This window comes from Tepidimonas thermarum (genome assembly GCF_007556705.1).
Lineage (GTDB): Bacteria > Pseudomonadota > Gammaproteobacteria > Burkholderiales > Burkholderiaceae_C > Tepidimonas > Tepidimonas thermarum.
The window spans coordinates 1-55,745 of sequence record NZ_VJOL01000007.1; the positions used below are offsets into that span (position 1 = coordinate 1).

Annotated in this window: 53 protein-coding genes and 1 pseudogene (1 of these 54 running past the window's edge); 31 read left to right on the forward strand and 23 right to left on the reverse strand. The window is 68.4% G+C overall.

All coding sequences use genetic code 11. From position 1 onward, the window contains the following. Nucleotides 1-216: 216 nt before the first annotated feature. The 5 genes from Tther_RS03135 to Tther_RS03150 all read left to right on the forward strand — a co-directional run bounded on the left by Tther_RS03135 (nt 217) and on the right by Tther_RS03150 (nt 4,187). On the forward strand, nt 217-771 hold the full coding sequence (locus tag Tther_RS03135; protein WP_143900798.1) for a hypothetical protein: 555 nt from the start codon (nt 217-219) through the stop codon (nt 769-771). After that, nucleotides 755-1,786 carry a TOTE conflict system archaeo-eukaryotic primase domain-containing protein gene (locus tag Tther_RS13680; RefSeq protein ID WP_342781751.1) on the forward strand — a complete coding sequence of 344 codons (1,032 nt, stop codon included), beginning with the start codon at nt 755-757 and terminating at the stop codon, nt 1,784-1,786. The genes Tther_RS03135 and Tther_RS13680 overlap by 17 nt, the downstream gene beginning before the upstream one ends. A 266-nt stretch (nt 1,787-2,052) precedes the next feature. Next, nucleotides 2,053-3,105, forward strand: coding sequence for a DEAD/DEAH box helicase (locus Tther_RS13685; RefSeq protein WP_342781754.1), 1,053 nt, complete (start codon nt 2,053-2,055; stop codon nt 3,103-3,105). A 424-nt stretch (nt 3,106-3,529) separates the two neighbouring features. Next, a complete protein-coding gene (locus tag Tther_RS03145) occupies nt 3,530-3,838 on the forward strand; it encodes a type II toxin-antitoxin system TacA family antitoxin (protein ID WP_143900800.1) in 309 nt (102 codons plus the stop codon). Next, nucleotides 3,804-4,187 (forward strand): GNAT family N-acetyltransferase, encoded by a 384-nt coding sequence (locus Tther_RS03150; RefSeq protein ID WP_246098886.1) that lies wholly within the window; start codon nt 3,804-3,806, stop codon nt 4,185-4,187. Before Tther_RS03145 ends, Tther_RS03150 begins: the two co-directional genes overlap by 35 nt. 72 nt (nt 4,188-4,259) lie before the next feature. Here Tther_RS03150 and Tther_RS03155 read toward each other — a convergent pair whose 3' ends face one another. The 3 genes from Tther_RS03155 to merR form a co-directional block, all read right to left on the reverse strand. Beyond that, nucleotides 4,260-5,384, reverse strand: a complete 1,125-nt coding sequence (locus Tther_RS03155) for a Fic family protein (protein WP_143900802.1) — start codon at nt 5,382-5,384, stop codon at nt 4,260-4,262. A 242-nt stretch (nt 5,385-5,626) separates the two neighbouring features. Beyond that, nucleotides 5,627-5,962 (reverse strand): YnfA family protein, encoded by a 336-nt coding sequence (locus Tther_RS03160; RefSeq protein WP_143900935.1) that lies wholly within the window; start codon nt 5,960-5,962, stop codon nt 5,627-5,629. A 2-nt stretch (nt 5,963-5,964) separates the two neighbouring features. Then, nucleotides 5,965-6,372: a mercury resistance transcriptional regulator MerR gene (merR, locus tag Tther_RS03165; RefSeq protein WP_143900804.1), complete on the reverse strand. Its 408-nt coding sequence runs from the start codon at nt 6,370-6,372 to the stop codon at nt 5,965-5,967. A gap of 42 nt (nt 6,373-6,414) precedes the next feature. Between merR and Tther_RS13240 the strand changes: the two genes are divergently transcribed. Both Tther_RS13240 and Tther_RS03170 read left to right on the forward strand, forming a co-directional pair. Next, nucleotides 6,415-6,573, forward strand: a complete 159-nt coding sequence (locus tag Tther_RS13240; RefSeq protein WP_185974990.1) for a hypothetical protein — start codon at nt 6,415-6,417, stop codon at nt 6,571-6,573. Continuing rightward, complete coding sequence (locus Tther_RS03170; RefSeq protein ID WP_143900806.1) at nt 6,570-6,815, forward strand: GDCCVxC domain-containing (seleno)protein; 246 nt, start codon at nt 6,570-6,572, stop codon at nt 6,813-6,815. The genes Tther_RS13240 and Tther_RS03170 overlap by 4 nt, the downstream gene beginning before the upstream one ends. Before the next feature lie 45 nt (nt 6,816-6,860). Here Tther_RS03170 and gabT read toward each other — a convergent pair whose 3' ends face one another. After that, a complete protein-coding gene (gene gabT, locus Tther_RS03175; RefSeq protein WP_143900808.1) occupies nt 6,861-8,177 on the reverse strand; it encodes a 4-aminobutyrate--2-oxoglutarate transaminase in 1,317 nt (438 codons plus the stop codon). A 157-nt stretch (nt 8,178-8,334) separates the two neighbouring features. Between gabT and Tther_RS03180 the strand changes: the two genes are divergently transcribed. Next, the gene (locus Tther_RS03180) at nt 8,335-9,738 is read left to right on the forward strand and encodes an aminotransferase-like domain-containing protein (RefSeq protein ID WP_143900810.1); all 1,404 of its coding nucleotides are present in this window, start codon (nt 8,335-8,337) and stop codon (nt 9,736-9,738) included. A 46-nt stretch (nt 9,739-9,784) separates the two neighbouring features. Here Tther_RS03180 and Tther_RS03185 read toward each other — a convergent pair whose 3' ends face one another. From Tther_RS03185 to grpE, 4 genes are all read right to left on the reverse strand, one after another. Further along, nucleotides 9,785-11,149 (reverse strand): MBL fold metallo-hydrolase, encoded by a 1,365-nt coding sequence (locus Tther_RS03185; RefSeq protein WP_143900812.1) that lies wholly within the window; start codon nt 11,147-11,149, stop codon nt 9,785-9,787. A gap of 134 nt (nt 11,150-11,283) precedes the next feature. Beyond that, nucleotides 11,284-12,411, reverse strand: coding sequence for a molecular chaperone DnaJ (dnaJ, locus tag Tther_RS03190; protein ID WP_143900813.1), 1,128 nt, complete (start codon nt 12,409-12,411; stop codon nt 11,284-11,286). 87 nt (nt 12,412-12,498) lie between these two features. Further along, entirely contained in the window at nt 12,499-14,430 is a 1,932-nt protein-coding gene (dnaK, locus tag Tther_RS03195) for a molecular chaperone DnaK (protein ID WP_143900815.1), read from the reverse strand. A gap of 93 nt (nt 14,431-14,523) precedes the next feature. After that, nucleotides 14,524-15,075 (reverse strand): nucleotide exchange factor GrpE, encoded by a 552-nt coding sequence (gene grpE, locus Tther_RS03200; protein ID WP_143900817.1) that lies wholly within the window; start codon nt 15,073-15,075, stop codon nt 14,524-14,526. 167 nt (nt 15,076-15,242) lie between these two features. On the opposite strand from grpE, the gene Tther_RS03205 reads away from it, so the two are divergent. Then, nucleotides 15,243-16,115 carry a fumarylacetoacetate hydrolase family protein gene (locus Tther_RS03205; RefSeq protein WP_143900818.1) on the forward strand — a complete coding sequence of 291 codons (873 nt, stop codon included), beginning with the start codon at nt 15,243-15,245 and terminating at the stop codon, nt 16,113-16,115. Here Tther_RS03205 and Tther_RS03210 read toward each other — a convergent pair. Next, a complete protein-coding gene (locus tag Tther_RS03210) occupies nt 16,094-16,510 on the reverse strand; it encodes a MarR family winged helix-turn-helix transcriptional regulator (protein WP_342781753.1) in 417 nt (138 codons plus the stop codon). The genes Tther_RS03205 and Tther_RS03210 overlap by 22 nt on opposite strands. 198 nt (nt 16,511-16,708) lie before the next feature. Between Tther_RS03210 and Tther_RS03215 the strand changes: the two genes are divergently transcribed. After that, on the forward strand, nt 16,709-17,473 hold the full coding sequence (locus Tther_RS03215) for a type 1 glutamine amidotransferase (protein ID WP_143900820.1): 765 nt from the start codon (nt 16,709-16,711) through the stop codon (nt 17,471-17,473). A 37-nt stretch (nt 17,474-17,510) separates the two neighbouring features. Here the strand turns inward: Tther_RS03215 and Tther_RS03220 are convergent, their stop codons facing one another. The 6 genes and pseudogenes from Tther_RS03220 to Tther_RS03245 all read right to left on the reverse strand — a co-directional run bounded on the left by Tther_RS03220 (nt 17,511) and on the right by Tther_RS03245 (nt 24,521). After that, nucleotides 17,511-19,205: an acyl-CoA dehydrogenase family protein gene (locus tag Tther_RS03220; protein ID WP_143900822.1), complete on the reverse strand. Its 1,695-nt coding sequence runs from the start codon at nt 19,203-19,205 to the stop codon at nt 17,511-17,513. 3 nt (nt 19,206-19,208) lie between these two features. Further along, entirely contained in the window at nt 19,209-19,631 is a 423-nt protein-coding gene (locus Tther_RS03225; protein ID WP_143900824.1) for an acyl-CoA thioesterase, read from the reverse strand. A gap of 15 nt (nt 19,632-19,646) precedes the next feature. Then, on the reverse strand, nt 19,647-20,432 hold the full coding sequence (locus tag Tther_RS03230; RefSeq protein WP_143900826.1) for an SDR family NAD(P)-dependent oxidoreductase: 786 nt from the start codon (nt 20,430-20,432) through the stop codon (nt 19,647-19,649). A 44-nt stretch (nt 20,433-20,476) separates the two neighbouring features. Continuing rightward, nucleotides 20,477-21,752, reverse strand: a pseudogene (locus tag Tther_RS03235) (thiolase family protein). A 36-nt stretch (nt 21,753-21,788) separates the two neighbouring features. After that, complete coding sequence (locus Tther_RS03240; RefSeq protein WP_246098887.1) at nt 21,789-23,684, reverse strand: feruloyl-CoA synthase; 1,896 nt, start codon at nt 23,682-23,684, stop codon at nt 21,789-21,791. Nucleotides 23,685-23,732: 48 nt separating this feature from the next. After that, nucleotides 23,733-24,521: a crotonase/enoyl-CoA hydratase family protein gene (locus tag Tther_RS03245; RefSeq protein WP_143900853.1), complete on the reverse strand. Its 789-nt coding sequence runs from the start codon at nt 24,519-24,521 to the stop codon at nt 23,733-23,735. A 100-nt stretch (nt 24,522-24,621) separates the two neighbouring features. Between Tther_RS03245 and Tther_RS03250 the strand changes: the two genes are divergently transcribed. Further along, a complete protein-coding gene (locus tag Tther_RS03250) occupies nt 24,622-25,389 on the forward strand; it encodes an enoyl-CoA hydratase/isomerase family protein (protein WP_185974991.1) in 768 nt (255 codons plus the stop codon). 76 nt (nt 25,390-25,465) lie between these two features. Here the strand turns inward: Tther_RS03250 and Tther_RS03255 are convergent, their stop codons facing one another. Next, on the reverse strand, nt 25,466-26,302 hold the full coding sequence (locus tag Tther_RS03255; protein WP_425472798.1) for an IclR family transcriptional regulator: 837 nt from the start codon (nt 26,300-26,302) through the stop codon (nt 25,466-25,468). A 171-nt stretch (nt 26,303-26,473) separates the two neighbouring features. Here Tther_RS03255 and Tther_RS03260 point away from each other — a divergent pair, with 171 nt between their 5' ends. The 10 genes from Tther_RS03260 (at nt 26,474) to Tther_RS03300 (ending at nt 35,770) form a co-directional block, all read left to right on the forward strand. Then, the gene (locus Tther_RS03260; protein ID WP_143900858.1) at nt 26,474-27,430 is read left to right on the forward strand and encodes an MBL fold metallo-hydrolase; all 957 of its coding nucleotides are present in this window, start codon (nt 26,474-26,476) and stop codon (nt 27,428-27,430) included. 32 nt (nt 27,431-27,462) lie between these two features. Further along, the gene (locus Tther_RS03265; RefSeq protein WP_143900860.1) at nt 27,463-28,005 is read left to right on the forward strand and encodes a VOC family protein; all 543 of its coding nucleotides are present in this window, start codon (nt 27,463-27,465) and stop codon (nt 28,003-28,005) included. 98 nt (nt 28,006-28,103) lie between these two features. Further along, nucleotides 28,104-29,717, forward strand: a complete 1,614-nt coding sequence (locus tag Tther_RS03270; RefSeq protein ID WP_143900862.1) for an FAD-dependent oxidoreductase — start codon at nt 28,104-28,106, stop codon at nt 29,715-29,717. Between the two features lie 32 nt (nt 29,718-29,749). Further along, the gene (locus tag Tther_RS03275) at nt 29,750-29,956 is read left to right on the forward strand and encodes a DUF2783 domain-containing protein (RefSeq protein ID WP_143900864.1); all 207 of its coding nucleotides are present in this window, start codon (nt 29,750-29,752) and stop codon (nt 29,954-29,956) included. A gap of 47 nt (nt 29,957-30,003) precedes the next feature. Further along, the gene (gene fahA, locus Tther_RS03280; protein ID WP_143900867.1) at nt 30,004-31,320 is read left to right on the forward strand and encodes a fumarylacetoacetase; all 1,317 of its coding nucleotides are present in this window, start codon (nt 30,004-30,006) and stop codon (nt 31,318-31,320) included. A gap of 242 nt (nt 31,321-31,562) precedes the next feature. Further along, the gene (locus tag Tther_RS03285; RefSeq protein ID WP_143900869.1) at nt 31,563-32,711 is read left to right on the forward strand and encodes a TRAP transporter substrate-binding protein; all 1,149 of its coding nucleotides are present in this window, start codon (nt 31,563-31,565) and stop codon (nt 32,709-32,711) included. Nucleotides 32,712-32,760: 49 nt separating this feature from the next. Then, nucleotides 32,761-32,898, forward strand: a complete 138-nt coding sequence (locus Tther_RS13245) for a hypothetical protein (protein WP_185974992.1) — start codon at nt 32,761-32,763, stop codon at nt 32,896-32,898. Nucleotides 32,899-32,983: 85 nt separating this feature from the next. Further along, nucleotides 32,984-33,505, forward strand: coding sequence for a TRAP transporter small permease (locus Tther_RS03290; protein WP_143900871.1), 522 nt, complete (start codon nt 32,984-32,986; stop codon nt 33,503-33,505). A 1-nt stretch (nt 33,506) separates the two neighbouring features. After that, complete coding sequence (locus Tther_RS03295) at nt 33,507-34,829, forward strand: TRAP transporter large permease (protein ID WP_143900873.1); 1,323 nt, start codon at nt 33,507-33,509, stop codon at nt 34,827-34,829. Then, nucleotides 34,826-35,770 (forward strand): NAD(P)-dependent oxidoreductase, encoded by a 945-nt coding sequence (locus Tther_RS03300; RefSeq protein ID WP_143900875.1) that lies wholly within the window; start codon nt 34,826-34,828, stop codon nt 35,768-35,770. The genes Tther_RS03295 and Tther_RS03300 overlap by 4 nt, the downstream gene beginning before the upstream one ends. 9 nt (nt 35,771-35,779) lie before the next feature. Here the strand turns inward: Tther_RS03300 and Tther_RS03305 are convergent, their stop codons facing one another. Beyond that, nucleotides 35,780-36,700 carry a LysR substrate-binding domain-containing protein gene (locus Tther_RS03305; RefSeq protein WP_143900877.1) on the reverse strand — a complete coding sequence of 307 codons (921 nt, stop codon included), beginning with the start codon at nt 36,698-36,700 and terminating at the stop codon, nt 35,780-35,782. A gap of 128 nt (nt 36,701-36,828) precedes the next feature. On the opposite strand from Tther_RS03305, the gene Tther_RS03310 reads away from it, so the two are divergent. From Tther_RS03310 to Tther_RS03355, 10 genes are all read left to right on the forward strand, one after another. Beyond that, nucleotides 36,829-37,545, forward strand: a complete 717-nt coding sequence (locus Tther_RS03310; RefSeq protein ID WP_246098888.1) for a substrate-binding domain-containing protein — start codon at nt 36,829-36,831, stop codon at nt 37,543-37,545. 55 nt (nt 37,546-37,600) lie between these two features. Continuing rightward, nucleotides 37,601-38,629: an amidohydrolase family protein gene (locus tag Tther_RS03315; RefSeq protein ID WP_143900945.1), complete on the forward strand. Its 1,029-nt coding sequence runs from the start codon at nt 37,601-37,603 to the stop codon at nt 38,627-38,629. Nucleotides 38,630-38,660: 31 nt separating this feature from the next. Next, nucleotides 38,661-39,347, forward strand: a complete 687-nt coding sequence (gene ligK, locus Tther_RS03320) for a 4-carboxy-4-hydroxy-2-oxoadipate aldolase/oxaloacetate decarboxylase (protein WP_143900879.1) — start codon at nt 38,661-38,663, stop codon at nt 39,345-39,347. Nucleotides 39,348-39,364: 17 nt separating this feature from the next. Continuing rightward, nucleotides 39,365-40,318 carry an amidohydrolase family protein gene (locus Tther_RS03325; RefSeq protein ID WP_143900881.1) on the forward strand — a complete coding sequence of 318 codons (954 nt, stop codon included), beginning with the start codon at nt 39,365-39,367 and terminating at the stop codon, nt 40,316-40,318. A gap of 1 nt (nt 40,319) precedes the next feature. Further along, on the forward strand, nt 40,320-40,760 hold the full coding sequence (ligA, locus tag Tther_RS03330; protein ID WP_143900883.1) for a protocatechuate 4,5-dioxygenase subunit alpha: 441 nt from the start codon (nt 40,320-40,322) through the stop codon (nt 40,758-40,760). Between the two features lie 10 nt (nt 40,761-40,770). Continuing rightward, nucleotides 40,771-41,628, forward strand: coding sequence for a class III extradiol dioxygenase subunit beta (locus Tther_RS03335; RefSeq protein WP_143900885.1), 858 nt, complete (start codon nt 40,771-40,773; stop codon nt 41,626-41,628). Then, nucleotides 41,625-42,608, forward strand: coding sequence for a Gfo/Idh/MocA family oxidoreductase (locus Tther_RS03340; RefSeq protein ID WP_143900887.1), 984 nt, complete (start codon nt 41,625-41,627; stop codon nt 42,606-42,608). The genes Tther_RS03335 and Tther_RS03340 overlap by 4 nt, the downstream gene beginning before the upstream one ends. Before the next feature lie 16 nt (nt 42,609-42,624). Then, the gene (locus Tther_RS03345; RefSeq protein ID WP_143900889.1) at nt 42,625-42,894 is read left to right on the forward strand and encodes a hypothetical protein; all 270 of its coding nucleotides are present in this window, start codon (nt 42,625-42,627) and stop codon (nt 42,892-42,894) included. 61 nt (nt 42,895-42,955) lie between these two features. Next, complete coding sequence (locus Tther_RS03350; RefSeq protein WP_143900891.1) at nt 42,956-43,318, forward strand: protocatechuate 4,5-dioxygenase subunit alpha; 363 nt, start codon at nt 42,956-42,958, stop codon at nt 43,316-43,318. Between the two features lie 26 nt (nt 43,319-43,344). Further along, nucleotides 43,345-44,196, forward strand: a complete 852-nt coding sequence (locus tag Tther_RS03355; protein ID WP_143900893.1) for a class III extradiol dioxygenase family protein — start codon at nt 43,345-43,347, stop codon at nt 44,194-44,196. Here the strand turns inward: Tther_RS03355 and Tther_RS13625 are convergent. The 6 genes from Tther_RS13625 to Tther_RS03385 all read right to left on the reverse strand — a co-directional run. Further along, the gene (locus Tther_RS13625) at nt 44,171-45,673 is read right to left on the reverse strand and encodes a methyl-accepting chemotaxis protein (RefSeq protein WP_143900895.1); all 1,503 of its coding nucleotides are present in this window, start codon (nt 45,671-45,673) and stop codon (nt 44,171-44,173) included. The genes Tther_RS03355 and Tther_RS13625 overlap by 26 nt on opposite strands. Before the next feature lie 110 nt (nt 45,674-45,783). After that, nucleotides 45,784-48,129, reverse strand: a complete 2,346-nt coding sequence (rpoD, locus tag Tther_RS03365) for an RNA polymerase sigma factor RpoD (RefSeq protein ID WP_143900897.1) — start codon at nt 48,127-48,129, stop codon at nt 45,784-45,786. Nucleotides 48,130-48,421: 292 nt separating this feature from the next. Continuing rightward, nucleotides 48,422-50,428: a DNA primase gene (dnaG, locus tag Tther_RS03370; protein ID WP_143900899.1), complete on the reverse strand. Its 2,007-nt coding sequence runs from the start codon at nt 50,426-50,428 to the stop codon at nt 48,422-48,424. 66 nt (nt 50,429-50,494) lie between these two features. Further along, nucleotides 50,495-53,287 carry an EAL domain-containing protein gene (locus tag Tther_RS13630; protein WP_143900901.1) on the reverse strand — a complete coding sequence of 931 codons (2,793 nt, stop codon included), beginning with the start codon at nt 53,285-53,287 and terminating at the stop codon, nt 50,495-50,497. Then, entirely contained in the window at nt 53,284-54,270 is a 987-nt protein-coding gene (locus tag Tther_RS03380; protein WP_143900904.1) for an ABC transporter substrate-binding protein, read from the reverse strand. The genes Tther_RS13630 and Tther_RS03380 overlap by 4 nt, the downstream gene beginning before the upstream one ends. Beyond that, nucleotides 54,267-55,745, reverse strand: the 3' portion of a protein-coding gene (locus Tther_RS03385) for a GGDEF domain-containing protein (protein WP_143900906.1). Its footprint extends 144 nt past the window's final position; the window shows 1,479 of its 1,623 coding nt (coding positions 145-1,623); its start codon lies off the right edge, out of view; its stop codon occupies nt 54,267-54,269. Before Tther_RS03385 ends, Tther_RS03380 begins: the two co-directional genes overlap by 4 nt.

Consider the following 55,745-nt stretch of genomic DNA (forward strand, 5'->3'; position numbering starts at 1 on the left):
GGGCGGGTTTTGCACCGCCGCGAGGGCACTTTGGGCGCCTCAGAGGCTGCCTTGGGGTGATTTGCGCTGACCTCACAGCGAGCGTGAGCGAGTGTGCGGTGTACGAGCTTTTTTGTTCAGTGGTTCCGAAGCGGGCACGCTCGAAGCCGAGAAACTGAATGCTCTGAGAAACAAGTTTTGCGAGGCGCTCGCGCTACCCCAAGCGCCTGATTCCATATGACATCCAAGAAAGCATCCCCCCCCTGGTCCCACGTCAAGGCCAAGCTCGCCGACTTCGACCGCGCCGACCTGATCGGCCTGGTTCAAGACCTCTACGCCGCCAGCCGCGACAACCAAGCCTTCCTGCATGCCCGCTTCGGGCTGGGCGACGACGTACTCAAGCCCTACAAGACCACCATCGACCGCTGGCTCTGGCCCGACATGTTGAAGCACCAGGACACCTCGGTCGCCAAGGCCAAGAAGGCCATCGCCGACTACAAGAAGGCTGTCGGCCGACCCGAAGGCCTGGCCGAGCTGATGGTGTTCTTCTGCGAGCGCGCGGTGGGCTTCAGCAACGACGTGGGCTTGCAGGACGAGGGCTATTTCGATGCCCTGGTGCGGATGTTCGGGCAGGCGTTGAAAGCCATCGACGCCTTGCCCACGGAGCACAGGCCGCCGTTGCTGGGCCGCCTGGATGCCGTCCGAAGCCTTGGCCACAACCTGGGCTACGGTGTCGGTGACGACATGGACGACCTGCTGGCCGAGCATGGATTCGATGGCGGATCGCGATGAACTCCGGGCGTTGCGCGCCGAGAACTCCCGCTTGATCGCACTGCTCGAATCGCACGGCATTGAATGGCGTGCCCGGCAGCAGCCGTCCCCACCGCCCGTCGAGCCATCCAGACTGTCCAGCGACGAAAAGGTCAAGCTCTTCCGACGCCTGTTTCGCGGCCGCACCGACGTGTTCCCCGTTCGATGGGAGAGCAAGACCACCGGCAAGTCGGGCTACGCGCCGGCCTGCGCGAATGAGTGGCGCGCCGGCGTGTGCGAGAAGCCGCGCATCAAGTGCGGCGACTGCGGCCATCGCCTGCTCATGCCGCTGTCGGACGCCGTGATCTACAAGCACCTGGCCGGCGATCACACGGTCGGGGTGTATCCGCTGATGGAGGACGACAGCTGCTACTTCCTGGCCGTCGACTTCGACGAGGCCGAATGGCGGGACGATGCGCGGGCGTTCAGTCAGTCGTGCGCGGAGCTGGGCGTGCCGGCGGCGCTGGAGATTTCGCGCTCCGGTCAGGGCGCCCATGCCTGGGTGTTCTTCGCCGGTCGGGTGTCGGCACGTGATGCCCGCCGCCTGGGCACGGCCGTCATCAGCCACACCTGCGCGCGCACGCGGCAGCTCCGGCTCACGTCCTACGACCGGATGTTCCCGAACCAGGACACGATGCCCAAAGGTGGGTTCGGCAACCTGATTGCCTTGCCTTTGCAGAAGGGGCCCAGAGAGCAGGGATTCAGCGTCTTCGTCGACGCTGATCTGCGCCCCTACCAGGACCAATGGGCATTCCTGGCCTCCATCCAGCCGATGGCCGCGCACGACATCGAGCCGACCATCCTGCGGGCGACGGGTGGCGTTCATCCGCTGGACGTCACCTTCATCGACGACGAAGACCTGGCCACGCCGTGGAAGCGCGAAAGCACTTCGACCAAGAAGCTGCCCGGGCCGATGCCGAAGTCACTGAGCGTGACGCTGGCCAACTTGATCTATTTCGAGAGGCCCAACTGCCGCAGGCGCTGGCCAACCGCCTGATCCGGCTGGCAGCGTTCCAGAACCCCGAGTTCTACAAGGCGCAGGCGATGCGGATGTCGGTGTGGGACAAGCCGCGTGTCATCGGCTGCGCCGAGAACTACCCGCAGCACATCGCGTTGCCCCGAGGGTGCCTGGATGCTGCCCTGTCGCTGCTGCGCGAGAACGGCATCGCCTGCGACCTGCGGGACGAACGCGTTCGCGGCCAGCCGCTGGACGTGTCGTTCGTCGGCAGTCTGCGTCCCGACCAGGAGGCTGCCATCGCGGCGATGCTGCCCTTTGATGCCGGGGTGCTGTGTGCACCGACCGCCTTCGGCAAGACCGTGACGGCGGCGGCGATGATCGCGCGCCGGGGTGTCAACACCCTGGTGATGGTGCATCGCACGGAACTGCTCAAGCAGTGGCAGGAGCGGCTTCAGGCGTTTCTGGGCGTCGGCAAGGGTATGGTCGGCACCATTGGCGGCGGCAAGGCCAAGCCCAGCGGCAGGATCGACATCGCCGTGATGCAGTCCTTGTCTCGCCAGGGCGAGGTGAACCCGCTGGTCGAGGACTACGGCCACGTGATCGTCGACGAGTGCCACCACGTCGGCGCCGTCTCCTTCGACGCGATCCTCAAGCGGACCAAGGCGAAGTACGTGCTGGGCCTGACGGCGACCCCGATCCGACGCGACGGGCAGCATCCGATCATCTTCATGCAGTGCGGGCCGATCCGCCACACGGCGGCTAGCCCGGCCGGAGCGCCGCACGATCTGGAGGTCGTGCCGCGCGCCTGCCGCGCTCGCATCGATCTGCCGCAGGATGCCGGCATCCAGGACGTGTTCCGACATCTCGCCAACGATCAGGCCAGGACCGAGGCCATCGCCGCCGAGGTGAGCGATGCCTTCGCGCAGGGCCGCAAGGTGCTGGTCCTGACCGAGCGCACGGAACACCTCGACGCCATCGATGCGGCCCTCGGCGGCCTGGAGCCGTCGCCCTTCGTTCTGCATGGCCGGATGTCGAGAAAGCAGCGTGCAGCGTTGGTGGCAGACCTCGATGCTCTGCCGCCCGACGCGCCGCGCGTGCTCCTGGCGACCGGCAAGCTGGTCGGCGAGGGCTTCGACCACCCGCCGCTGGACACACTGGTGCTCGCCATGCCGGTGTCATGGAAGGGCACGCTTCAGCAGTACGCCGGGCGTCTGCACCGGGAACACGCAAGCAAGACCGACGTGCGGATCATCGACTTCGTGGACACCGGCCACCCGGCGCTGCTGCGGATGTGGGATAAACGCCAGCGTGGCTACCGGGCGATGGGGTATCGCATCAGCAGTGAAGATTTGAAGTGAGGTGTGAATTCGCCAGTGCCTGCAGCAACCCGCGCCAGTGCTCATAAGCTCGGGAGGCAAGTCAGCACATGGTCAATCACCCGCCACCATTTACGCAAGGGCTCGGAACACTCTCCGGGCCCTTTTTGTCTGTGGCGAAACGTCGTTTTCTTGCCTGAAATCCCCACGCCACGCGGGGCTCTGCCCGCCTGTGCTGCGGGTGGCAGGCCAGCCAAAGCGCTCGAAATCAGCCACTTTCTCGGCCAAAGCCATCTCTGTTCTCCGTTTGGCCTGCGGGTAGCCGCAGCGCCTGATTTTTCAAAATCAACAGCTTATGTGCGGCGGTTCACCGTCAACCACGGTGCCCGCTTGCCTCGGAGAACTCGACCACGTGTGTCGTTTGTACCAACATTGCGCCAGTGGATCGAACAAGAGAGGCGCCGCCATGACTGCCATCGCACCCTCGCCCGCTGCCCGTACTGCCCGCCTTGGGCTGCGCGCCACGCCGCAACAGGAGGCCGTGCTGCGCCGTGCCGCCGAGGTGGCCCACAAATCGCTGACCGACTTCATCCTCGACAGCGCCTGCCTCGCGGCCGAGCAGACCTTGCTGGACCAGCGCCTGTTCATGGTCTCAGGCAGCCAGTACCAGGCCCTGATGGATCTGCTGGAGCGCCCCGAGCAGGCCAACGACGGCTTGGCCGATCTGTTCGCTCGCAAGTTTGGCCAAGACCTTCGTCGTGGCCGCCGATGGTGACGACCGCGTCGTGGGCTACTTCAGCCTGACTGTGGGCCAGGTCGACAGGCTGGAAGCGCCGGAGCGCATCCGCACGGGGCTGGGACAGTACCCGGTGCCGGTGGTGATCCTGGCCAGGCTTGCCGTGTCACGCGAGCACCAGGGCCGCGGGATCGGCGCCGGGATGCTTCAGGATGCGATTCGCCGCACGCTGGTGATCACCGAGCAGGCCGGTGTGCGGGCCCTGCTCACCCATCCCATCGACGAAGATGCGGCGCGCTTCTACACCCGGTTCGGGTGCATCGCCTCGCCGCTGCGCGAACGGCAGTTGCTGCTGCTCTTGAAGGGCGCCCGCCGCTGGGTTCGTTGAGGATCGTGCCCCGAGATCAGGTCCTGCCCCACGGGGTCGATCATGTCGCACACGCTATCGCAAGAAGCGCTGCTACGTGGGCGAATCATTCAGTTCATAGTGGGTGCTACGCCCACCTGCATCCGATTTACGCAGCACGCCGCGCGCAAGCAAGTCGTTGATGTCACGCAGCGCCGTATCCGGCGAGCATTTGGCGATGGCCGCCCACTTGCTGCTGGTGAGCCTGCCTTCAAAGCCGTCGAGCAGCTTGTTCAGCAATTTCACCTGTCGCTCGTTCAGTGGCGTGGTCGCCCAGCGCTGCCAAAACCGCGTCTTGGTCAGCACGGCATCGAGTGTGTGCTGCGCTTGATCGACGGCGCGATGCAGCGTGTCAAGGAACCAGGCAAGCCACGCGGTAACGTCCATCGCCCCCTTCTGCGTCCGCTCCAGGATGGCGTGGTAGGCCTTGCGTTCGCGTTGGATCTGCGCGGACAAACTGTAGAAGCGTTGCGGGCTGCCGTCGGCGCGTGCCAGCAACAGATCACCGATGGCCCGGGCGATACGGCCATTCCCGTCGTCAAACGGGTGCAAGGTGACGAACCACAAATGTCCAAGGCCAGCTTTGATCAGCGGCGGCTCGTTCGATGCGCCATTGAGCCAGTCGAGGAAGCGGCTGGTTTCGGCCTCAAGGCGATCAGCGGGCGGCGCTTCGAAATGCACCCGCTGGCGGCCGATGGGGCCGGACACCACTTGCATCGGGCCACTGGTGTCATCGCGCCAACTGCCGACCTTGATCTTGGTAAGACCGGAGTAGCCGGTAGGAAACAGCGCGGCATGCCAGCCGAAGAGACGCTCCCGCGATACCGGAGCCCGACAGTTGGCCGTGGCATCCAGCACCATCTCGACCACGCCCTCGACGTGGCGATCGACCGGCGCGAGCGCGCCGATGTCCACGCCCAGCCTGCGGGCAATGGAAGAGCGCACGGATTCGACGTTGAGTTGCTCGCCCTCGATCTCGCTCGTCTTGACCACGTCCTCGGTCAGTGCCGCCAGGCTCGCCTGATCGCGCAGGGCCATGCCCACGTCGGCCAGACGACCCAGCAACAGCCCCTGGGCGCGGCTGACCTCAGCCATAGGCTCAGCCAAGGCTGCCAGGTCGAAGCGCCAGTTCGGCCAGTCTTGGGACTGCCAGATGTAGTGGCAATCGCCGCTATGCATACGGAGATTATGAGGCGCATGCTCCGCACGCACAAGACGTTCACCGCATAAAGTGCGGTGAATAAAGGGGCTATTCGCCGCATGGAGGGCCGCCTTACCCTTGGTTATTGAGGCCGCACCCCCAATCCAATGGCTCCTTACCCATCCCCCCGAGTGTCAGTTCCTCGTGTCGCTGGGGGGTCAATTTACGGTGTCGCCTGACAGCTGTAGCGAGGGCGACCGAGCGCCGACAGTGTCAGCAGTCAACCCGCCGTCGATGGCTGCAGCGCGATGACCGCCATACCGGCCAAGGCGATGCAGGCTCCCGCAACATCCCAACGGGTCAGGGCCACGCCATCGACAAAGTACAGCCACACCAGCGCCACGGCGATGTACATCCCTCCGTAGGCCGCGTAGGTTCGCCCCGCCGCAGTCGGGTGCAGCGTCAACAGCCACGCAAACAGCGCGAGCGACAAAGCGGCCGGTATCAGCAGCCATGCGGGCTTGTCTTGCTTGAGGACGAGCCAAGGCAAGTAGCAGCCGATGATTTCAGCAACCGCCGTGACGGCGAAGAGGAGTGCCACTTTCAAGAGTTCCACCGTCATGCCTCCCGCAGGGCCTGGATCAACGGACAGCGCACTTTGCCCTGGGCAGCGCCGCAGCGCCGCACGAGGTCTTGCAGCACGGCTTCGATGCGGTGCAGGTCGGCCAAGCGGGCGCGCACGTCGGCCAGTTTGCGCTCGGCCTGTGCGCGGGCCTCGGTGCAGTGCGATCCGTCCTCCAACTTCAGCAAGTCCGCGACCTCGTCCAGGCTGAAGCCCAGTCGCTGGGCCGACTTGATGAAGCGCACGCGTGCCAGATCCGGCTCACCGTAGCGACGGATGCCGCCCAGTGGTCGGTCGGGCTCCCGCATCAGGCCCTTGCGCTGATAAAAGCGGATCGTCTCGACGTTCACCCCGGCCGCTTCGGCCAGGGCGCCGATGGTCAGGGTTTCGGCGGGTGCATTCATGGTGCTTGACTCCGTACTTAAGTACGGAAGTAAGCTTACGCCGTGAAAGCAGACCAACCAACCGAAACCTTGCTCGAACCCTACCAGGCCCTTGGGATTGGCGCGGCGGTGGTGGCGCTGATCGTCGCCGACCGCCGTTTTGGGCAACCCGCCGCCGATTGCACGCCGGGGCCTACGACCGTGGTGAGGGGTGACGAATGACAGGGGTGATCCTGGAATCCACGCTGACCTGCCCCGCGTGCGGCCATGCCAAGACCGAGACCATGCCCACCGACGCTTGCCAGTGGTTCTACGAATGCGAGCAGTGCCACACCGTGCTCAAACCCCAACCGGGTGATTGCTGCGTGTACTGCTCCTACGGCACGGTGCCATGCCCGCCCATTCAGGCCCGGCACGACTGTTGCGGCGTCGCTCGGGGCGATGACAGCGCGGCGCGGGGCTGACGCGGGCGCCGGCCGGGCCGGCGCACTGCCTGCGCGCCCGCGGCGTCAACGCCCGTTCTTGGCCGCCGCCAGGGCCTGTTCCATGATCGCCAGGCCTTCGTCGAGGAGGGCGTCGCTGGCGGTCAGCGGCACCAGGATGCGGATCACATTGGCGTACAGGCCGCACGACAGCAGCACCAAGCCGCGCCGGATGGCTTCGGCGCACATGCGCTTCGTCAGGTCCGCGGCCGGCTTGCTCAGGTCGCCGTCCTGGAACAGTTCGATCGCCACCATGCCGCCCAGGCCGCGCACGTCGCGGATTTCGGGGTGGCGGCCCATCATCGCGGTCAGCCCGGCACGCAGGCGTTCGCCGATGGCGCGGCTGCGCGCCAGCAGGTTCTCCTGCTCGAACACGTCCAGCACCGCCAGCCCCGCAGCGCACGCCAACGGGTGACCGGCGTAGGTGCCGCCCAGGCCGCCGGGCAGGGGTTGGTCCATGATCTCGGCCTTGCCGATGACGGCCGACAGCGGAAAGCCCCCCGCCATGCTCTTGGCCATGGTGATGAGGTCGGGCGCGACACCCCATTGCTCGCAGGCCAGCCAGGTACCCGTGCGTCCGGCCCCGGTTTGCACCTCGTCTGCGATGAAGACGATACCGTGCTGGTCGCACAGGGCGCGCAGGGCTTGGGCAAATTCGGGCGGGGCGACGTAAAAGCCCCCTTCGCCCTGGACGGGCTCCAGGATGATGGCGGCGACGCGTTCGGGCTCGACGTCGTATTTGAACAGGTGCTCCACCGAGCGCAACGCATCGGCCACGCTGATGCCGTGCAGCGCGTTGGGGTACTCGGCATGGTAGATCTCGGCCGGGAAGGGGCCAAAGCCGGCTTTGTAAGGCGCGACCTTGCCGGTGAGCGCCATGCCCAGCAGCGTGCGGCCATGGAAGCCGCCGCCAAAGGCGATGACGGCCTGCCGCTTGGTGGCGGCGCGGGCGATCTTGATGGCGTTTTCGACCGCTTCGGCCCCGGTGGAGAGGAAGAACGCTTTTTTGGCGAAGTCGCCGGGCGCTTTGGCGCACAGACGTTCTGCCAGTTCGACATACGGCTCGTAGGCCAGCACCTGAAAGCAGGTGTGGTGCACCTTGTCGAGCTGGGCCTTGACCGCCTCGACGATCTTGGGGTGGCGGTGACCGGTGTTGAGCACCGCGATGCCGCCGGCAAAGTCGATGTAGCGCTTGCCCTCCACGTCCCAGATTTCCGCGCCTTCGGCGCGCTCGGCAAACACCTCGTAGGTTTGCCCGAGGCCGACGGGCAGGGCGGCGCGGCGGCGCGCCATCAGCGCGGCGTTGCTTTTGGCGGCAGATTGCAATTGAGGATCACTGTGCATGGGGGTCTCCGGTCCGGCAGGGGTGTGATACGGGGGCAGGGCGTACCCGCCCATCATCGCCTTCAATGTAGCGGGCCCCGTGGGGGGCTACCATATACAGAGGCGTTCGTTGGGCCGATGTACTGTATAGCCCCGGCGCCCGATACAGACTTTCCCGATGTTTACCCTGGATCCCCACCACCCCACGCCGCTGGTGCAGCAAATCGTCGATGGCTTTCGCGAGTTGATCCGCACCGGCGTGCTGCGACCGGGGGCCAAGGCGCCGTCGATCCGGCAGTTTGCGCACGCGCACGGCGTCAGCGTCTACACGGTGGTGGATGCCTATGACCGGCTGGTGGCACTGGGCTATTTCGCGTCGCGGCCGCATTCGGGTTTTTTCGTGCGCAGCCGGGACAGCCAGGCCGAGGCCGCCAGCGGCCCCGGGCCGCAGTACCACTTCGACTCCATGTGGTATTTGCGGCGCGTGTTCGAAAACCGCAATCTGCGCCTCAAGCCCGGCTGTGGCTGGCTGCCCAACGACTGGCTGTTTGGCGAGGGGCTGCGGCGCAGCCTGCGCGCGCTGGCGGCGCAAGACATCGACCTGGGCGGCTACGGCGAGCCCAAGGGCTACACCCCGCTGCGGCAACTGGTGCGCGACTTGCTGGCGGAGCAGGAAATTGCGCTGACCAGCGACCAGGTGCTGCTCACCCACGGCTCCAGCCAGGCCATGGACTTGGTGGCGCGGCGCCTGGTGCAGCCCGGCGACGCGGTGCTGGTGGATGAGCCGGGTTATCCCAATTTGCTGTTTTCGCTGCGGTTTTTGGGGGCGCGCCTGATCGGTGTGCCGCGCACGCCGCAGGGCTGGGATTTGGCCGCGCTGGAAGCCCGTATACAGGAACACCGGCCCAAGGTCTTTTTTACCCAGCCGCGGCTGCACAGTCCAACGGGTTCGGTGGCGCACCTGTCGCACCTGCACCGGGTGGTGCAGTTGGCGGAGCGGCATCAGTTGCGCGTGGTGGAAAACGACCTCTACGCCGATCTGGACCCGGACCCTCGCCCATCGCTGGCCAGCCTGGACCAGCTCCAGCGGGTGATTCACATCGGCAGCTTTTCCAAGACGATTTCGCCCAACCTGCGCGTGGGCTACGTGGCCGCGCACCCCGATGTGTTGGAAGATCTGGCGCAGCTCAAGATGATTTCCGGCCTGACATCGTCGGAGTTTGCCGAGCGCCTGGCCTACGGCGCGTTGGTCGATGGCCGCTGGCGCAAGCACCTGCGCGTGCTGCGCCAGCGGCTGGCCGAGGCCCACCAGCGCACGGCGGCGCGCTTGGAGGCCCTGGGCTTTGAGCTGTTTGCCCAGCCCGCTGCCGGCATGTTTTTGTGGGCGCGGCACGCCGCCATCGACAACGCGTCCACGCTGGCCTATCAGGCGGCGGAGCAGGACATTCTGCTTGGGCCGGGCCACCTGTTTGGCTTGGACCTCGCGCCCAGCCCATGGCTGCGCTTCAACGTGGCGTTTTGCCAGGATGAGGCGCTGTGGGCGTTTTTGGGCACGGTTACGTCAGCGCCGGGCGCTGGGTGACGCGCGGCACGTGATGGCGCGCCTTTGACGCGCCGCCCCGTTGGGCTCACACCGCCCACGTGGAGCCATGCTCGGGCACCAGGGCAGCGCGGCGCAATTCGCGCTCGACACGGCAGCGCAGGGCGTCGGCCGCGTCGGCCTCGCCGTGGGTGATGAAGATGCGCCGTGGCGCGCCGGGGATGGCACCCAGCCACGCCATCAGGCCATCCGTGTCGGCGTGCGCGGACGCGGTCAGCAGTTGGGCGACCTCGGCCTGGACGGCCCAGTCCTGCCCGTGGATGCGCACGGTCGGTGCACCGCGCAGCAGGGCATCGCCGCGGGTGCCCGGCGCCTGGTAGCCGGTGAGGATGACCATGTTGCGGTGGTCGCCCAGGTAGAGCTTGAGGTGGTGCAGCACGCGCCCGCCAGTGGCCATGCCGCTGCCAGCCAGGATCACCTTGGGGCCGTGGTGGCGCGCGATGGCCTTGGATTCGTCGGGCGTGCGCGCCGCCTGTACCCCATGCGTCATGTGCTGCACCTGAGCGGGACTGAGGCGGGTTTCACCCGGGTGGTTGGCCAGCAATGCCGTGGCTTGGATGGCCATGGGGCTGTCCAGGTAGACGGGCAACGACCGCGGCAGCCGCTGTTGGCGCTTGAGCACGTCGATGGCGTGCAGCAGCGCTTGCGCGCGGCCCACCGCAAACACCGGCACCACCGCCGTGCCGCCGCGCGCGGCCACGCGCGCCAGCAGCGGCGCGAGCTCGTCGATCAGGTTGCCCGGGGGGTGCTGTCGGTTGCCGTAGGTGGACTCCACCACCACCGCGTCCGCCGCTGGCGGCGGGTCGGGTGGAAACATCAGCATGTCATCGGCGCGGCCCAGATCGCCGGAAAACAGCAGCCGCCGCCCGCCCACTTCCACGAGCACCGATGCCGCGCCCAGGATGTGCCCGGCACCATAGAACTGCACGCGCCAGCCGGGGAGGGGCTCAAACGGCTGGTACAGCGGCTGCGCTCGCAGATGCCGCAGACTGCGCATGGCGTCGTCCACCGTGTACAGCGGCAACGCCGGTGCGTGTTTGGAAAAGCCGTGCCGGTTGGCAAAGTCGGCGTCTTCTTCCTGCAGGTGGGCGCTGTCGGGCAGCAGGATTTCGCACAGGTCGCGCGTGGCGTGGGTGCACCACACCTTGCCGCGAAACCCCTCCCGCACCAGCAGGGGCAGGTGGCCGCTGTGGTCGATGTGGGCGTGGGTGAGCACCACGGCGCCAATGTGCCCCGGCACCACGGGCAAGGGCTGGCGGTTGCGCAGCCGCAGCGTTTTGTAACCCTGAAAAAGCCCGCAGTCCACCAACAGCGCGCGGCCGTCGTGCTGGATCAGGTATTTGGAGCCGGTGACGGTGCCGGCCCCGCCCAAAAATTGTATGCGCACGTCCATCCGTCACATCGTAACGGATGGCGCGTGTGGTGGGACGGCCCGGCGCCCTACCCAGCGCGCGGCACCTCAGCGGCGAAGGGGCTGGCGCAGGCGTCGCCACAGGGCAGCGGCCCGGGCGCGGGCGTAGCGCCCGCTCAGGAGAAAAAATCCCGGGCCTTTTCGAACCAGCCCTTCTCGTTGGGGCTGTGCTTGTTGCCGCTTTTCTTCAGCGACTCGTCCAGCTCGCGCAGCAGCCGGCGCTGGTGCTCGGTGAGTTTGACCGGGGTCTCCACCGCGATGTGGGCGTAAAGATCGCCGGGGTAGCTGGAGCGCACCCCCTTGATGCCGCGGCCGCGCAGGCGGAACGTTTTGCCGTGCTGCGTGCCCTCGGGGATGTCGATGACCGCCTTTTGCCCGTCGAGTGTGGGGACTTCGACCTCGCCGCCCAGTGCGGCCGTGGTGATGGGGATGGGCACCTGCACGTGCAGGTCGTCGCCGTCGCGCTCGAACAGCTCGTGGCGGCGGATGCGGATTTCGATGTAGAGATCCCCCGGCGGGCCACCGTTGCGTCCCGGCTCGCCGTTGCCGCTGGAGCGGATGCGCATGCCGTCGTCGATGCCGGCGGGGATTTTGATTTCCAGCGTTTTGTGGCGCTTGACCTTGCCCTCGCCGCGGCAGGTGGGGCAGGGTTCGGGGATGATCTTGCCCGTGCCGTGGCAGTGGGGGCAGGTTTGTTGCACGCTGAAAAAGCCCTGGCGCATCTGCACCACGCCATTGCCGTGGCAGGTGGGGCAGGTCTTGGCGCTGGTGCCGGGTTTGGCGCCACTGCCGTGGCAGGTGTCGCAGTCCTCCCAGCTCGGGATGCGGATTTGCGCGTCTTTGCCGCGGGCCGCTTCCTCCAGCGTGATTTCCATCGCGTAGGAGAGGTCGCTGCCGCGGTACACCTGGCGGCCACGCGCGCCGCGCGGGGCCCCGAAGATGTCGCCAAAGATGTCGCCAAACGCCTCCGAAAAGCCGGCAAACCCGTCGGCGCCGCCGGCGCGCATGTTGGGGTCCACCCCGGCATGGCCGTACTGGTCGTAGGCGGCGCGCTTTTGGGGGTCGGACAGCACTTCGTAGGCTTCCTTGACCTCCTTGAACTTTTCCTCTGCCGCCTTGGCCGCCTCACCCTGGTTGCGGTCGGGGTGGTACTTCATGGCCAGCTTGCGGTACGCCTTTTTGATTTCGTCTTCGCTGGCGTTGCGGGCCACGCCCAGGATCTCGTAATAGTCACGTTTGGCCATGTCGATCCACAGATGTCAGGAACGGAAAAGCCGCGCCCGGGGTGTGGCCCGTGCGCGGCGTGGGGTCAATCACGCAACGACAACCGGTCAGTCGCGCTTGACTTCCTTGACTTCGGCGTCGACGATGTCGTCGTCACCCGCCTTGGCGCTGCCGCTGCTGGCACCGGCCTGGGCGTCGGCCGCCCCTTGTGCGGCCTGCATGTCGGCGTACATCTTCTCGCCCAGCTTCTGGCTGGCGCTCATGAGGGCCTGCGTCTTGGCCTCGATGGCGGTCTTGTCGTCACCCTTGACGGCGTCCTCGACCTCCTGGATGGCGGCTTCGATCTTGTCCTTCTCACCGGCGTCGAGCTTGTCGCCATACTCCTTCAGGCTCTTGCGCACCGAGCTCACCAGCGCATCGGCCTGGTTGCGCGCCTGCACCAGCTCAACCTTCTTCTTGTCCTCGGCCGCGTTGAGCTCGGCGTCCTTGACCATGCGCTCGATCTCTTCCTCGGTGAGGCCGGAGTTGGCCTTGATGGTGATCTTGTTTTCCTTACCGGTGCCCTTGTCCTTGGCGCTGACGTGCAGGATGCCGTTGGCGTCGATGTCGAAGGTCACCTCGATTTGCGGGATGCCGCGCGGCGCGGGCGGGATGCCCTCCAGGTTGAACTCACCCAGCAGCTTGTTGCCGGCGGCCATCTCGCGCTCGCCCTGGTAGACCTTGATCGTCACCGCAGGCTGGTTGTCCTCGGCGGTGGAGAACACCTGGCTGAACTTGGTCGGGATGGTGGTGTTCTTCTTGATCATCTTGGTCATGACGCCGCCCATCGTTTCGATGCCCAGCGACAGCGGGGTCACGTCCAGCAGCAGAACGTCCTTGCGCTCACCCGCGAGCACCGCGCCCTGGATGGCAGCGCCCACGGCCACGGCTTCGTCGGGGTTGACGTCCTTGCGCGGATCCTTGCCGAAGAACTCCTTGACCTTTTCCTGCACCTTGGGCATGCGGGTCATGCCACCGACCAGAATCACGTCGTCGATGTCGCTGACCTTGATGCCGGCGTCTTTGATGGCGATGCGGCAGGGCTCGATGGTGCGCTCGATCAGGTCTTCCACCAGGCTCTCGAGCTTGGCGCGCGTGAGCTTGATGTTGAGGTGCTTCGGCCCCGTGGCATCGGCCGTGATGTAGGGCAGGTTGATATCGGTTTGCGCGCTGTTGGACAGCTCGATCTTGGCTTTCTCGGCCGCTTCCTTCAGGCGCTGCAGGGCCAGCACGTCCTTGGTCAGGTCAACGCCTTGTTCTTTCTTGAACTCGGTGATGATGTAGTCGATGATGCGCTGGTCGAAGTCCTCGCCGCCCAGGAAGGTGTCGCCGTTGGTGGACAACACTTCGAATTGCTTTTCGCCATCGACGTCGGCGATTTCGATGATCGAGATGTCGAAGGTGCCGCCGCCCAGGTCATAGACCGCGATCTTGCGGTCGCCCTTGCCCGACTTGTCCAGGCCGAAGGCCAGCGCGGCAGCGGTCGGCTCGTTGATGATGCGCTTGACTTCCAGTCCGGCGATGCGGCCGGCGTCTTTGGTGGCCTGGCGCTGGGCGTCGTTGAAGTAGGCCGGCACGGTGATGACCGCTTCGGTCACCGGCTCGCCGAGGTAGTCCTCGGCAGTCTTCTTCATCTTGCGCAGCACTTCGGCGCTGACCTGCGGCGGCGCGAGTTTTTGGCCGCGAACCTCCACCCAGGCGTCGCCGTTGTCGGCCTTGACGATCTTGTAGGGCATGAGGTCGATGTCCTTTTGGACTTCTTTTTCGTCGAATTTGCGGCCGATGAGGCGCTTGACCGCAAACAGGGTGTTCTTGGGGTTGGTGACGGCCTGGCGCTTGGCGGGCGCGCCCACCAGGATTTCACCGTCTTCCATGTACGCGACGATCGAGGGCGTGGTGCGCGCGCCTTCGGAGTTTTCGATGACCTTGGGGGTGCCGCCTTCCATGATGGCGACACACGAGTTGGTGGTGCCCAGGTCGATGCCAATGATCTTGCCCATGTGCTGCTCCTAGCGAATTGGAAAATCTTGGGGAATGGATGGAACTGCTGTCAAGGTGGTGGCGCCTGCCGCGGATTCAAGGCCCGGGGGGCGTCATTGCGGGCCGGCGACCGTCACCAGGGCAGGGCGCAGCACGCGCTCGGCCATCCAATAGCCCTTTTGCAGCGTGGCCACGATGGTGTTGGCCGGCTGGTCGGAGGGCACCATGCTGATCGCCTGGTGCAGGTGCGGGTCGAACCGCTCGCCCGGCGCCGGCGCGATGGGCGTGACCTTGTGGCGCGCCAGCGCGGACAGCAGTTGTTGCAGGGTGGCCTGCGCGCCCTGGCGGATTTGCTCCAGCGTCGCTTCTTGCACGGCCAGCCCGGCCTCCAGGCTGTCCACCACCGGCAGCAGGCTTTCGGCAAAGGACTCGACCGCAAATTTGCGGATCTTGGCCATTTCTTCTTCCGCGCGGCGGCGGGTGTTTTCGGCGTCGGCCACGGCGCGCAGCAGCTGGTCGTTGAGCTCGGCGTTGCGCTGGCGCAGCGCCTCGAGTTCGGCCTGCCAATCGGGTGCGGCCGCCGTGTCCGCGGCGCCAGCGGTGGCGGCCGCGGCGTGCGCGTCATCGTTCGGGGTGGGGGTGGATGGCGTGTCGGTTTGTGTCATGGTGGGTTGTGTCCAAGGGTAGTCTCGGCACCAAAGCTACCACATGGGAGCGGGTGCGGGTTTTTCAAGACCCGCGTGGCGCGCAGGCGTGGCCCGGGATGCGTAGCGCGCGTCACGCGTGTCACGCGTGTCACAATGGGCCTGCGCAGCGCGCGAGGAGACCGATGATGAAACTGTTTCGCTACGGCTCGGCGGGCAACGAGCGCCCCGGCCTGTTGGACGCCCGCGGCGTGCGCCGCGATTTGTCGGGTGTGGTGGGGGACTTGACGCCCCACACGCTCAGCCCCGACGCGCTCGCGCGGCTGGCGCGGCTCGACCCCAGCCGGCTGCCCGAAGTCGATCCCGCCGAACGGCTCGGCCCGTGCATCGGGCAGATCGGCAACGTGATCGCCATTGGCCTCAATTATGCCGACCATGCCGCCGAGGCCGGGCTGCCGCTGCCCCAGCAGCCCATCGTCTTTAGCAAGCACACGGGCGCGGTCAGCGGGCCAAACGACGACGTGTGGTTGCCGCCGGGCGCGCAGAAACTGGACTGGGAGGTGGAGCTGGCGGTGGTCATCGGACAGCCCGCGTGGCACGTGCCGCTGTCAGACGCGCTGAGGGTGGTGGCCGGCTATTGCCTGGCCAACGATGTGTCCGAGCGTGCCCACCAGATCGAGATGGAAGGGCAGTGGATCAAGGGCAAGAGCTACCCCACCCACTGCCCGCTGGGGCCGTGGCTGGTGACCGCCGACGACATCCCGGATCCCCAGGCGGTGGAGCTGTGGCTCGACGTCAACGGCCAACCCTGCCAGCGGGGCAGCACGCGCACCATGATTTTTGGCGTGGCGCACATCGTGAGCTACCTCAGCCGCTTCATGCGGCTGGCGCCTGGCGATGTGATCCTCACCGGCACCCCGCCCGGGGTGGGCATGGGGCAGCGGCCGCCGCGCTTTTTGCAGGTGGGCGATGTGATCACGCTGGGCAGCCCGGTGTTGGGCGAGCAGCGCCAGCGGGTGGTGGCAGCGCCCGTGCCGGCTCAGGCCTCGGGGCCCAGGTAGATCTTGCGCAGCAGGCGTATGAGCGTGGCGCGCTCGTGCGCGTCCAAGTGGGTGAGGTCGGAGCTCTCGACGGCGCCCACCGCCGCTTGCGCGCGCGCCTGCACCTGGGCGCCCACGGCGGTCACGTACAAGCCCTGGGCGCGGCGGTCGCGTGGGTGGTCGCGCTTTTCCACCAGGCCGCGTTGCTCCAGCGCGCGCACCAGCCCCACCAGGTTGGGGGGCAGGATGTCGAGTGCCGCGCACACCTGGCGCGAGGTCACACCCGGGTTGTGCGCGATCACGGTGAGGACCGAGAAGTCCACCACCCGCAGCTCGAATGGGGCCAGACGCTGCAACACCGGCCCGATGATCGCCAAGGCGGCGCGGCGCGCGTTGTAGCCGATGAGCGACTCCAAAAACCGCGTATCCAGCGGGGCGCTGGGACTGTCGGACCCGGCCTCGGGCGGGGGAAGGGGGGATGAAACGCTGTGCACAAGCCCGATGGTAGCGTGTGCACCGGCGGCCGGCTGGGTGATGTGGTCTGCCGCATGGCCCCGGCAATGGCACCCGCTGGCGCGTGGCCGCGGCGGTGCGGCCGCTAAGATGGCCCCACCATGAACGAGCAAGCTGCGTTGGCGGCCGCAGTGCCTGCGGCACGCTCCGATGTGCTGGTGCTGCAGCACACGATCGAGGATCCGCCGGGTTACCTGGCCGTTTGGCTCGACGCCGTGGGGGCGCGCTGGGACGTGTTTTGCGCCGAGGCGGGGCAGGCCTACCCGGCATCGGTGGCCGGCTACCGTGCGCTGGCGGTGCTGGGCGGGGAGTGGAGCGCCAACGACGACCGTGCCAGTTTGCGCCATGCCGAGGCGCTGATTCGTGAGGCGGATGCCCTGGGGATCCCCGTCATTGGCCACTGCCTGGGCGGGCAGTTGATGGCGCGCGCCCTCGGTGGCGCGGTGCAACGCCTGCCACAGCCGGAGATTGGCTGGCTGCCCATCCGCCACGATGGCGGTGCGGTGGCGCAGGCGTGGTTGGGGCCAGCGGTGCAGCCGGTGGTGTACCAATGGCACTACGACGGGGTGGTGGCGCTGCCGCCAGGGGCGGCGGTGTTGGCCGCGTCGGACGCGTGCGCGGTGCAAGCGTTTGCGGTGGGGCCGCACCTGGGCATGCAGTTTCACATCGAGATCACGCCGCTCAAGATCGCGTGTTGGTTGCAGGACCCGGGTAACGTCTACCCGGACGCGGTGCAGCGCTACCCGGACACGGTTCAGACCCCCGAGGCGATGCAGGCGGCCACCGCCACCCACCAGGCCGCCAGCTATCGGCTGGCCGACCGGATTTACGGCGCGTGGCAGCGGCGCTGGCGCGCGCCGGCCTGAGGGCGGCCGGGTACCGGTGCCGCCGGCAGGGCTGCGGTCAGGGGGCCGTGTCCAGCGCGCGCGCCACCATCTCGCAGCGCCAGGCCTGTTCGGGCCAGACCCAGCGATCGAAGGCGGTGCCGGTGGCGACATCCCAGTCGGCATCGAGGGCGCCCAGCCGCGCACGTGCCCAGCCCATCAGGGTCAGCGCCACGGCACGCAAAAAGTCGCTGGCCACGGCGTGCAGCGCGCTGCGCTGAGCCTCGTTGGCCCGGGCCAGGCGATCGAGCAGCCCCAGCAGCCGCTCGACCCCTTCGTGCCAGCTGGGGGCGGCTGTGGGCACCTCGTCACGCAGCATCTGCAGGGTCTGGGACAGCACCGCGCCGCCATCGGGTAGGGTTTTGCGCAGCAGCAGATCGTGCGCCTGGATTTCGTTGGTGCCCTCGTAGATCATGGTCACGCGCGCGTCGCGCACGATTTGCTCGATGCCCCACTCGCGCACATAGCCGTGGCCGCCCAAGACCTGCAGGCAGTCGCTGGCGCCATGAAAGGCCTGCGCGGTCCATGCTGCTTTGAGCACGGGGGTGGCCAGCGCACACCATTGCTGCGCCGTGCTGCGGCGCGCGGCATCCGGGTGCTGGTGGCCGACGTCGAGCGCCAATGCCGTGCGGTAGGCCAGCAGACGGCCGGTGTCGATCCAGGCGCGCTGGGTGTCCAGCAGCCGCTGCACCGCCGGGTGCTCGATGATGGGGTCGGCCGCCCGGCTGGGGTCGCGGCGCTGCGGTGCGCGCATCTGCACGCGTTCGTGCGCATAGGCGTGCGCGATTTGCCACGCCGCATCCAGCAGCCCAATGCCCTGCAGCGCCACGTGCAGCCGCGCGGCGTTCATCATCACGAACATGGCTGCCAGCCCCTGGTGCGGCTGACCCACTAGCCAGGCCTGGGCATCGTCAAAGCGCAGCACACAGGTGGGGCTGCCGTGCAGGCCCATTTTGTCTTCGATGCGCTCGCACACCACGGCATTGCGGCGGCCGTCGGGCAGGACCTTGGGCACCAACCACAGGCTCAGCCCCTTGGGGCCAGTGGGTGCGTCGGGCAGGCGGGCCAGCACCAGGTGCACGATGTTGTCGGTCAGGTCGTGCTCGCCGCCGGAGATGAAGATTTTCGTGCCCTGCAGCCGCCAGGTGCCGTCGGCGCCCGCGGTGGCGCGCGTGCGCACCAGCCCCAGGTCGCTGCCAGCCTGGGGCTCGGTCAGGCACATGGTGGCCAGCCACTCCCCGCTGACCAGGCGGGGCAGATAACGCGCCTGGAGCTCGGCGCTGGCGTGGTGGCGCAAGCACTCCACCGCGCCGTGCAGCAGGCCGGGCGCCATGGTCCAGGCGTGGTTGGCGGCGCTGAGCCACTCGTAGAGCACGAATTCCAGCGCCACCGGCAGGCCCTGCCCCCCCAGTGCGGGCGGGGCCGACAGTGCCGGCCAGCCGGCGCGCCAAAACGCCTGGTAGGCGTCGCGAAAGCCGGGCGGTGAGGTGACGCGGCCGTCCTGCCAGCGCGCCCCCGTCTCGTCGCCAGCGCGGTTGAGCGGCGCCACCACCTCGTGGACGAAGGTGGCGGCTTCTTGCAGCACGTGGCGGGCCAGATCCGCGTCCGCGTGTTCGGCCAGCGCAGGCAGCTCACGCCAGACCGCGACCGCGTCCAGCGCCCCCAGCAGCCACTGCGCCGCGCGGTCGGCATCGGGCCGATACGGTTGTGCCATGTCTTACCCCCCGCACTGCGCGCGAATGTCCGCCGGGATGGGAATGGCCTTGATGCGGTCCGGGTCGTCGGGGTGGCGGATGCAAAAGGCCCGGGTTTCGCGCCCTTCGCACAGCACATCCTCGCCGCGGCGCACCTGGTGGTGCTGGATGAAGACCTTGTCGCGCCACGTTTGCACGCACGTGTGCACCTGCAGGCGCTGGCCGTAGGTGGCGGGTTTGTAGAACTGGGTGTGGACTTCCAGCAGCGGGGTGCCGATGATGCCGCGCGTCTTGACCAGTTCGCGCCAGGGCGGCACGCCGCACTGCACGAAAAAGTGCAGGGATGCGGCATCCATCCATTTGTGGAAGTTGGGGAAGAAGACGATGCCGGCCGGGTCGCAGTCGCCAAACATCACCTCCACCTCGAAGACCGTGGTTTTGCTCATGACACGCTCCACGGGTCAGCGCGGTGGCAGGCGCAGCGCGCCGTCAAGGCGGATCACCTCGCCGTTGAGGTGCCCGTTGGTGACGATGTGGCAGGCCAAATCCGCAAACTCCTGCGGTTTGCCCAGCCGCGAGGGGAACGGGATGCTGGCAGCCAGCGACTGCTGCACCGCCTCGGGCAAGGTGCGCATCAGCGGCGTGTCGAACAGCCCCGGCGCGATGGTGCAGACGCGAATGCCGTGCTGCGCCAGGTCGCGCGCCATGGGCAGCGTCATGCCCACCACCCCGGCTTTGGAGGCGCTGTAGGCCTGCTGGCCGACTTGGCCGTCGAAGGCGGCCACCGAGGCCGTCAAGACCATCACGCCGCGCTCGCCATCGGCCAGTGGGGGCAGGGCGGCGCACGCGGCGGCAAACAGCCGCGCGGCGTTGTACGAGCCGAGCAGGTTGACGCGGATGACGCGCTCGAAATCCTCCAGCGGGGCGGGTTGACCATCCTTGCCGACGACGCGCCGCGCCGTGCCGATGCCGGCGACGTGCATGAGGATGCGCGCCGGGCCGAGCGCCGCGGCCGCCTGCTCGAAGGCGGTGCGCAGGCCCTCGGCGCTGGCCACGTCGGCGGCCAGCGCCAAGGCGGTGCCGGCGCCGTGCGCGGCATTCAAGTCGGCTGCCACGCGCTGGGCCGACTCGGCCGAGAGGTCGATGACGGCGACGCGGGCGCCGCGGGCGGCGAGTTCGCGGGCGGTGGCCTCACCGAGGCCGGAGCCCGCGCCGGTGACGAGGGCGGTTTGTCCGTTGGGTTGCATGGCGTGCTCCTTGGGGGCCGCAAAAACGGCCCATGGGTGGGGGATCAGGCGGTGGCGGCGGGGTTTTCCAGCAGCAAGGCGATGCCCTGTCCGCCGCCGATGCAGGCCGCTGCGATGCCGTAGCGCCCGCCGCAGCGGCGCAGCTCGCGTGCGCAGGTCAGGGTCAAGCGCACGCCGGTGGCAGCCAGCGGGTGCCCCAGCGCGATTGCGCCGCCGTTGACGTTGAGACGCTCGAGGTCCAGGCCCAGCTCGCGCGCCACGGCCAGCACCTGCGCGCCCTGGGCTTCGTTGATCTCGAAGCGCTCGATGGCCTCCAGCGCCAGGCCGGTGCGCGCCAGCAGCAGCCGAATCGCAGGTGCCGGGCCGATGCCCATGATCTCGGGCGGCACACCCACCACCGCGGCCGCCACCACGCGCGCCAGGGGCGTGCGGCCGGTGCGGGCCTGCCAGTCGCGGGCATAGGCGCCACCAGCCACCACGGCCGCAGCGGCGGCGTCCACCAGGGCCGAGCTGTTGCCCGCAGTTTGCACCCCGCCCGCATGGACCGGGCGCAGCCGCGCCAGCGCCTCCACGGGCGATGGCCGGGGGTGGGTGTCGGCCTCCAGGCGCTCGACCTTGGGCGGCAGGCGCAGCGTGCGCGGGACGTAGCCCTCGCGCTCGAAGGTTTGCGGCGTCAGCGGTGCGATCTCGCCGGCCAGAAAACCGCTCGCTTGGGCGGCCAGCGCGCGCTCGAACGAGCGGCTGGCGTAGGCATCCACCTCGGCGCGCGTGATGCCGTAGCGGCGCGCCAGGTTCTCGGCGGTGCCGATCATGTCCACGCCCGCGGCGGGGTCCTTGAGCGCTTCCCACATGAAATCCTCGAACTGCACCGGCGCGCCGAGCTTGAAGCCGGTGCGGTGTTCAAAGGCGGCAATCGGGTTGCGGGTCATGCTTTCGGTGCCGGCCACCAGCGCCACCTCGACCCCATCGCGCAGGTGCAGGCCCGCTTGGCGAAACAGCTCGAAGCCGGTGCCGCAGATGCGCTGCACCATCAGCGCCGGCACGTCGATGGGCACGCCGGCGTACAGCCCGATGTGGCGCGGCAGCATGTACTGAAAGCTGTCGCCCGGGGCCATGTTGCCGGCCAGCACCGCGCCCACCTGGTCGGGGGCCACCTCGGCGCGCTGCAGCGCCGCGCGCGCGGCGTGGATGCCCAAATCGGTGGGCGAGACGCCAGACACCGCCGCAGTAATCCACCATCGGTGTGCGGGCGCCGTCGAGCAGCCAGCAGTCGTCAAAGGCGTTGAACAGGCCGCGCGGCTGGCGCAGGGGGTCGTGCATGGTCATCTCCCAAGCAAAAGTGAAGCAAACGGGCGCTCAGGCGCGCGGTTTGACGATGTGGTGCAAGGCATCGGCGTAGAGCTTGTCCACCGTGTCGGCGCGGTGGGTCAGCACCGCGCGCTGGTTGATCGAGCCCTTGTCGGTGATTTCGCCGCGATCCAGGCTGGGCGGCTCGGCCAGCACGATCAGGCGCGCGATGCGGTTGGCGCTGCCTGTGGCTTGGCGGGCCAGTTCATCCACCACGCGCTGAAAGTGCGCCAGCACCGCGGGGTGTTCCACCACCTCGTGCAGCGACGCCTCTGCCGGGAGGGGGCAGAGCTCGCGCACGCGCGGGGTCGGGAAGACCAGCGCGCCCACCTCGTTGCGGTTGAGGCCGGTGATCACCGCGTCCTGCACATAGGGGGCGCCGGCGGCGATGAGGCGCGTGCGCAGCGGCCCCACGCTGACGAAGGTGCCGCTGGCGAGCTTGAAGTCCTCGGCAATGCGGCCATCGAAGCGCAGGCCGCGGTGCACATCGGTTTCGTCGATCCAGGTCACCGCATCGCCGGAGCGGAAAAAGCCCTCCTCGTCGAAGGCGGCGGCGGTTTCGGCCGGGTTGCGCCAGTAGCCGGGGGTGACGTTGGGGCCGCGGTAGCGGACCTCGACCTTGCCGTCGAGCGGCACCAGTTTGACTTCCAGGCCGGGGGTCGGCACGCCCAGGTCGCCGGCGCGCACGTCGGGGCTGGTCACGAACAGCGCAAAGGGGCTGGTTTCGGTCATGCCCAGGCCCGAGGTCATCGGGATGCGCATGCCGAGCTCGCGCACCTCGCTCTCGTACAGGCTGTCCCACACCGGCTGCGCCAACGCCGCACCGGCGTAGAAGAACATGCGCACGCGCGACAGCAGGTTGCGGCGCAGCGCCGCGTCGTCGCGCATGGCGTTGGCAATCGCTTCGAAGCCCAGCGGCACGTTGAAATACACCGTCGGCGCGATTTCGCGCAGGTTGCGCAGCGTCTCGCCGATGAGCGCGGGCGTGGGCTTGCCGTCGTCGAGGTAGAGCGTGCCGCCGTGGTAGAGCACCATGCCGAAGTTGTGGTTGCCGCCAAAGGTGTGGTTCCAGGGCAGCCAGTCCACCAGCACCAAATCCTCCTCGGCCAACACGGGCATCGATTGCGTCATCTGCTGCTGGTTGGCGCACCACATGCGATGCGTGTTGATGACGGCCTTGGGCGCTTTGGTCGAGCCGCTGGTAAAGAGGAACTTGACGATGGTGTCCGGGCCGCTGGCCTCGATGGCGGCGTCCACCGCGGCCGTCGGCTCGGTGGCGCACAGCGCCGGGAAGGGGGTCACGGGCCGCGCGGGCAGCTGCCCGTCGGCCAGCACCACCTCCACGTCGGCCGGCACCACCTCGGTCAGCGCGCGGGCGTAGCGCGCATCCTGCGCGAACACGAGCCCCGGCGTGAGCGTCTGCCACACGTGACGCAGTTTGGCCAGATCCGCACTCAGCAGCGAATAGGCGGGTGACACCGGCGCCCACGGCACACCCGCCACCATGCAGCCCAGCGCCAGCAGCGCGTGCTCCAGGCTGTTTTCGCTCAGGATCAGCACCGGCCGCTCGGCGGTGAGTTCGCGCGCGAGCAGGGCTTGGGCGATGGCGCGTGCCCGCTGCCAGGCCTGCCCGAAGCTGACCGTCTCCCAGTCGCCCAGGGCGGTCGAGCCGTCGGCGCGTGCGACGCGCTGGCGACGCGCGAACAGGGTGCGTTGCGGGCGCGTCTGTGCCCAATGGCGCAGGCGGTCGGTCAGCCGCGCCGGGTAGGGCTGCAGCGCCTGTTGCGCCTGCAGGTAGTGCACGCCGCCGGGGCCGTCGCGCACCTGCACCTGCGTCACGCCAAAACGCAAGGGGCGAAAGGGGGCCTGTGCCACATCGGGCGGTGCCATCTGCTCCGTGCTCATGTCCATGTCTCCTCGGTCCTCCAGGCTCGTAGGGTCTGCCGGGCTGGCTCAGGCGTCTTTGCGCACCTTGGCCGCCTTGCCCCGCAGGAAATCGTGCAGCCGCGCTTTGGCCTCCGGCGCGGCTTGGGCGATGGCCGATATCAGCGCCTCGGTGAACAGACCATGGTCGCTGGCCTGCTCGGCGATGCGGGGCAGCGCGTGCATCAGCGCGTAGTTGGTCATGGGCGCGTTGGCGGCGATGCGACGCGCCAGCTCGATGGCCTTGCTCAGGGCTTGCCCGGCCGCGACACGGTACTGGACCAGCCCGATGCGCTCGGCGCCGTCGGCGTCGTACACGCGGCCGGTGAGCATCATGTCGGTCATGCGCGCCACCCCAATCAGGCGCGGGATGCGCACCGAGCCGCTGCCGCCGACGAAGATGCCGCGCGTGCCCTCGGGCAGGGCGAAGTAGGCGCTGTCGTCGGCCACACGCACGTGACAGGCGCTGGCCAGCTCCAGCCCGCCGCCGACCACGGCGCCGTGCAGGGCGGCCACCACCGGCACGCGGCCGCGTTCGATCGCGTCCATGGTCTGGTGCCACAACCGCGAATGGTGCAGGCCCTGCACCGCGTCGCGCTCGCGCAGTTCGGACAGGTCCAGACCGGCGCAAAAGTGCTCGCCCTCGCCACAGATGACGGCGGCACGCACGCCCTCGGGCAGCGTCTCGAAAGTCTGGCGCAGGGCCAGGATCAGCCCATCGGACAAGGCGTTGCGCTTGGCCGGGCGGCGCAGGCGCACGATGGCCACGGTGTCCTCGATGGTGCACTGCAGGTCGGGGGTGTCGTCGGTCGGTCGCATGGGATTGATTACAAAACATAACGATAAGTCGAATGTAATGGGCTTGTGTCCGCTCCGCCATACGGGAAAACCCGCACCCAAACCGGGGCATACTGGCGGGATGTCCGACCATGGTTCTCCCCCCTTGCTGGAGGTGGCCGATGGGGTGGCGACGATCACCCTGAACCGGCCGCGGCACCTCAACCGACTCGAACCTGCCGACTTGCAGGTGTTGTGCGAGCACGTGGCGGCGGTGGATGCCGACGCGCGCGTGCGGCTGCTGGTGCTGCGCGCGCGGGTGCGCGCCCATCGGCCGGTGTTCAGCGCCGGCTTCGACCTGAGCGCGTTCGAGCACCACCCGCAGGGGCCTGGTGGCGCGGTGGACGCCTTTGCGCGTGCCGCGGACGCCCTGGCCGGCGCACGGCCGCTGACGTTGGCGGTGCTCAACGGCAGCGTCTACGGCGGGGCGGTGGATTGCGCCTTGGCGTGCGACTTTCGCCTGGGCATCGAGGGCATGGAGGTGCGCGTGCCCGCCGCGGCCCTGGGGCTGCACTACTACGCCAGCGGGCTGCAGCGCGCGGTGGCGACCCTGGGGTGGCCGCTGGCGCGCCGCCTGTTTTTGGCGGCCGAGGCGCTGGACACCCCGGCGCTGCGGGCCGGTGGCTTTTTGGATGCCTGTGTGCCGGCCGACGCCTTGGAGGATGCGGTGCAGCGCTGGTGCACACAGCTGTTGGCTCTGGCGCCGCTGGCGGTGCAGAGCATGAAGCGCACGCTCGCTGACATTGCGCTGGGCCGACCCCAGCCCGACGTCTGGCGCGCACGCGAGCAGGCCAGCCACGCCGGCGCCGAGTTTGCCGCCGGGCGCCAGGCGGCGTTGATGCGGCGCTGATACGGCGCTGATACGGCGCTGATGCGGTGGGATGGCGCGCGTCAGCGCCGTCGCCTTGCGGGGCCGTTGGGCGCCATCAGGTGGCGCCGTCGCTGGGCGTTGCCGGCGCCGCCCCCAGCCGCTGCGACAGACGCGCGGCCGTCGCGCGCAGCGTGCTCGCCTGCGCGCCCGTGGGCGAGAGGTCCAACAGCGCGCTGGGGCCGATCGCGGCAATCGCCAGCGCCAGCCGTCCAAAGCCGTCGAACACCGGCACCGCCATCGCGCTGATGCCCGGCAGCAGCTCGTCGCGCACGCGGCTCAGGCCGTCGCGGCGGACGGTCTCCAGCTCCGCCGCAAACACCGGATCCTGCAGGGCCTGCGCCTCCCCCTCGCGCGCCAGCGCTTCGGCCACCGCCGCGGTGGGGGCAAAGGCGGCAAAGATTTTGCCCGTGCCGGTGTGGCGCAGCGAGGCCGGCGTGCCGTGGCGCATGGCCACGTGCACCGGGGTTGGGCCTTGCTCCACGTGCACGATGATGGGCCCCAGCGGCCCCCACACGGCCGCGGACACCGTGCAGCGCAGCGCCTGTGCCAGCGCCGGCAGTTCGGCCACCGCCAGCCGCACCGGGTCCACCTGCTGCAGACCGATGAGGCCCAGTTGCAGCGCCAGCGGCCCCAGCCCGTAGCGGCCACTGGTGGGGTCCTGTTCGATCAAGCCAATCTTGCCGAAGCTGACCAGATAGGGGTGCGCCTTGGCGGCCGCCATGCCCGCGGCGCGCGCCAGATCCTTCAGGGGCAGCGCAGTCCCGGCGCGCACCAGGGCCTTGAGCAGCTGGCCGCCCACCTCGATGCTTTGGATACCCCGCGAACCGCGGCTGGCCGCCTCGTCGGGGGCGTTGCCGTTCGTCGTGACGGGGGGCGGTGTGGGACGGTTCATGCGCATCATTGTCACCCGGCCGCTGCACAGCGGGGTGAGGGTTAGGGGTTTTTACTTAGTCAAATGTGTTTGACATGGTACAAAAGTTCGCCCTAAGATCGCGCCCAATGTATGACGAACGCGTTTGGCATGGTTGAATGTTCGACCTGTCAGCGTTTCCGGAGTCCCTTCATGAGCACCAAAGCCTTTGCCAGCCAAGCCGACTTGCAGGACAAGCAGGTCAGCTTCACCCGACTGTCCGAGCACGCCTACGCCTACACCGCCGAGGGCGACCCCAACACCGGCGTCATCATCGGCGACAACGCGGTGATGGTCATCGACACCCAGGCCACGCCGGTCATGGCGCAGGATGTCATACGCCGCATCCGCGAGGTCACCGACAAGCCGATCAAGTACGTCGTCCTGAGCCACTACCATGCCGTGCGCGTGTTGGGCGCCAGCGCCTACCAGCCGGAGCACATCATCGCCAGCCAGGATACCTATGACCTGATCGTCGAGCGCGGCGAGCAGGACAAGGCCAGCGAGATCGGGCGCTTCCCGCGGCTGTTTCGCGCCGTCGAATCGGTCCCGCCGGGCCTGACCTGGCCCACCATCACCTTCACCGGCAAAATGACACTGTGGCTGGGCAAGCTGGAGGTGCAATTGCTGCAACTGGGCCGTGGCCACACCAAGGGCGACACCGTCGCCTGGCTGCCGCAGGAAAAAATCCTGTTCAGCGGTGACTTGGTGGAGTTTGACGCCACCCCGTACGCCGGCGATGCCTATTTCCGGGACTGGCCGCAGACGCTGGACAACATCGCCGCGCTCAAGCCCGAAAAACTCGTGCCCGGCCGCGGCGCGGCGCTGATCACACCGGAGCAGGTGCAGCAGGGGCTGGCTGGCACCAAGGCCTTCATCGAGGACATGCGTGCCGCGGTGGAAGCGGGCGTGCGCGCCGGCAAAGACCTGCGCGCCGTCTATCAAGAAACCTACGCGCGCCTGCAGCCCAAGTACGGCCGCTGGGTGATCTTCGACCATTGCATGCCGTTTGACGTGACGCGCTGCTACGACGAGCTGACGCAGTACCCCGACCCGCGCATCTGGACCGCCGAGCGCGACCGCCAGATGTGGGAAACCCTGGAGGGCTGAGCGCCCGTCTGCCATCCCAGAGGAGACTGAACATGCAAATTCAACGCATCCACCACGTCGCCTACCGCTGCCGCGATGCCAAGGAAACCGTGGAGTGGTATGTCAAGCACTTGAACATGCGCTTCGTGCTGGCCATCGCCGAGGACCAGGTGCCCTCGACCAAGGCGCCGGACCCGTACATGCACGTGTTCCTGGACGCCGGGCAGGGCAATGTGCTGGCGTTTTTCGAGCTGCCCAACTCGCCGGCCATGGGCCGCGACCCCAACACGCCCGATTGGGTGCAGCACATCGCCTTCAAGGTCGACAGCGTGCAAACGCTCGAGGCGACCAAGGCGCGCCTGGAGGCGGCCGGCATCCCGGTCGTGGGCATCACCGACCACACCATTTTCAAGAGCATCTACTTCTTCGACCCCAACGGCCACCGCATCGAGCTGGCGGCCGACGTCGGCACGCCCGACATGTACGAGCGGCTCGACGCGGTGAAGTGGGACATGCTCAACGAATGGGCGCAAACCAAGCGCGCGCCCAAGCACGCCGCCTGGATGCACGAAAAGGAATTCAACGCCCTGGATTGAACCGGCCCACGCCCGGTGTCATCCCCGCCGCCCCCATCGTGTCGCGTCGCGGTGCGATACCGTGCCCGCGAGGGGGTGGTGCGCCCGGAGATCATCGTATGTTGCACACCTACACCTATCCCCAGTATCCGTACCGGCAAAGCGACGAGCAGCGCGAGGGCCGGTGCGTGCGCCACCCCGTGGTGGTGGTGGGCGCCGGCCCGGTGGGCATGACGCAGGCGCTCGACCTGGCCGCGCGCGGCGTGCCCACCGTGGTGCTGGACGACAACAACACCGTCAGCGTCGGCTCGCGCGCGGTGTGCTATGCCAAGCGGCCGCTGGAAATTTGGGACCGCCTGGGGCTGGGCGAGGACCTGGTGGCGCAAGGGGTGCAGTGGAAGGTCGGCAAAGTGTTCTTCCGCGACGAGCTGGTCTACCAGTTCGACCTGTTGCCGGAGGACCACCACAAGATGCCGGCCATGATCAACCTGCAGCAGTACTACCTGGAGGAGCGGTTGGTGCGCGCCTGCGACGCCTCGCCGCTGGTGGACCTGCGCTGGAAGCACAAGGTGCTGGCGGTCGAGCCGCACGATGACCACGTCGTGCTCACCGTGGAAACGCCCGATGGCCTGTTCAAAATGGAGGCCCAGTGGCTCATCGCCTGCGACGGCGCGCACAGCGATATCCGGCGCATGGTCGGGGCCGAGTTCACGGGGCAGTTTTTCCAGGACCGCTTCCTGATCGCGGATGTGGTGATGAAGGCCGACTTCCCCACCGAGCGCTGGTTCTGGTTCGACCCGCCGTTTCACCGCAACCAAAGCGTGCTGTTGCACAAGCAGTGCGACAACGTCTGGCGCATCGACTTCCAACTCGGCTGGGATGCCGACCCCAACGAGGAAAAAAAGCCCGAAAAGGTCATCCCCCGCATTCAGGCGATGCTGGGGCCGGACGTCCCGTTCGAGCTGGAGTGGGTGTCGGTGTACCAATTTGCCTGCCGGCGCATCGACCGTTTCTGCCACGGGCGTGTGATCTTCGCCGGCGATGCGGCGCACCAGGTTTCGCCCTTTGGCGCGCGGGGCGCCAACAGCGGGGTGCAGGACTGCGACAACCTGAGCTGGAAGCTCAAGGCCGTGCTCGACGGCGACGCGCCCGAGGCGCTGCTGCAAAGCTACCACTGGGAGCGCGCGCTCGCGGCCGACGACAACATCCGCAACTCGACGCGCTCGACCGATTTCATCACCCCGAAAAGCCGCGCCTCGCTGCGGCTGCGCAACGCGGTGCTGGAGCTGGCGCGCACCGAGCCGTTTGCGCGCCCGCTGGTCAACAGCGGGCGGCTGTCCACGCCGACGCCGTACCTGGGCTCGCCGCTCAACACCCCCGACGCCGAGCCGTTTGCCGGACGCATGGTGCCGGGGATGTTTTGTGCCGACGCCCCGGTGCAGGTGGCGGGGCGTGCGGGCTGGTTGCTGGAGCAGCTTGGGTGCGGCTTTGTGCTGCTGAGTTTTGGCCCGGGCGCCGAAGCGGTGCGCGTCGGCGGTGTCGAAGCCGCGGTGCTGGAAGTCGGCCGCGACCTGCACGACCTGCACGGCGTGCTCACCCAGCGTTACGATGGCCAGCCGGGCACGGTCTACCTGATCCGCCCCGACCAGTACGTGGCCGCGCGCTGGCGCCGCTTCGACCGCGCGGCCGCGACGGCCGCACTGGCCCGGGCGCTTGGCCACGCCATGGTCTGACCCGCGCCGTTTTGCCCCCTTGGAGCCGATCCATGCCGCTGAACCGCCAACCGAACATTGCCGAACCGGACGCTTTCTACGAGGAACTGATCGACGCCCAGCGCGACCTGTCGGATGAGCAGGCCGACCGGTTCTTGGCCAAGCTCGTGCTCATGTTGGCCAACCACGTCGGCGACCGTGCCGTGCTGTCGGAGGCCATAGCGCTGGCGCGCGCCAATACGCTGGCGACGGCGGCCTGACGGCGTGCGCCGCGGGCTGTCCCCGACCCTCCCTGCTGGCTTGCACCATGACCCTGATCAACGAAACCCACGATCCCGCCCTGCGCAGCTGGGTGGACAGCGCCAACCGACCGGGCCACGACTTCCCGATCCAAAACCTGCCGTTTGCCAGCTTTCGCCGTCGGGACCGCGACGATGCTTGGCGCGGCGGGGTGGCGATTGGTGACGCCATCGTCGATTTGGCGGCGCTGGCGCGCGCCCACCCCTTCGAGGGCTTGGCGGCCGAGGCGCTGGCGGCCGCCGCCCAGCCCCGCCTCAACGCCCTGATGGCGCTCGGTCCCGCGCACTGGAGCGCGCTGCGCTTGGCGCTGTCGCGCGCGCTGCGCGAGGGCAGCGCGGCGCGCGGCACGGTCGAGCCGTGCCTGGTGCCGCAGGCCGAGGCCGAGTACGGCTTGCCCGCGACCATCGGCGACTACACCGATTTCTACACCTCGATACACCACGCCACCAACATCGGCCGCCTGTTCCGGCCCGACAACCCGCTGCTGCCCAACTACCCCTGGGTGCCCATTGGGTATCACGGGCGCAGCTCCAGCATCGGCGTCTCGCCGCAGGCGTTTCACCGCCCGCGCGGCCAGATCAAGGCGCCGGATGCGCCCGCGCCGGTGCTGGCGCCCAGCCGGCGGCTGGACATCGAGCTCGAGCTGGGCGTCTTTGTCGGGCCGGGCAACGCGCTGGGTGAGCCGATCCCGATCGGGCAGGCGGAGCAACACGTCTTTGGGATCGTGTTGCTCAACGACTGGTCCGCGCGCGACATCCAGGCTTGGGAATACCAGCCGCTGGGGCCGTTTCTGGCCAAAAACTTTGCCACCACCATCTCGCCCTGGGTGGTGACGCTGGAGGCGTTGGCACCCTACCGCGTGCCGTTCGAGCGGCCGGCCCAGGATCCGCAGCCGCTGCCTTACCTGGACGACCCGGGCAACCGGGCGCACGGCGCCTTCGACATCCGGCTGTCGATCGGCTGGCAAACCGCGCGCATGCGCGAGCAGGGGCTGGCCGATCACGAGGTGGCACAGACCAGCTACCGCCACGCCTACTGGACCGTGGCGCAGATGGTGGCGCACCACACGGTCAACGGCTGCAATCTGCAGCCCGGCGACCTGCTGGGCACCGGCACCCTCTCGGGCCCCGAGGCGCAACAGGCCGCGGCCTTCATCGAGCTGACGCAGGGTGGCAAACGGCCGCTCGAGCTGCCCGGTGGGGAGCAGCGCACCTTTTTAGAGGACGGGGACACCGTCGTGCTGCGCGGCTGGTGCGAGGCACCGGGGGCGGCGCGCATCGGTTTTGGCGCGTGTTGGGGCACCGTGTTGCCGGTGCGGACCTGAGGCCGTTATTGCAGACGGGCATAACAGAATGTCCGTCATGGCAATTTTGTTTGGCGTCATTCGGCACTACAGTGCATGTGCGGTTGCTCGACACGCGGTCCTGTTCGGGTAAATCCGGAGGTTCGCACAGGTGCCGTCCAAATGGTTAGTAGTCATAATTTTCAGTGTGCTTGCTATGCGTCGCATGGCGGGTGCGTCCGGCGCGCAGCGCCGTCTCAATAGGATGTGGTAGGAGACACGACATGAAAACCCCCTGGTCGCTTCGAGCGTTGGCGGTTGCCGCCGGTGGCATGGTGCTCGCGGGTGCCGCTTGGGCGCAGCAGATCACGCTGCGCGTACACCACTTCTTGCCGGCGCAGGCCAACGTACCGCGCCTGGCCATCGAGCCGTGGGCCAAAAAGATCGAAGCCGAGTCCGGCGGCCGCATCAAGGTGCAGATCTTCCCCGCCATGCAGATGGGGGGCTCGCCCGCGCAGCTGTTTGACCAGGCCCGCGACGGCGTGGCCGATGTGACCTGGACGGTGCTGGGCTACACGCCAGGGCGTTTTCCCAAGATGGAGGTGTTCGAGCTGCCGTTCTTGACGCCCAGCGGCGAGCGCGCCGGTGAAATCACGTCGCGCGCAGCGTGGGAATACGCGCAGCGCTTCGCCGCTGACGAGTTCAAGGACGTCAAGCTCATCGCCGTGCACACCCATGGGCCGGGGCTGTTCCACACCAAGCAGCCCATCACCGGCCTGGAGAGCGTGCGTGGCATGAAGATCCGCGGCGGCACGCGCATCGTCAACAACATGCTGGTCAAGCTCGGGGCCACGCCCGTGGGCATGCCCGTGCCGCAGGTGACCGAGGCGCTGTCCAAGGGCGTGCTCGACGGCACCACCATCCCGTGGGAGGTCGGCCCCTCGCTGCGCGTGCACGAGCTGGTCAAAAACCACACCACCTTCGCTGGCGACCGGGCGCTGTACAACATGGCGTTTGCGTTTTCCATGAACAAAGCCAAGTACGAGTCGCTGCCGCCCGACCTCAAGAAGGTCATCGACGACAACGCCGGTGCCGAGACGTCGGCGTTGTTTGGCAAGGCCATGGACGAGGGCGACAAGGCCGGGCGTGACATCGCGCTCAAAGCGGGCAACAAGATCACCCAGCTCGATTTGGCTGAAACCCAGCGCTGGCTGCGCACCGCGTCCAGCGTCGAGGACGATTGGGTCAAAGAGGTGCGCGGCAAGGGGATCGATGGTGCGCAACTGATCAAGGAAGCATCGCGCTCAAAGCGGGCAACAAGATCACCCAGCTCGATTTGGCTGAAACCCAGCGCTGGCTGCGCACCGCGTCCAGCGTCGAGGACGATTGGGTCAAAGAGGTGCGCGGCAAGGGGATCGATGGTGCGCAACTGATCAAGGAAGCATCGCGCTCAAAGCGGGCAACAAGATCACCCAGCTCGATTTGGCTGAAACCCAGCGCTGGCTGCGCACCGCGTCCAGCGTCGAGGACGATTGGGTCAAAGAGGTGCGCGGCAAGGGGATCGATGGTGCGCAACTGATCAAGGAAGCGCGCGCGCTGCTCAACAAGTACGCCAAGTAAACTACCGGCGGCCAACGCGCATGGCGCTGCGCCATGCGCGTTTTTTATCGGGCGGGCGCGGCCTGCCCGCAGGACGGAAGACATGATGACGACTTGGGTGTTTCGGCTGGCCCGTGCGTCGGCCATTGTGGGCGGGTTGGTGCTGTGCGCCATCACGCTGCTGAGCGTGGCCAGCATCACGGGACGGGCGCTCAATGGATTCGGGCTGGGGCCGGTGCCGGGCGACTTCGAGCTGGTCGAGGCGGGCACGGGGGTGGCGGTCTTTTTGTTTTTGCCGTGGACCTATCTGCGCGGCGGGCATGCGACGGTTGATCTGCTCTACAACCACCTGCCGGCGGCGATGCGCAAGGCGGTCACGCTGGCCAGCGACGTGCTGATGCTGCTGCTGTGGCTGGTGCTGACGTGGCGGCTGTGGGCTGGTATGTGGGAAAAACGCGAATACCTCGAAACCACGTTCATCTTGCAGATGCCGGTGTGGTGGGCCTACGCGCTGTGTGTGGTGGGTGCGGTGATCGGCTGTCTGGCCTACCTCACCAAAACCCTGATCGAACTCGGGCTGGCGCGTTACCCGCACGGCTGGCCGGTGCCAACGGCGGGGGTGCACTGATATGACAGGCATCGAACTGGCCGCGTGGTCCTTTCCGGTCCTGCTGGGGCTGATTTTCATTCGCGTGCCCATCGGGCTGGCCATGGCCCTGTGTGGCCTGGTCGGCGCGTACTGGATCTACGGCACCCCGGTGCCGCTGCTCAACCAGCTCAAGCAAGTCACCTTCACCACCTTCTCCAATTACAACCTGTCGGTCATCCCGTTGTTTTTGTTGATGGGGCAGTTTGCCGCGCTGGGTGGGCTGTCGCGTTCGCTGTTCAAGGCGGCCGAGGCCTGGATCGGCCACTACAAGGGCGGTGTGGCCATGGCGGCGGTGGGCGCCTGCGCCGGGTTTGGGGCGATTTGCGGCTCGTCCCTGGCGACGGCGGCGACCATGGGGCAGGTCGCGCTGCCCGAGCTGCGTCGCGCAGGTTACTCCGGCGCGCTGTCGACGGCGTGTCTGGCCGCAGGCGGGACGCTGGGCATCCTCATTCCGCCATCGGTGGTGCTGGTGATCTACGCCATCCTGACCGAGCAAAACATCGCCAAGCTGTTCCTGGCGGCCTTCATCCCCGGGATTCTGGCCGCCATCGGCTACATCATCGTGATCTCGATTTACGTGCGCCTCAAGCCGGACAGCGCCGGCCGCATGGAGCCGGTGCCGATGCGCGAGCGCTGGCAGGCGCTGGCCGGCACGTGGCCGGTGATCGTCATCTTTTTGGCGGTCGTCGGTGGCATCTACAGCGGCATCTTCACCCCGACCGAAGGGGCGGCCGTGGGCGCGTTTGGCACGGGGCTGGCGGCCTGGTTGGCGGGCGGCCTCAACGCCAAGACCCTGCGCGAGGCCATCTACGGCACGGCGATCGCCACCGGCATGATTTTCATGATCGTGCTGGGCGCCGGACTGTACAACACGTTTTTGGCGCTGTCGCAGCTGCCGCAGGAGCTGGCGCAGTGGGTCATCGGGCAGGGCCTGAGCCCCTGGCTCGTGCTCACGCTGATTCTGGTGATCTACCTGTTGCTGGGCTGCGTCATGGATTCGCTGTCCATGATTTTGCTGACCATTCCGATTTTCTTCCCCATGATCATGGGGTTGGATTTCGGCCTCACGCCGGAGGAAACCGCCATCTGGTTTGGCATCCTGGTGCTGATCGTGGTCGAGGTCGGCCTGATCACGCCGCCGGTGGGCATGAACCTGTTCGTCATCAACAACCTGGCGCGTGATGTCCCGATCGTGCACACCTACCGCGGGGTGACCCCGTTCGTCATCAGCGACCTGGTGCGCACGGCGATCTTGGCGGCGGTGCCTGGCATCACGCTGGTTGCGCTGCGCCTGACGGCATGACCACGCAGACGCTGCCCCGTGCGACCCACACCACCGTGGTCCGGGTGGGCCTGGTGGGGCTGGGCGAAGTGGGCACGATCTTGGGCCGCGCGTTGAGCGCACAGGGCGTGCCGTGGGTCGGCGGCTGGGACCTCAAGCTCGCCGATGGCCACCCGCAGGCGCACGCGGTGCGCGCCCGGGCCCGCGACGCTGGCGTGCAGGTCTGCCGCGGCATGCCAGACCTGTGCGCCCAGGCGGACATGGTCGTGTCCGCGGTGACCGCCGCCAACACCGTGGACGTGGCACAGGAGGCCGCGCGCCACCTGCGCCCAGGCACCTGGTTTTTCGACCTGAACTCCGCCTCGCCTGGCAGCAAGCAGCAAGCCGCTGGGGCCATCGAGGCCGCCGGCGGCCGCTACGTCGAAGCCGGGGTGATGACGTCGGTGCCGCCCTATGGCATCCGCGTGCCCATGCTCATCGGCGGCCCGCACGCGGCGGCGCTGCTGCCGGTGCTGCAGTCGTGGGGCATGCAGGTGCAGATCGCGTCGGCGCGCATCGGCGTGGCCTCGGCCACCAAGATGTGCCGCAGCGTCATGATCAAGGGGCTGGAGGCGCTCGTCATCGAGAGTTTTACCGCTGCGCGGCACTACGGCGTGGAAGAGGCGATGATTGCCACCTTGCAGGAGACCTTCCCCGGCATCGACTGGGCGGCGCAGGCGGCGTACTTCTACCAACGCGTAGCGCAACACGGCCAACGCCGGGCCGAGGAGATGCGCGAAGTCGCCCGCACCGTGGCCGAGGCGGGCTTGGAGCCGCAGATGGCGCGTGCCACGGCGGACAAGGACGACTGGATGGCCGCGCAGGGCCGCGCGGGTGCGTTCGGCGGCGTGGCCGACCCCGCCAGGTGGCAGCAGTGGGCGGACGCGCTGTTGGCGGCGCGGCCATCGGCGTCGAACGGGTGATGCGGCGCCTCAGGCGGGGGCGTCGAATGCGCCGGGGGGGCCAAACCGCTGCGCGCACAGGTCACGGATCACCTCGGCGGCGGCTTGCTGGGTGAGGGTGGCGGGGCGGCGGGCGCTGCTGGCCAGCGTGACGCGCGGGCGCAGCGCCGGCTCGACGATCGGGCGGGTCAGCAGCCGCTGCGGTTGGCTGGCCTGCGCGACCGCGTGGGGGGACAGCACGGCACAGCCCATCCCGTCGGCGACCAGTTCCAAAATGGCGGCCACGCCGTCGATCTCCAGCGCAATGGTGGGGCGCACGCCGATCGCGGCCATGGCGCTCTCCACCTGCATGCGGATGGCGTTGGGCCGGCTGGGAATGAGCAACGGCTGTTGCGCCACGTCTGCCAGGCGGATGGGGGCGGTGGCGCTTGCGCCGGTCTGCTGCGCGACCAGCACCAGGGTCTCGTCGAACAGGGGGGCAAACGCAAAATCGGCCGCTGGCACGGGGTTGTACACGAGCGCGAGGTCCAGGTGGCCTTGCGCCAGCTGATCGAGCATGGCCGCCGACAACCCCTCGGAGATCGACAACGTGGCCTGCGGCAGCGCCGTCCGGAAGGCGCGCGTCAGCGGCACCGCGAGCAGCCGCGCCAAGCTGGGCGGCAGGCCAATTGCCACGCGGCCGGCCAGCGCACCGCGCACCCGGCCCAGCTCCTCGCGCGCCCGCGCCACCTGGTGCAAGATGCCACGCCCGTGGGCGAGCAGCACCTTGCCGGCCTCGGTCGGTACCGCGCCGCGGCCGTTGCGCAGCAACAGGTTGTGACGCAGCTCCACCTCCAGCTGGCGGATTTGCCGGCTCAGCGCCGGTTGGGCCACCCCCAGCGCGTGGGCCGCGCGGGTAAAGCTGCCCAGTTCCGCCACCCGCACAAAATATTCGAGCTGTTTCAGGTCCATCGCGTCACCCGGGTGCCGCCCGGCAAAAGTATGCAAATTTTCGATACCAGATAGTTGGTCAAGTGCATTTTGGCATAACGGATTCCGGGCGAGAATCGGCGCCATACCACGACATCACCCCATCGTCGATGCCCACCACCGTTGCCCCTGCCGATCCGGTCCCCGTCTTGCGCGGGCTGTCATCCATGGCCACGCGGCTGGTGCTGGCCGAGCTGGTGCAGGCCTGGCGCGAAGCCGGCGGGTGTCCCGTGCAGATCGAATCCATCGGCGGCGTCGATGCGGCCAAGCGGGTGGCGGCCGGCGAGGTGCTGGACCTGGTCATCCTGGCGGCCGACGCCATCGACCGCCTGCTGGCCGACGGCCACCTGCTGCGCGGCACCCGGGTGGACCTGGTGCGCTCTGCCGTGGGGGTGGCGGTGCCTGCCGGCGCGCCGGCGCCCGACATCGGCAGCGCCGCTGCGTTGCGTGCCGCCGTGCTCGCCGCGGGCCGCATCGGCACTTCCACCGGTCCCAGCGGGCAGGCGCTGGCGCAGATGTTCGAGCGCTGGGGCATCGCCGACCAGGTCCGGCAGCGGCTGGTGGTGCCACCGCCGGGCGTGCCCGTCGGGACGCTGCTGGCGCGCGGCGACATCGATCTGGGGTTTCAGCAACTCAGCGAGCTCATCCATGTCGAGGGCATCCGCCTGCTGGGCACGCTGCCCCCCGACAGCGCCATCGTGACGGTGTTTGCCGGCGCGGTGGCACGCACCAGCCAGCATCCTGCCGCCGCGCGCGCCGTGCTCAATTTCATGGCCTCCCCCTCAGCCACCGCCGCCAAACGCCGCCAAGGCATGGAGCCGGCCTGACGTACCGCCCGATCCGAACCTTCTGACCCTCCCAGGTACCCCCATGCGCCCCCCCCTGATCATCGACGTCCACGGCCACTACACCACCGCACCCAAGGCGTTGGAGGCGTGGCGCAACCGCCAAATCGCCGCCCTGCAGGACCCGGCGCTGGCGCCGTCGCCGGCGGAACTGCGCATCAGCGACGACGACATCCGCGAGTCGATCGAAACCAACCAGCTCGCCAAGATGCGCGAGCGCGGTGGCGACCTCACCATCTTCAGCCCGCGCGCCAGCTTCATGGCGCACCACATCGGCGACTTTCAGACCTCGGCCACCTGGGCGGCCATCTGCAACGAACTGGTCTTTCGCGTCACGCAGCTGTTCCCCGAGCACTTCGTCGGCGCGGCGATGCTGCCGCAGTCGCCCGGGGTTGATCCGCGCACCTGCATCCCCGAGCTGCGCAAGTGCGTCGAGCAGTACGGCTTCGTCGGCCTCAACCTCAACCCGGATCCGTCCGGTGGTCACTGGAAGGAGCCGCCGCTGACCGACCGTTGGTGGTACCCGATTTACGAGGTGATGGTGGAGTACGACATCCCCGCCATGATCCACGTCAGCACCTCGTGCAACGCGTGCTTCCACACCACGGGGGCGCACTATATCAACGCCGACACCACGGCGTTCATGCAGCTCATCCAGGGCGATCTGTTCAAGGATTTTCCGACGCTGCGCTTCATCATCCCGCACGGCGGTGGCGCGGCCCCCTACCACTGGGGGCGCTACCGCGGGCTGGCGCAGGAACTCAAAAAACCGCCGTTGGCCGAGCACCTGCTGGGCAATGTGTTTTTCGACACCTGCGTCTACCACCAGCCGGGCATCGACTTGCTCACGCGCGTGGTGCCGGTGGACAACATCCTGTTTGCCAGCGAAATGATCGGGGCGGTACGCGGCATCGACCCGCAGACCGGGCACCACTACGACGACACCAAGCGCTACGTGCTGGCCACGCCGCACCTGGACGAGGCGGCGCGGCGCAAGGTGTTCGAAGACAACGCGCGGCGCGTCTTCCCGCGCCTGGACGCGCAGCTCAAGGCGCGCGGGCTCTGACCGCACGCCGCACCCACAAGGAGGATTCGCGATGCACTACGAACTGGGGGTGGTCTACCGCCGCATCGAACGCGCCGACCGCGCGCTGGCCGACGCGCTGGGGGCGTTGGGCAGCGCCACCGTGCACGAAGCCATGGGGCGCGTTGGCCTGATGAAGCCCTATATGCGCCCCATCTACGCCGGCGCCCAGGTGTCCGGCACGGCGGTGACCGTGCTGCTGCACCCGGGGGACAACTGGATGATGCACGTGGTGGCCGAGCAGATCCAGCCGGGCGACGTGGTGGTGGCGGCCATCACCGCCGAGTGCAGCGATGGCTACTTTGGCGATTTGCTGGCGACCAGTTTCCAGGCGCGCGGTGCGCGCGCGCTCGTCATCGACGCCGGTGTGCGCGATGTGCGCACCCTCACCGAGATGCGCTTCCCGGTCTGGAGCAAGTGCATCAGCGCCAAAGGCACGATCAAGGCCACGCTGGGTTCGGTCAACATCCCCGTGCTGTGCGCCGGTGCGCTGGTGCACCCCGGGGACGTGATCGTGGCCGACGATGACGGCGTGGTGGTGGTGCCGCGCGACAAGGCCGCCGCCACGCTGGAGGCGGCGCGTCGCCGCGAGGCCAACGAGGGCGCCAAGCGCGCCCAGCTCGCCGCCGGTGTGCTGGGCTTGGACATGTACCAGATGCGCGAGCCCTTGGCCAAGGCCGGCCTGCGCTACATCGACTGACGCCGGAGGCCGCCACCATGTCCCGTCCCACCACCGGGGGCTTTGTCAAAACGCCGGGCTGGCTCGATTGGTACGACGGCCCGAGCCGCCCGCAGCTGGCGCTGCCTGCGGGCGCCGTGGATGCGCACTGCCACGTCTTTGGCCCGGGCGAGCGCTTCCCCTACGCGCCGCAGCGCAAATACACCCCCTGCGACGCCAGCAAAGAACAGCTGTTCGCGCTGCGCGACCATCTGGGCTTTGCGCGCAACGTCATCGTGCAGGCCACCTGCCACGGCGCCGACAACCGCGCGCTCATCGACGCCTGCCAGGCCAGCGGCGGGCGCGCGCGTGGCGTGGCCACCGTGCAGCGCAGCGTCACCGACGCCGAGCTGCTGGCACTGCACGACAGCGGCGTGCGCGGCGTGCGCTTCAATTTCGTCAAGCGGCTGGTGGACTTCACCCCCAAGGACGAGCTGCTGGACATCGCCCAGCGCATCGCCCCGCTGGGTTGGCACGTGGTGGTGTACTTCGAGGCGCAGGACCTGCCGGAGCTGTGGGACTTTTTCACCGCGCTGCCCACCACCGTCGTCGTCGACCACATGGGCCGCCCGGACGTGCGCAAGCCGCTGGATGGCCCCGAGTTTGGCCTGTTCGTGCGGCTGCTGCGCGAGCACCCCAACATCTGGACCAAGGTCAGCTGCCCAGAGCGGCTGTCGGTGTCCGGCCCGCCGGCGCTGCCGGGCCGCTGCGGGCCTGAGCAGCCGCCGTACGCCGACGTCATCCCGTTTGCGCGTCACCTCGTGCAAACCTTCCCCGACCGCGTGCTGTGGGGCACCGACTGGCCGCATCCCAACCTCAAGGACCACATGCCCGACGACGGGCTGCTGGTGGACTTCATCCCGCACATCGCGCCGACGCCCGAGCTGCAGCGCAAGCTGCTGGTGGACAACCCGATGCGCCTGTATTGGCCCGAGGAGTGGAAGGGAGACTGACATGCCCCTGGACAAACCCTACGCCGACATTCCCGGCACGACCATATTCGACGCCGATCAGTCCCGCAAGGGCTACTGGCTCAATCAGTTTTGCATGAGCCTCATGAAGGCCGACAACCGCGCCCGCTACCTGGCCAACCGCCGCGCCTACCTGGACGAGTGGCCGATGAGCGAGGAGCAAAAGCAAGCCGTGCTCGAAGGCGACCTCAACCGCTGCATCCAGTTGGGTGGCAACATTTATTTCCTGGCCAAGCTCGGCGCCACGCATGGCAAGAGTTTTCAGCAGATGGCTGGCTCCATGACCGGCATGACCGAAAACGAATACCGCGCCATGATGCTGGCCGGTGGCCGGCGCATCGAAGGCAACCGCTACCTGGGCGAAGACGGCGACGCGCAGCCGCACCGCCAGCCCCAGGGCAGCGGCACCGGCAAACTGCTTTGAAAGGCCCTCCATGGCACGCATCACCGCCTCTGTGTACACCAGCCACGTGCCCGCCATTGGCGCGGCACTGGACCATGGCAAAGCCCACGAACCCTATTGGCAGCCGGTGTTTGCCGGCTACGAATATTCCAAGCAGTGGTTGCGCGAGCACATGCCGGATGTGGTGTTTCTCGTCTACAACGACCACGCCACGGCCTTCAGCCTGGAGCTCATTCCCACGTTTGCGCTGGGCACGGGCGCGCAGTTTCCGATCGCCGATGAGGGCTGGGGCCCGCGTCCGGTGCCAAGCGTCATCGGTCACCCGGAGTTGGCCAGCCACATCGCGCAAAGCGTCATCCAGGACGACTTCGACCTGACGTTGGTCAACCGCATGGAGGTCGACCACGGCCTGACGGTGCCGCTGTCGCTGATGTGTGGTCAGCCCGAGGCGTGGCCATTCAAGGTCATTCCGTTTGCCGTCAACGTGGTGCAGTATCCCGTGCCGTCGGGGCGGCGCTGTTTCCAGCTGGGGCAGGCCATTCGCCGGGCCATCGAGTCGTACGACGAGCCGTTGAACGTGCAGATCTGGGGCACCGGTGGCATGAGCCACCAGCTGCAGGGGCCGCGCGCCGGGCTCATCAACGCCGAGTGGGACAACCGGTTTCTGGACCGCCTCATCGAGGACCCGGCGGGCTTGAGCCACGTGCCCCACATCGAGTACGTGCGCGAGGCGGGCAGCGAGGGCATCGAGCTGGTGATGTGGCTGATCGCGCGCGGCGCGATGGCCGACGTGGCCGGGGGGCCCAAGCCGCGCGTGGCGCACCGTTTCTACCACGTGCCCGCGAGCAACACCGCCGTGGGCCATCTGATTTTGGAGAATGCCGCATGACCATCCAAGTCGCGCTGGCCGGGCCGGGTGCCTTCGGCCAAAAACACCTCGACGCCATCCGCCAGATTCCGGATGTCAAGGTCGTCTCGCTCATTGGCCGTGAACCGGCCAAAACCCAGGAGGTCGCCGAAAAATACGGCGTGCCCCACACCACCACCGAGCTCGCCGACGCGCTGGCGATGCGGGAGGTGGATGCCGTCATCCTGTGCACGCCCACGCAACTGCACGCCACGCAGGCCCTGGCGTGTCTGGAGGCGGGCAAACACGTGCAGGTGGAAATCCCCCTGTGCGACGTGCTGCGCGAGGGCGAGGCGGTGGCGCAGCGCCAGCGCGAGACGGGCATGGTGGCCATGTGCGGCCACACGCGGCGCTTCAATCCCAGCCACCAATGGGTGCGTCGGCGCATCCTGGCCGGTGAATACACCATCCAGCAGATGGATGTGCAGACCTACTTTTTCCGCCGCACCAACATGAACGCGCTGGGGCAGCCGCGCAGCTGGACCGACCACCTGCTGTGGCACCACGCGGCGCACACGGTGGACCTGTTTGCCTACCAAGCGCGCAGCCCCATCGTGCAGGCGCATGCCATCCAGGGTCCTTACCACCCCGAGCTCAAGATCGCGATGGACATGAGCATCCAGCTCAAGGCCGCCAACGGCGCCATTTGCACGCTGTCGTTGTCGTTCAACAACGACGGCCCGCTGGGGACGTTTTTCCGCTACATCGGGGACACCGGCACCTACATCGCCCGCTACGACGATCTGGTGCAAAGCCACAGCAAGGGCCCCGAGACGCCGATCGACGTCTCGGGCGTGGATGTGTCCCTCAACGGTATCGAGCTGCAGGACCGCGAATTTTTCGCCGCCATCCGTGAGGGGCGCGAGCCCAACGCCAGCGTTGCCCAGGTGCTGCCGTGCTACCAGGTGCTGCACCAGCTGGAGCAGCAATTGCTGGCCGACAACGGCCCGGCGCCGCGCTGATCCGGGCGTAGCCGGCATGATCGGCAGTTCTGTGGGGGAGCAGACTGCTCCCGCCCTCCTAGCGCCGCCCACGCCGTGGCCGACGCGGCGCCTGGGGCCGTTCGAGGTCTCGGCCTTCGGCCTGGGCTGCATGAACATTGGCCACGCCTACGGCGAGCCGGTGCCGCAGGCCGATGCCGCGCGGCTGCTGCTGAACGCGCTGGACGCCATCTTCGCCCCGAAGGCCGTCAGCGGCGCGCGCTACAACACCCAGGGCGAAGACGAGGTGGACACCGAGCGTTTCTGACACCCCCCCAGGCGGCTGCCGTGTACCGCATCGGGGCCCGATCCGTGGAGACCGCAAGTCCATGAACCCACACACCCCTGCGCCGCGTCCCATCCCGGGCACGCAACCCTTCGACGGTGCGCTGGCACAGCGCGGTTATGCGCTCAACAAAATGTGCTACTCCTTCAACGAGGCCGCCAACCGCGAGGCCTTCCGCGCCGATCCCGAGGCCTACATGGCGCGCTACGGCCTGACCGAGGCGCAAAAGGCTGCCGTGCGCAGCGGCCAGGTGCTGGCGATGTTGGCCGAAGGGGGCAACGCCTACTACCTGGCCAAGCTGGCGGGTATTTTCGGCTGGGATATGCAAGACATCGGCGCGCAGCAGACCGGCATGAGCAAAGCCGAGTTCCAGGCCAAGCTGGTGGCCGCCAACCAGCAGTGTTGAGGCCCACCGCCCCAGGAGACGTTCCCATGGCCCAGATCATCGGTGGCCTGGCCACCTCGCACATCCCCGCGATCGGCAACGCAATTGCGAAAGGCAAACAGCAAGAGCCTTACTGGAAGCCGTTCTTCGACGGCTTTCCCCCCATCCACGCCTGGCTGCGGCAGGTGCAGCCCGAGGTCGTCGTCGTGTTCTACAACGACCATGGGCTGAACTTCTTCCTCGACAAGCTACCGGCCTTTGCCATCGGGGCCGCCGCCGAGTACCACCATGCCGACGAGGGCTGGGGCATTCCGACCACCGCCCCGCTGGCGGGTTGCCCGGAGCTGTCGTGGCACCTGGTCGAGCAGCTTACCGCGGCGGAATTCGACCTCACGGTCTGCCAGGAGATGCGGGTGGACCATGCCTGCACGATTCCGTTCCAACTGTTCTGGCCCGACCAACACCCCGCACCGGTGCGCATCGTGCCCATCCACATCAACACGGTGCAGTTTCCCCTGCCCAGCGCCCAGCGTGTCTATGCGCTGGGCCGCGCGGTAGGGCGTGCCGTCGGGTGCTGGGCGGATGCGCGTCGCGTCGTCGTCATGGGCAGCGGCGGCTTGAGCCATCAGCTCGAGGGCGAGCGGGCGGGCTTCATCAACAAGCGCTTTGACCTGCAGTTTTTGCAGAGCATGGAAACCAACCCCCAGTGGGCGACCCAGTACAGCGACCGCGAGCTGGTGGAACGGGCCGGCACCCAGGGGGTGGAGCTGCTGATGTGGCTCGCCATGCGCGCCGCACTCACCGAGGCCGGCAGCGGCGTGCGGCTGGTCCACCGCCATTACCACATCCCCATCTCGAACACCGCCACCGGCGTCATCGCGCTGGAAGCCGTGCCGTGAGCGGGGCACCCAGCGCCGGCGCATGCGCCGCAGCCGAGTAGGGGGCAGCCGCCCATTCGAACACGGCCACCGCCTGCTGCAGCCGCTGCGCCTGCTCGCGCAAGGCCTCGGCCGCCGCGGCCGACTGTTCCACCAGCGCCGCGTTTTGCTGCGTGCTCTGGTCGAGCAAGCCCATCGCGGCGTTGACCTGGCCGATGCCCTCGCTTTGCTCGTGCGCGGTGTGGGTGATGGCGCCGATCGTGTCCGCCACGCGCTGGATGGCGCGCACGATGTCGTCCATGGTCTGGCCAGCCTGCTGCACCTGCGTGCTGCCGGCCTGCACCTTGGCCACGCTGGTCTCGATCAGCGCTTTGATCTCGCGTGCGGCCTGCGCGCTGCGCTGGGCCAGGGCGCGCACCTCCCCTGCCACCACGGCAAAGCCACGGCCGGCCTCGCCGGCGCGCGCGGCCTCCACCGCGGCGTTGAGGGCCAGGATGTTGGTCTGAAAGGCGATGCCGTCGATGACGCTGATGATGTCGGCAATTTTTTGGCTGCTGGCCTGGATGTCGGCCATGGTGCTGACCACCTGCGCCACCGTCTCGCCGCCGCGGCGCGTGGTGTCGGCCGCCTGTGCGGCCAACTCGTTGGCGCTGCGTGCCGCGTCCGCGCTGTGGCGCACGCTCTCGGTCAAGTGCTGCAGGCTGGCCCCGGTTTGCTCCAGGCTGGCCGCCGCGCTTTCGGTACGGCGGCTCAGGTCCTGCGTGCCACCGGCGATTTCGGCGGCGGCGGTTTCGATCTGCTGCACCGCGGCGCGAATGCCCGCAACCGCCGTGGCGATGCGGCCGATGACGGCTTTGAGGCGCTGCGCCAGCGGCGTCGAGGCGCGCAGATGGCCCACGTCCAACACCACCCGTTCATCGCGGGACAGGCTGTCGGCCAGCGCGGCGACCTCGGCGTTGTCGCGCACCAGGCGCGCCAGCCACACGATCAGCGCCACCTCGAAGGCGGTCTGCACGATGACATAAGCCGCGTGCAGGATGATGACGGGGAAATTGGGCTCGCTCAGGCAATACAGGCCCCAGCCGGCCGCCTGCAGGCGGTCAAACGACACGTGATGCACCGCGAACAGCGCCGCCGACCACACCACCGGGCGCCAATCCAGATAGGTCATGAGCAGCGCCAGCGTGACGAACACGCCAAAGTGGAACTCGACCATGCCGGCCGAGACCTGGATGTGCAGCATCACCAACGTGGACAGCGAGGTGGCCAGCAGCAGCCGGCCGGCCAGCGTGCCGCGCCACGCCGCAAAGCCGATCACCCCCGGCAGCGACAACCCAACCAGCCACGCCAGCTCCGCCCCCAGGCCCAAGCCCGGTCGCTGCATCAACAGCACGATGGGCACCGACGCGATGGCGTACAGCGCCAGCGCGGCGAGCATCGCGGCGTCGGCGCGTCGGTAGATCGGCTGCAGGGGATCGTGTGGCGATGGGGTGGACATCGGGCCTCTCCAGGAAACAAAAAAGGGTGCACCTCTGCGGTACACCCTCCCTCAAGACGTCGGATTGTGGTTGTCGGTGTTGCAGATTATGGCGCGTACGCCGCCTGCCATCACAGGTTGTCCAGGAAGCTGCGCAGCTTTTCCGAGCGGCTCGGGTGCTTGAGCTTGCGGATCGCCTTGGCCTCGATCTGCCGGATGCGCTCGCGCGTGACGTCGAACTGCTTGCCCACTTCCTCCAGCGTGTGGTCGGTGGACATTTCGATGCCGTAGCGCATCCGCAGCACCTTGGCTTCGCGCGGCGTCAGGGTGTCCAAAATCTCCTTGACCACCTCGCGCAAGCCGGCTTGCATGGCCGCGTCCACCGGCGCGACGTTGCTGGTGTCCTCGATGAAGTCGCCCAGGTGGCTGTCGTCGTCGTCGCCGATGGGGGTTTCCATCGAGATCGGCTCCTTGGCGATCTTCATGATCTTGCGGATCTTGTCCTCCGGCATGTCCATCTTCTCGGCCAGGATGGAGGCGTCCGGCTCGACCCCGAACTCCTGCAGGTGCTGGCGCGAAATGCGGTTCATTTTGTTGATGGTCTCGATCATGTGCACCGGGATGCGGATGGTGCGGGCCTGGTCGGCGATCGAGCGCGTGATGGCCTGGCGGATCCACCAGGTGGCGTAGGTCGAAAACTTGTAGCCGCGCCGGTACTCGAACTTGTCCACCGCTTTCATCAGGCCGATGTTGCCCTCCTGGATCAGGTCGAGGAACTGCAGGCCGCGGTTGGTGTACTTCTTGGCGATCGAGATCACCAGGCGCAGGTTGGCCTCGATCATCTCGCGCTTGGCGTCGCGCGAGGTGGCTTCACCCTCGTTCATGCGCTTGTGGATGGCCTTGAGCTGCTCCAGCGGCACCACCACCTGCGCCTGCAGGTCGATGAGGCGCTGCTGCAGCTCCTGGATGGCCGGGACGTTGCGCCCGAGCACCGCGCTCCACGGTTTGCCGGCGGCGGCCTGCCGCTCCACCCACTGCAGGTTGAGCAGGTTGGGCGGAAACTCGGCGATGAACTTCTCCTGCGGCATGCCGCACTTGTCGACGATGATGCGGCGCAGCTCGCGCTCGATCTTGCGCACCGTCTCCACCTGTTGGCGCACCTTGTCGCACAGCGTCTCGATGGCTTTGGCGGTGAAACGGATGGTCATCAGCGTTTCGGTGATGCGCGCCTGCACCGCCTGGTAGCGCGGCGTGCCCCAGCCTTCGGCCTCGTAGACCTGGCGCAGCTCGTCGAAGAGTGCGCGGATCGTGTCGAATCGCGCCAGCGCCTCGCGCTTGAGCTCCTCCATCTTGCGCGTCAGCGCCTTGGAGCCGCCCTTGCCGTCGTCGTCCTCGTAGTCGTCGAAGTCCTCTTCGGCCACGTAGTCGTCGGCCTCGTCGGCGTCGGCAAAACCGTCCACGACCGTGGAGATGATGACCTTGCCCTCGCGGATCTCATCGGCCATGGTCAGGATGTCGTGGATGATCGCCGGCGACTCCGAAATCGCCGCCATCATCTCGTGCAGACCGCTTTCGATGCGCTTGGCGATTTCGATTTCACCCTCGCGCGTGAGCAGCTCGACCGTGCCCATTTCGCGCATGTACATGCGCACCGGGTCGGTGGTGCGGCCAAATTCGCTGTCCACCGTGGACAGGGCGGCCTCGGCTTCTTCCTCGGCTTCCTCCTCGGTGGTGACCGCGGTGGGGGCGCCGGTCAGCAGCAGGGTTTCGGCGTCCGGTGTTTGTTCGTAGACCGCCACCCCCATGTCGTTGAGCAGCGAGACCACGACCTCCAGCGTCTCTTGCTCGACCAGTTTGTCCGGCAGGTGGTCGTTGATCTCGGCATGGGTCAGGTAGCCACGCGTCTTGCCGAGCTTGATGAGCTGCTTGAGCTTTTCGCGGCGCAGCTTGGCTTCTTCCTCGGTCAACACGGTGTCATCCAGGCCGAACTCCTTCATCAGGGCGCGTTCTTTGGCCTTGGACAGCTTCATGCGCAGCGGCTTGGCCTTTTCGGCCGGCTCGGCACCGCCTTCCAGGTCGGCGCCATCGTCGGCCACCGCCTCGACGTCGTCGTCGATCAGATCGTCGTCCAGGTCACCGAGGTCGGCGTCGTCAAAGACTTCGTCGTCGCTCTTCGAGGCGGCTTTGCGGCCGCGCTTGGCGCCCCCTTTGGCGCCCGATTTCGCGCCCGATTTGGCGCTGCTCTTGGTGGCGCCAGCGGCCTGGGTGCCGGAGGCGCTGGACTTTTTGGTGGATTTGCGGGCGGGCTTGGCCGCGTCGGCGGGCGCCTCAGCCGCCGCCTGCGGCGCGGTTGTGGTCGTTTCGGCGTCGGCGGGGGTGGCGCTGCTGGCGCGCTTGCGCGGCGTGGTCGCCGGCGCGGTGGGCACGGATTCGACGGTTTCGGCAGGGGTGACGGACTTCTTCGAACGAGTGCTCATGGCAAACGCTTTCTGCCCGACGCAGGGCGGGTTCTGGAGAGGACAGGGATGTGGGGGCGGCACGCCGCATTCGCAAGCCGGGTGGGCGAACATTGGGTGTGCAGTCCTTGCGGGGCGGACGCCGTGTGGCGTCCTGGCCGTGGGGGTGTCGTCCCGCGCGCCCGCTGGGGTTGCTGGCAAAGGGTGTCTGCGTCGTCTTCACCCGTGACCTGCGTGGTAACCCGCGCGGCAATTTGCGTAGCTATACGGCCCTGTCCGGAAGGTGCTGCTGTCGCACTTGCGAAACGCTCCATTATACCGGCTCATCCTCGTTTTGCAAACGACGCCGCTCGTGCACCACGTCGCGGTAGCGCGCCAGCGCGGCGGGGTCGGTGGCGGCGCGGCCAATCAGGTCGGTTTCCAGTTGCTTGAGGGCTTCGATGCGCATGCGGCGCAGCAGTTCGCGCAGCTCGCGCCGCAGCTCCTCGTGGTCGGCCGACGCCACCTCGGGGGCGTTGGCGTCCACGCGCTCCAGCCCCAACCCGCTGTCGTGCAGCGCCAGCGCCAACGCTTCGAAGGGCTGGCCGCGCAGCGCCTCGCGCAGCGCGGCCCAGGGCTGCGCGCCGTGTTCCAGCCACTGTCCCTCGAGCCACGCAAACAGGGGGCCGTGCGGCGGCGGTTCGGCCGCCAGCAAAGCGTGGTCGTCGGCGGTCAGCCAATCCCAGGCCTGCGGCGTGGTCAGCACGATGCGCGCGATGCGGTCGGCGCGGCCCAGCAGCCCACGCGCCGCACGCCGCGCCTGCAGGGTGGCGGCATCGGCGCGCGCGGGCCAGCGCCCGCGGGGTGGCGCGGCGGCAGGCACCTCCGCCGTGGCTGCGGTGGCGGCCCCCGGGGCGATCGCGTCGGCATGGGCCCGGTGCGTGGGTGGTGCCGTGGCCGCCGGCGCAGAGCGCGCCGAGCGCGCCGAACGCGCCGAAGGCGCCGCGGCGCGCCCGCTGCGGGCATCGGTGTGCCACAGCTGTTGCAGGTCGCGCACCTCCAGCGCCGCGAGCTCGGCCAGCTCGTGCAGCAACTGGCGTTTGAGCGCTCCGTCGGGCAGCGCCTGCCACAGCGGCTGGGCCTGGGCGGTGGCGCGCGCGCGGCCTTCGGCCGTGGCCAGGTCGCAGCCCTCGGCCGCCACCTCGAGCACGAAGCGGCTCAGCGGCGTGGCCTGCGCCAGCGCCGCGGCAAACGCCTCGGCACCGTGGGCGCGGATGTAGCTGTCGGGGTCGTGCTCCGGCGGCAACAACAAAAAGCGAAAGCGCCGCGTGTCGGTGGCCCAGGGCAGCGCGGCGGCCAAGGCCCGCTGCGCCGCGCGCCGGCCGGCGGCGTCGCCGTCGAAGGCAAACACCACATCGTCGGTAAAGCGCAGCAGCTTGCGCACATGGTCGGGCGTGCAGGCGGTGCCCAGCGTCGCCACGGCATGGCCCAACCCCCATTGGGCCAGCGCCACCACGTCCATGTAACCTTCCACCACCAGGGCGCAGCCAGCCTGGCGGATGGCGCTGCGCGCCTCGTACAGGCCATAGAGCTCCTCACCCTTGTGAAACAGCGCCGTCTCGGGCGAGTTGAGGTACTTGGGTTCGCCGCCGTCGATGACGCGCCCGCCAAAGCCGATCACCTCGCCCTTGACGTTGCGGATTGGAAACATGATGCGGTCGCGAAAGCGGTCGTGGCGCCGCTGGCTGGCGGCACCGTCGGCGGTGTCCTCGTCGCTGGCCACCACCAGGCCGGCCTCCACCAGGCGCGCATCCTGGTAGTCCGGAAAAACGGTGGACAAAAAGCGCCAGCCCGGCGGTGCGTAGCCCAGGCCGAAGGTTTTGGCGATCTGGCCGGTCAGGCCGCGGCCTTTGAGGTAGTCGATGGCGCGCGGCGCCGCCTTGAGCTGGGCACGGTAAGCCTGCGCGGCGCGCGCCAGCACGTCGGTCAAGCTGGCCTGCTGCTGGCGTTGCGCGGCCTCGCGCGCCCGCTCGGCGGGGGAGCGCTCGTCTTCGGGCACCGTCAGGCCCAGCTGGGCCGCCAGATCGTGCACCGCCTCGCGAAAACCCGCGCCGGTGTGCGCCATCAAAAAATCGATCGCATTGCCGTGCGCGCCGCAGCCAAAGCAGTGGTAGAACTGCTTGGCCGGGCTGACGGTGAAGGAAGGCGACTTTTCGGCGTGAAACGGGCACAGACCCAGGTAGTTGGCCCCGCTTTTGCGCAACGCCACGTGGCGGCCGATGACTTCGACCAGATCGGCGCGCGCCAGCAACTCCTGCAAAAAGGCGGATGGGATGCTCACGCGCGCATTGTCGGGCATCGCGCGCGCTTTGGCAGCGTCCGCCCCCGGGCACGCGCCGGGGTGGCCTTACGCCGGTGCCGCGGGCTGCGCGCGCAGCTGGGTTTCGAATTGCTCGATCGGCATCGGCCGCCCAAAGCGGTAGCCCTGCAGCAGGTGGCAGCCGTGCGCGAGCAGGTAATCTTCTTGCTGCGCGGTCTCCACCCCCTCGGCCAGCACCTGCATGCGCAGCTTGCGGCCCAGGGCGATGATGGTGGTGACGATGGCCTCGTCTTGGCGGTTGGGCTGTTGCAGCCGGGCCACGAAGCGCTGGTCGATCTTGATGACGTCAAAGGGCAGCTCGGCCAGGTAGGCCAGCGACGAGTAGCCGGTGCCAAAGTCATCCAGCGCCAGCGACACGCCCAGGGCATCGAGCGTGCGCAGGGTGTCCCGGGCCGCGTCCAGGTCGTGCAAAAACACCGATTCGGTGATTTCCAGTTCCAGCAACCGGGGATCGACGCCGTGCTGGGCCAGCAACTGCTGAATGCGCGTGCCAAACCCCGGGTCACGGAACTGGGCCGGGCTGACGTTGATCGCCAGCCGGCGGCCGGCCAAGGCCGGGTCGCGCTGCCAGCCCGCCAGCAGGGCCAGCGCCTGCGACAGCACCCAGTCGCCCAGCGGCACGATGAGGCCGGTTTCCTCCGCCAGCGGGATGAACTGGCCGGGCGGCACCAGCGTGCCGTCCGGGCGCAGCCAGCGCACCAGCGCCTCGGCCCCCACCGTGTTGCCACGCCCATCGATTTGCGGCTGCAGGTACAGGCGCAGCTCGCCGCTCTCGATGGCCTGGGCAAGCTCGCGCTGCAGCCGGTGGCGGGCATGGATGGAGGCTTCCATCTCGGGGTCGAAGAACGCCACGCCGTCGCGCCCGGCCTGCTTGACGCTGTACATGGCCAGGTCGGCGGCTTTGAGCAATTCGGTGGCGTCGGCCGGGCTGCTGTCGTCGCCGTAGAGCGCGATGCCGATGCTGGGCGTCAGCGCCATCGACTGGGTTTTGTACGTCATGGGCTGGCGCAGGGCGTCGGCGATTTTGTCGGCCACCGTGCGCGCGGCCAGGGCGGCGTCATCGCGCCGCGCATGGGTGGCGGGTAGCAGCACCAAAAATTCGTCGCCGCCCAGCCGGCCCGGCGTGTCCTGCTCGCGCAGCGTGGCGCGCAGCCGCTCGCCCACGGTGCGCAGCACCGCGTCGCCAGCGTCGTGTCCGTGCGTGTCGTTGATGGCCTTGAAGTGGTCGAGGTCGATGAACAACACGGCGCCCCAGCGCGCGTCGCGGCGCGCCAAGCGCAGCGCCTGCTGCAGGCGATCGAGCATCAGGCGGCGGTTGGCCAGGCCGGTGAGCGGGTCGAAGAAGGCCAGGCTCTCGATTTGCGCCTCGGCCTCCTTGCGCCAGGTCATGTCGGTGAAGATCGCCACGTAGTGGCGCACCTTGCCCACGGCATCCGTGACCGCGCTGATGGCCAGCCATTCGGCATACAGCTTCCCGTCCTTGCGCCGGTTCCAGATTTCGCCCTCCCAGCGGCCGTCGCGCAGGAGCTGGTCCCACATGGCGCGGTAGAACTCGCGATCGTGACGGCCGGAATGCAGCAGTTGCCCCGGGGTGCGCCCCACGGCCTCGTCCGCGGTGTAGCCCGTGATGGCCTGGAAGGCGCGGTTGACGCGCACGATGCGTCCGGCCGCGTCGGTGATGACGACGCCTAGGCCGCTGTCGAAGGTCTTGGCCAGGATTTCCAGCTCGTCGAGCAGGGCGGATTTGTCGCGCAGCGTTTGGCGCAAGCGCCGGCGTTGGCTGGCCAACAGCAGCACCAGCCCCAGCAGGGCGGCCGCGCCCGCGCTGGCCAGGGTAAGGGGACGGGCGTTGCGCTGCACCGTTTCCTGCCAGGTGAGCTGCGGCACGCCAAACGGGGGCGCGCGCAAGGTGCGCAGCAGTTGCTCCACGGCGGTGTAGTTGGCTGGGGGGGCGAAGCCCGCCAACACGTGGCTGTGCAATTCGGGGGCGTCGCGCGTGTTGAGCAGGGCCAAGACGAGCCACCGTCCGGTGTCTTCGTCCAGGTGCGGCAGCGTGGCCACCGGCCATTCGGGGTAGAGGGGGGTGCTCACCGCCACCGGGTAACCCGGCAAATCCTGCCGCTGCAACACACGCACATGCCCGGGCGGGATGCGGCCTTCGGCCTGCATCGACTCCAGCACGCCGTCGCGCACGAACGCCGCGTCCACCCGCCCGTCGAGCAGGGCCTGCACCACCGCATCGTGGGGCATGCCCAGCGCAACCCAGGCGATGCGGCGCAGGTCCACGCCGCGGCGGTGCAGCTCGTAGCGCTGGAGGTTGTAGCCGCCGAGCGATTCCATGTGCACGATGCCGATGCGCTGGCCGGCCAAGTCCTCCCAGCGCTGCAGCGGGCTGTCGGCGCGCACGAGGACGGTGCCGCCGAAGGCGCGCGTCTCGATGCCATGGCGGCGGCGCACCAGGGTGGCCAGCGGCGGGCTCAGGCCGTCGGTGGCCTGCAGCATGACGTAGTGCGCGGGGTTGGTGATCACGGCATCCACGGCGCGCGTGCGCACCGCTGCGTCGAGCGCGTCGTAGGGCGGCAGCAGCAGTGGCTCGATCGGGTGCTGCGCGCCCAGCCGTTGCTGCAGGGCTTGCAGCACGGGTTGCCAGTCGCGCTGCTCGATCTCGAGCGGGCGGTAGGCCAGGATGCCCAGGCGCAGCGTTGCGTGCTCGGCCCAAGCGGCGCCCCATCCCGCCACCAGCCACACCACCAGCCAGCCCCGCCACCAGCGGGCCCAGCCACTGCGGGCACCCGGGCGTGTGGGTCGGGCCGCGCTCATTGGGGCTCCTCCACGGGCAAGGCCAGCGCCGACACCAGGTCGTCGGGCACGTCGGCCTGCGGCACCATCCCTTGGTGGTGCATGAACCGGGCCAGGGCGCGCGCGGCGTGCAGCAGGGGTGGCGGATCGCCCAGCAACCAGCGGCGGTTGTCGGCCCAGTTGGCCAGGCGCAAGCCGTTGAAGACGTGCAAGGTGTGCGCAGGCGGCAGGTCCAGCCACGGCGCCAGTCGGTAAACCGCGTCGCCGGGCAGGCTCAGCAGATGGTGCCGTCCGGCCAGCACCTGCCGCACCAGGGTGCGCAGGGGGCCACGGCGCTCGCGCAGGGCGCGCGCGTGCACGGCCAGCACGTCCGCAATGGGCCGCTCCGCAGGCAGCTCACGGCTGTCGAAAACCCGCTGCGCGCCTTGGGCGATCAGCCGCGATGCCAATGGCTCAAAGGTCACCAGCAGGTCCACCGCACCGGCACGCCAGGCGCGCTCGTGCTGGTCGAAGGGCACATGGACCTGCTGCACGGCATCCAGTGTCAGACCTGCGCGCTCCAGCCAGCTGACCAGCATCAGCTCGCCGACGGCACCGTTTTCGTGGCCCACGCGGGCCCCCGGCCAGCGCGCCGGTGCGTCAAACCCGGGGCGTGCCAGCACCACGTCCGCCCCGTGCGAGAGGTCGAACAGCCCGACGATGCGCAGCGGCACGCCGTTGGCGTTGGCGCTGAGCACCTCGTCGAGCGTGAGGCCGGCGGCTTGGGCTTGGCCGTCGCGCAACGCCTGCAGCGAGGCGCTGGCCGAACCCGTGGGCAGGGCACGCAGCGGCTCACCCTCCCACCATCCCAGGCTGTCGGCCAGCCGCAGCGCCGCGTAGCCCGGCCACGGGTGGTAGGCCACGGTCAGCGGCGCATCGGGCGCGCAGCCCGCCAGCCAGGGGGCGGCGAAGGTGGCCGCGGCCGTCGCGCCGCAGCGCAGAAGGCGCCGCCGATCCGCTCTCATCCCGCCATCACCCGGTTTTTGCCAGCGCGCTTGGCGCGGTACATGGCCGCGTCGGCGCGGGCGATGGCCGCGTCCACCGGCTCGTCGTGTTGCAGCTCGGTCACGCCGGCGCTGAAGGTGATCAGCACCTTTTGTTCGCCCTGCAAAAACAGGTGGGCGCTGAGGTCGCGCTGCAGGCGCTGCACCACGCCGCACGCCTCCTCGGGCGTGGTGTCGGGCAGCACGATGATGAATTCCTCGCCGCCGTAGCGGCCGATGGTGTCCTGCGGGCGCAGGCTGCGGCGCGCGACATCGGCCAGGTGCTTGAGCGCCGCGTCGCCGGCCAAGTGGCCCAGCGTGTCGTTGAGGCGCTTGAAGTCGTCCACGTCCAGCAGCGCGATGCACACGCGCGTGCCGGTGCGCTCGGCGCGGCGGGTTTCGCGGTCGATGGCGCTGGCCAAGCCTTTGCGGTTGAGCACGCCGGTGAGCAGGTCGTGGGTCACCAGCTCGGCCATTTGGTCGAGCTCGGCGCGCAGGCGCTCGACCTCGGCTTCGGCGCGGTTGGCGCGGTCGCGCAGATCGGTCAGCTCGTCGGCAACGCGCTGGGTGTCGGCGGCAAAGGCGCGCGCGGTTTGGATCGCCTCTTGCACCACGGGGGCCATGTCGGCCAGGCTTTCGGCGCGCTCCAGGGCCTGCGCGCAGGCCTCGAATTCGGCGTGGTACTGGCCGATGCTGGCGGCGGTCTGGGCCAAGCGCTCCAGAAAGGTGGCCAGCGTCTGGCGCATGAGCTCCTGCGCGCGCACGGTTTGCTCGCGCGCCTCGGCCTGCTTGACGATGACGTCCTTGACGCGCGCTTGCAGGTCTTCCAGCCGGCGTTGCGACAGCGGCGGCTGCGCGGCTTGCACGAGGGCCTGCATCTGCTGGCGCAGCCAGGGGTTGTCCGGGCTGATGGCGTCGATGTGCTCAAAAACCTGGCGCAGCAGGCCCAGCAGCGCCTCGCGCACGCCGGTTTGCTCTTCCACGCCAAACGACAAGCGGTAGGCGTAGTCCGCCAACATGCGCCGCAGCGTCGGCGGGTGGTGCTCGGGCAGGCGCAGGTAGCGCACCAGCTCCTCGCCCATGTCGTGCAGGCGGCGGTCGTCGGCGGCCACCAGCGGCTGCGCAATGTCGATGATGCGCGCGGTTTGCTCGGCGATTTCCGGCGCGATGGGTGGCGCGTGCGCCGCATCGGGTGCGAACGCCGACGGCGCGAAGTCCGAGGGCCCGAAGCCGCTGGCGGCGGGGCCATCGGTGACGGGGCTGGCCGCCGGTGGGGTGGCGGGCGCAGCGGCGGCGGTCGGGGTGCTGGCAGGGGCGGGCGCCGCCGCCAGGTGCTGGGTGAGCACCTTTTCCAGGTCGTCCCAGGTGTGGCGGCTCACCGCCTTGTTGAACAGTGCCTTGAAGCGCACCTGCGCGGGCGTGCGCTCGGGCAGGGCCTGGGCGATCTGACGCAGCTG

Excerpts from the sequence above, each read along its gene's own strand:
- Tther_RS03215 (WP_143900820.1), top strand. The coding sequence starts at position 16,709 with ATGAACGAGCAAGCTGCGTTGGCGGCCGCAGTGCCTGCGGCACGCTCC.
- Tther_RS03305 (WP_143900877.1), bottom strand. The coding sequence starts at position 36,700 with ATGGACCTGAAACAGCTCGAATATTTTGTGCGGGTGGCGGAACTGGGC.
- Tther_RS03350 (WP_143900891.1), top strand. The coding sequence starts at position 42,956 with ATGAACCCACACACCCCTGCGCCGCGTCCCATCCCGGGCACGCAACCC.
- Tther_RS03310 (WP_246098888.1), top strand. The coding sequence starts at position 36,829 with ATGCCCACCACCGTTGCCCCTGCCGATCCGGTCCCCGTCTTGCGCGGG.
- Tther_RS03240 (WP_246098887.1), bottom strand. The coding sequence starts at position 23,684 with ATGAGCACGGAGCAGATGGCACCGCCCGATGTGGCACAGGCCCCCTTT.
- Tther_RS03135 (WP_143900798.1), top strand. The coding sequence starts at position 217 with ATGACATCCAAGAAAGCATCCCCCCCCTGGTCCCACGTCAAGGCCAAG.
- Tther_RS03340 (WP_143900887.1), top strand. The coding sequence starts at position 41,625 with ATGACCATCCAAGTCGCGCTGGCCGGGCCGGGTGCCTTCGGCCAAAAA.
- Tther_RS03205 (WP_143900818.1), top strand. The coding sequence starts at position 15,243 with ATGAAACTGTTTCGCTACGGCTCGGCGGGCAACGAGCGCCCCGGCCTG.
- ligA (WP_143900883.1), top strand. The coding sequence starts at position 40,320 with ATGCCCCTGGACAAACCCTACGCCGACATTCCCGGCACGACCATATTC.
- Tther_RS03335 (WP_143900885.1), top strand. The coding sequence starts at position 40,771 with ATGGCACGCATCACCGCCTCTGTGTACACCAGCCACGTGCCCGCCATT.
- Tther_RS03275 (WP_143900864.1), top strand. The coding sequence starts at position 29,750 with ATGCCGCTGAACCGCCAACCGAACATTGCCGAACCGGACGCTTTCTAC.
- Tther_RS03285 (WP_143900869.1), top strand. The coding sequence starts at position 31,563 with ATGAAAACCCCCTGGTCGCTTCGAGCGTTGGCGGTTGCCGCCGGTGGC.
- Tther_RS03265 (WP_143900860.1), top strand. The coding sequence starts at position 27,463 with ATGCAAATTCAACGCATCCACCACGTCGCCTACCGCTGCCGCGATGCC.
- Tther_RS03325 (WP_143900881.1), top strand. The coding sequence starts at position 39,365 with ATGTCCCGTCCCACCACCGGGGGCTTTGTCAAAACGCCGGGCTGGCTC.
- Tther_RS03380 (WP_143900904.1), bottom strand. The coding sequence starts at position 54,270 with ATGAGAGCGGATCGGCGGCGCCTTCTGCGCTGCGGCGCGACGGCCGCG.
- Tther_RS03290 (WP_143900871.1), top strand. The coding sequence starts at position 32,984 with ATGACGACTTGGGTGTTTCGGCTGGCCCGTGCGTCGGCCATTGTGGGC.
- Tther_RS03355 (WP_143900893.1), top strand. The coding sequence starts at position 43,345 with ATGGCCCAGATCATCGGTGGCCTGGCCACCTCGCACATCCCCGCGATC.
- Tther_RS13685 (WP_342781754.1), top strand. The coding sequence starts at position 2,053 with ATGCTGCCCTTTGATGCCGGGGTGCTGTGTGCACCGACCGCCTTCGGC.
- Tther_RS03255 (WP_425472798.1), bottom strand. The coding sequence starts at position 26,302 with ATGAACCGTCCCACACCGCCCCCCGTCACGACGAACGGCAACGCCCCC.
- Tther_RS03300 (WP_143900875.1), top strand. The coding sequence starts at position 34,826 with ATGACCACGCAGACGCTGCCCCGTGCGACCCACACCACCGTGGTCCGG.
- Tther_RS03295 (WP_143900873.1), top strand. The coding sequence starts at position 33,507 with ATGACAGGCATCGAACTGGCCGCGTGGTCCTTTCCGGTCCTGCTGGGG.
- dnaJ (WP_143900813.1), bottom strand. The coding sequence starts at position 12,411 with ATGGCCAAACGTGACTATTACGAGATCCTGGGCGTGGCCCGCAACGCC.
- Tther_RS03260 (WP_143900858.1), top strand. The coding sequence starts at position 26,474 with ATGAGCACCAAAGCCTTTGCCAGCCAAGCCGACTTGCAGGACAAGCAG.
- Tther_RS03345 (WP_143900889.1), top strand. The coding sequence starts at position 42,625 with ATGATCGGCAGTTCTGTGGGGGAGCAGACTGCTCCCGCCCTCCTAGCG.
- Tther_RS03225 (WP_143900824.1), bottom strand. The coding sequence starts at position 19,631 with ATGAGCAAAACCACGGTCTTCGAGGTGGAGGTGATGTTTGGCGACTGC.
- grpE (WP_143900817.1), bottom strand. The coding sequence starts at position 15,075 with ATGACACAAACCGACACGCCATCCACCCCCACCCCGAACGATGACGCG.
- rpoD (WP_143900897.1), bottom strand. The coding sequence starts at position 48,129 with ATGAGCACTCGTTCGAAGAAGTCCGTCACCCCTGCCGAAACCGTCGAA.
- Tther_RS13680 (WP_342781751.1), top strand. The coding sequence starts at position 755 with ATGGCGGATCGCGATGAACTCCGGGCGTTGCGCGCCGAGAACTCCCGC.
- Tther_RS03180 (WP_143900810.1), top strand. The coding sequence starts at position 8,335 with ATGTTTACCCTGGATCCCCACCACCCCACGCCGCTGGTGCAGCAAATC.
- Tther_RS03155 (WP_143900802.1), bottom strand. The coding sequence starts at position 5,384 with ATGCATAGCGGCGATTGCCACTACATCTGGCAGTCCCAAGACTGGCCG.
- fahA (WP_143900867.1), top strand. The coding sequence starts at position 30,004 with ATGACCCTGATCAACGAAACCCACGATCCCGCCCTGCGCAGCTGGGTG.
- dnaK (WP_143900815.1), bottom strand. The coding sequence starts at position 14,430 with ATGGGCAAGATCATTGGCATCGACCTGGGCACCACCAACTCGTGTGTC.
- Tther_RS03250 (WP_185974991.1), top strand. The coding sequence starts at position 24,622 with ATGTCCGACCATGGTTCTCCCCCCTTGCTGGAGGTGGCCGATGGGGTG.
- Tther_RS03230 (WP_143900826.1), bottom strand. The coding sequence starts at position 20,432 with ATGCAACCCAACGGACAAACCGCCCTCGTCACCGGCGCGGGCTCCGGC.
- Tther_RS03270 (WP_143900862.1), top strand. The coding sequence starts at position 28,104 with ATGTTGCACACCTACACCTATCCCCAGTATCCGTACCGGCAAAGCGAC.
- ligK (WP_143900879.1), top strand. The coding sequence starts at position 38,661 with ATGCACTACGAACTGGGGGTGGTCTACCGCCGCATCGAACGCGCCGAC.
- Tther_RS13630 (WP_143900901.1), bottom strand. The coding sequence starts at position 53,287 with ATGAGCGCGGCCCGACCCACACGCCCGGGTGCCCGCAGTGGCTGGGCC.
- gabT (WP_143900808.1), bottom strand. The coding sequence starts at position 8,177 with ATGCACAGTGATCCTCAATTGCAATCTGCCGCCAAAAGCAACGCCGCG.
- Tther_RS03145 (WP_143900800.1), top strand. The coding sequence starts at position 3,530 with ATGACTGCCATCGCACCCTCGCCCGCTGCCCGTACTGCCCGCCTTGGG.
- Tther_RS03170 (WP_143900806.1), top strand. The coding sequence starts at position 6,570 with ATGACAGGGGTGATCCTGGAATCCACGCTGACCTGCCCCGCGTGCGGC.
- Tther_RS03185 (WP_143900812.1), bottom strand. The coding sequence starts at position 11,149 with ATGGACGTGCGCATACAATTTTTGGGCGGGGCCGGCACCGTCACCGGC.
- Tther_RS13625 (WP_143900895.1), bottom strand. The coding sequence starts at position 45,673 with ATGTCCACCCCATCGCCACACGATCCCCTGCAGCCGATCTACCGACGC.
- Tther_RS03245 (WP_143900853.1), bottom strand. The coding sequence starts at position 24,521 with ATGCGACCGACCGACGACACCCCCGACCTGCAGTGCACCATCGAGGAC.
- Tther_RS03220 (WP_143900822.1), bottom strand. The coding sequence starts at position 19,205 with ATGGCACAACCGTATCGGCCCGATGCCGACCGCGCGGCGCAGTGGCTG.
- merR (WP_143900804.1), bottom strand. The coding sequence starts at position 6,372 with ATGAATGCACCCGCCGAAACCCTGACCATCGGCGCCCTGGCCGAAGCG.